The organism is Aequorivita sinensis (assembly GCF_006346335.1).
Taxonomy (GTDB): domain Bacteria; phylum Bacteroidota; class Bacteroidia; order Flavobacteriales; family Flavobacteriaceae; genus Aequorivita; species Aequorivita sinensis.
Genome location: NZ_VDMC01000001.1, coordinates 461,371 through 519,041, shown reverse-complemented (window position 1 = coordinate 519,041; position 57,671 = coordinate 461,371). Strand labels below are relative to the sequence as shown.

At 34.7% G+C, this 57,671-nt stretch carries 54 protein-coding genes (1 of these 54 running past the window's edge); 11 read left to right on the top strand and 43 right to left on the bottom strand.

Annotated elements, in window-relative coordinates:
- Positions 1-68 precede the first annotated feature (68 nt).
- Together FHP04_RS02380 and FHP04_RS02375 are read right to left on the bottom strand one after the other, a co-directional pair.
- Positions 69-1,667 carry an ATP-dependent DNA ligase gene (locus FHP04_RS02380; protein WP_139854231.1) on the bottom strand — a complete coding sequence of 533 codons (1,599 nt, stop codon included), beginning with the start codon at positions 1,665-1,667 and terminating at the stop codon, positions 69-71.
- On the bottom strand, positions 1,667-2,737 hold the full coding sequence (locus FHP04_RS02375) for a ligase-associated DNA damage response exonuclease (RefSeq protein ID WP_139854230.1): 1,071 nt from the start codon (positions 2,735-2,737) through the stop codon (positions 1,667-1,669). Before FHP04_RS02375 ends, FHP04_RS02380 begins: the two co-directional genes overlap by 1 nt.
- Positions 2,738-2,914: 177 nt before the next feature.
- Between FHP04_RS02375 and FHP04_RS02370 the strand changes: the two genes are divergently transcribed.
- Entirely contained in the window at positions 2,915-3,343 is a 429-nt protein-coding gene (locus FHP04_RS02370) for a tellurite resistance TerB family protein (RefSeq protein ID WP_139854229.1), read from the top strand.
- A 54-nt stretch (positions 3,344-3,397) separates the two neighbouring features.
- Here FHP04_RS02370 and fbp read toward each other — a convergent pair whose 3' ends face one another.
- Positions 3,398-4,405 carry a class 1 fructose-bisphosphatase gene (gene fbp / locus FHP04_RS02365; protein ID WP_139854228.1) on the bottom strand — a complete coding sequence of 336 codons (1,008 nt, stop codon included), beginning with the start codon at positions 4,403-4,405 and terminating at the stop codon, positions 3,398-3,400.
- Positions 4,406-4,517: 112 nt separating this feature from the next.
- Between fbp and FHP04_RS02360 the strand changes: the two genes are divergently transcribed.
- Genes FHP04_RS02360 through FHP04_RS02350 form a run of 3 tightly spaced genes read left to right on the top strand, consistent with a single transcriptional unit; the run spans position 4,518 to position 8,204 of the window.
- A complete protein-coding gene (locus FHP04_RS02360; protein ID WP_139854227.1) occupies positions 4,518-4,988 on the top strand; it encodes a GNAT family N-acetyltransferase in 471 nt (156 codons plus the stop codon).
- A gap of 58 nt (positions 4,989-5,046) precedes the next feature.
- Positions 5,047-6,306, top strand: coding sequence for an aspartate kinase (locus FHP04_RS02355; RefSeq protein WP_139854226.1), 1,260 nt, complete (start codon positions 5,047-5,049; stop codon positions 6,304-6,306).
- A gap of 50 nt (positions 6,307-6,356) precedes the next feature.
- Complete coding sequence (locus FHP04_RS02350; protein ID WP_139854225.1) at positions 6,357-8,204, top strand: GNAT family N-acyltransferase; 1,848 nt, start codon at positions 6,357-6,359, stop codon at positions 8,202-8,204.
- A 1-nt stretch (position 8,205) separates the two neighbouring features.
- Here the strand turns inward: FHP04_RS02350 and FHP04_RS02345 are convergent, their stop codons facing one another.
- The 14 genes from FHP04_RS02345 to porW form a co-directional block, all read right to left on the bottom strand.
- Complete coding sequence (locus tag FHP04_RS02345; RefSeq protein ID WP_139854224.1) at positions 8,206-8,592, bottom strand: VOC family protein; 387 nt, start codon at positions 8,590-8,592, stop codon at positions 8,206-8,208.
- 2 nt (positions 8,593-8,594) lie between these two features.
- Positions 8,595-9,536, bottom strand: a complete 942-nt coding sequence (locus FHP04_RS02340; RefSeq protein ID WP_139854223.1) for a 2-hydroxyacid dehydrogenase — start codon at positions 9,534-9,536, stop codon at positions 8,595-8,597.
- Positions 9,537-9,695: 159 nt separating this feature from the next.
- Positions 9,696-10,139 carry a hypothetical protein gene (locus FHP04_RS02335; RefSeq protein WP_139854222.1) on the bottom strand — a complete coding sequence of 148 codons (444 nt, stop codon included), beginning with the start codon at positions 10,137-10,139 and terminating at the stop codon, positions 9,696-9,698.
- 272 nt (positions 10,140-10,411) lie between these two features.
- Positions 10,412-11,287, bottom strand: a complete 876-nt coding sequence (gene atpG / locus FHP04_RS02330; RefSeq protein WP_139854221.1) for an ATP synthase F1 subunit gamma — start codon at positions 11,285-11,287, stop codon at positions 10,412-10,414.
- 29 nt (positions 11,288-11,316) lie between these two features.
- Complete coding sequence (locus FHP04_RS02325; protein ID WP_139854220.1) at positions 11,317-11,661, bottom strand: four helix bundle protein; 345 nt, start codon at positions 11,659-11,661, stop codon at positions 11,317-11,319.
- Between the two features lie 75 nt (positions 11,662-11,736).
- Entirely contained in the window at positions 11,737-13,317 is a 1,581-nt protein-coding gene (atpA, locus tag FHP04_RS02320) for a F0F1 ATP synthase subunit alpha (protein WP_139854219.1), read from the bottom strand.
- Between the two features lie 68 nt (positions 13,318-13,385).
- Complete coding sequence (atpH, locus tag FHP04_RS02315) at positions 13,386-13,922, bottom strand: ATP synthase F1 subunit delta (RefSeq protein ID WP_139854218.1); 537 nt, start codon at positions 13,920-13,922, stop codon at positions 13,386-13,388.
- Between the two features lie 6 nt (positions 13,923-13,928).
- Positions 13,929-14,429: a F0F1 ATP synthase subunit B gene (locus FHP04_RS02310; RefSeq protein ID WP_139854217.1), complete on the bottom strand. Its 501-nt coding sequence runs from the start codon at positions 14,427-14,429 to the stop codon at positions 13,929-13,931.
- Positions 14,430-14,533: 104 nt separating this feature from the next.
- Positions 14,534-14,725 (bottom strand): ATP synthase F0 subunit C, encoded by a 192-nt coding sequence (gene atpE, locus FHP04_RS02305; protein ID WP_139854429.1) that lies wholly within the window; start codon positions 14,723-14,725, stop codon positions 14,534-14,536.
- Between the two features lie 58 nt (positions 14,726-14,783).
- Positions 14,784-15,974 carry a F0F1 ATP synthase subunit A gene (gene atpB / locus FHP04_RS02300; protein WP_139854216.1) on the bottom strand — a complete coding sequence of 397 codons (1,191 nt, stop codon included), beginning with the start codon at positions 15,972-15,974 and terminating at the stop codon, positions 14,784-14,786.
- A 92-nt stretch (positions 15,975-16,066) separates the two neighbouring features.
- Positions 16,067-16,462, bottom strand: a complete 396-nt coding sequence (locus FHP04_RS02295) for a DUF6168 family protein (protein ID WP_139854215.1) — start codon at positions 16,460-16,462, stop codon at positions 16,067-16,069.
- Positions 16,463-16,672, bottom strand: a complete 210-nt coding sequence (locus FHP04_RS02290) for an AtpZ/AtpI family protein (protein ID WP_139854214.1) — start codon at positions 16,670-16,672, stop codon at positions 16,463-16,465.
- A gap of 15 nt (positions 16,673-16,687) precedes the next feature.
- Positions 16,688-17,158, bottom strand: a complete 471-nt coding sequence (locus FHP04_RS02285) for a bactofilin family protein (RefSeq protein WP_139854213.1) — start codon at positions 17,156-17,158, stop codon at positions 16,688-16,690.
- Between the two features lie 51 nt (positions 17,159-17,209).
- Positions 17,210-19,753 carry a type IX secretion system periplasmic lipoprotein PorW/SprE gene (gene porW / locus FHP04_RS02280; RefSeq protein ID WP_139854212.1) on the bottom strand — a complete coding sequence of 848 codons (2,544 nt, stop codon included), beginning with the start codon at positions 19,751-19,753 and terminating at the stop codon, positions 17,210-17,212.
- 191 nt (positions 19,754-19,944) lie between these two features.
- On the opposite strand from porW, the gene FHP04_RS02275 reads away from it, so the two are divergent.
- Positions 19,945-20,985, top strand: coding sequence for a ferredoxin--NADP reductase (locus FHP04_RS02275; RefSeq protein WP_139854211.1), 1,041 nt, complete (start codon positions 19,945-19,947; stop codon positions 20,983-20,985).
- A gap of 412 nt (positions 20,986-21,397) precedes the next feature.
- On the opposite strand, the gene FHP04_RS02265 is transcribed toward FHP04_RS02275, so the two are convergent.
- The 5 genes from FHP04_RS02265 to FHP04_RS02245 form a co-directional block, all read right to left on the bottom strand.
- On the bottom strand, positions 21,398-21,931 hold the full coding sequence (locus FHP04_RS02265; RefSeq protein WP_139854210.1) for a hypothetical protein: 534 nt from the start codon (positions 21,929-21,931) through the stop codon (positions 21,398-21,400).
- On the bottom strand, positions 21,921-23,855 hold the full coding sequence (locus FHP04_RS02260; RefSeq protein WP_139854209.1) for a hypothetical protein: 1,935 nt from the start codon (positions 23,853-23,855) through the stop codon (positions 21,921-21,923). The genes FHP04_RS02265 and FHP04_RS02260 overlap by 11 nt, the downstream gene beginning before the upstream one ends.
- Before the next feature lie 225 nt (positions 23,856-24,080).
- Positions 24,081-25,118: a glycosyltransferase family 9 protein gene (locus tag FHP04_RS02255; protein ID WP_139854208.1), complete on the bottom strand. Its 1,038-nt coding sequence runs from the start codon at positions 25,116-25,118 to the stop codon at positions 24,081-24,083.
- A 54-nt stretch (positions 25,119-25,172) separates the two neighbouring features.
- Positions 25,173-25,781 (bottom strand): DUF4254 domain-containing protein, encoded by a 609-nt coding sequence (locus tag FHP04_RS02250; protein WP_139854207.1) that lies wholly within the window; start codon positions 25,779-25,781, stop codon positions 25,173-25,175.
- Positions 25,782-26,095: 314 nt separating this feature from the next.
- Complete coding sequence (locus FHP04_RS02245) at positions 26,096-27,049, bottom strand: DUF6427 family protein (RefSeq protein ID WP_139854206.1); 954 nt, start codon at positions 27,047-27,049, stop codon at positions 26,096-26,098.
- A gap of 40 nt (positions 27,050-27,089) precedes the next feature.
- Between FHP04_RS02245 and FHP04_RS02240 the strand changes: the two genes are divergently transcribed.
- Complete coding sequence (locus FHP04_RS02240) at positions 27,090-27,317, top strand: DUF6341 family protein (protein ID WP_306785648.1); 228 nt, start codon at positions 27,090-27,092, stop codon at positions 27,315-27,317.
- Positions 27,318-27,358: 41 nt separating this feature from the next.
- Here the strand turns inward: FHP04_RS02240 and purD are convergent, their stop codons facing one another.
- Positions 27,359-28,630, bottom strand: a complete 1,272-nt coding sequence (gene purD, locus FHP04_RS02235) for a phosphoribosylamine--glycine ligase (RefSeq protein WP_139854205.1) — start codon at positions 28,628-28,630, stop codon at positions 27,359-27,361.
- Positions 28,631-28,838: 208 nt separating this feature from the next.
- Here purD and FHP04_RS02230 point away from each other — a divergent pair, with 208 nt between their 5' ends.
- Positions 28,839-30,149: a phenylacetate--CoA ligase family protein gene (locus FHP04_RS02230; RefSeq protein WP_139854204.1), complete on the top strand. Its 1,311-nt coding sequence runs from the start codon at positions 28,839-28,841 to the stop codon at positions 30,147-30,149.
- Between the two features lie 12 nt (positions 30,150-30,161).
- Positions 30,162-31,325, top strand: coding sequence for a glycosyltransferase family 4 protein (locus tag FHP04_RS02225; RefSeq protein WP_139854203.1), 1,164 nt, complete (start codon positions 30,162-30,164; stop codon positions 31,323-31,325).
- On the opposite strand, the gene FHP04_RS02220 is transcribed toward FHP04_RS02225, so the two are convergent.
- The 6 genes from FHP04_RS02220 to FHP04_RS02195 all read right to left on the bottom strand — a co-directional run bounded on the left by FHP04_RS02220 (position 31,322) and on the right by FHP04_RS02195 (position 38,806).
- Positions 31,322-32,674, bottom strand: coding sequence for an exopolysaccharide biosynthesis polyprenyl glycosylphosphotransferase (locus tag FHP04_RS02220; protein ID WP_139854202.1), 1,353 nt, complete (start codon positions 32,672-32,674; stop codon positions 31,322-31,324). The genes FHP04_RS02225 and FHP04_RS02220 overlap by 4 nt on opposite strands.
- A 2-nt stretch (positions 32,675-32,676) precedes the next feature.
- A complete protein-coding gene (locus tag FHP04_RS02215) occupies positions 32,677-33,666 on the bottom strand; it encodes a UDP-glucuronic acid decarboxylase family protein (RefSeq protein WP_139854201.1) in 990 nt (329 codons plus the stop codon).
- A 106-nt stretch (positions 33,667-33,772) separates the two neighbouring features.
- Positions 33,773-35,086, bottom strand: a complete 1,314-nt coding sequence (locus FHP04_RS02210; RefSeq protein ID WP_139854200.1) for a UDP-glucose dehydrogenase family protein — start codon at positions 35,084-35,086, stop codon at positions 33,773-33,775.
- A 120-nt stretch (positions 35,087-35,206) separates the two neighbouring features.
- Complete coding sequence (locus FHP04_RS02205; protein WP_139854199.1) at positions 35,207-36,451, bottom strand: O-antigen ligase family protein; 1,245 nt, start codon at positions 36,449-36,451, stop codon at positions 35,207-35,209.
- Positions 36,452-36,815: 364 nt separating this feature from the next.
- Positions 36,816-37,568: a WecB/TagA/CpsF family glycosyltransferase gene (locus tag FHP04_RS02200; RefSeq protein WP_246051379.1), complete on the bottom strand. Its 753-nt coding sequence runs from the start codon at positions 37,566-37,568 to the stop codon at positions 36,816-36,818.
- 26 nt (positions 37,569-37,594) lie between these two features.
- Entirely contained in the window at positions 37,595-38,806 is a 1,212-nt protein-coding gene (locus FHP04_RS02195) for a glycosyltransferase family 4 protein (RefSeq protein ID WP_139854198.1), read from the bottom strand.
- Positions 38,807-38,909: 103 nt separating this feature from the next.
- Here FHP04_RS02195 and FHP04_RS02190 point away from each other — a divergent pair, with 103 nt between their 5' ends.
- Together FHP04_RS02190 and FHP04_RS02185 are read left to right on the top strand one after the other, a co-directional pair.
- Positions 38,910-40,175 (top strand): O-antigen ligase family protein, encoded by a 1,266-nt coding sequence (locus FHP04_RS02190; protein ID WP_139854197.1) that lies wholly within the window; start codon positions 38,910-38,912, stop codon positions 40,173-40,175.
- Positions 40,176-40,655: 480 nt separating this feature from the next.
- Positions 40,656-41,753: a T9SS type A sorting domain-containing protein gene (locus tag FHP04_RS02185; protein ID WP_139854196.1), complete on the top strand. Its 1,098-nt coding sequence runs from the start codon at positions 40,656-40,658 to the stop codon at positions 41,751-41,753.
- Positions 41,754-41,780: 27 nt separating this feature from the next.
- Here FHP04_RS02185 and FHP04_RS02180 read toward each other — a convergent pair whose 3' ends face one another.
- The 14 genes from FHP04_RS02180 to FHP04_RS02110 all read right to left on the bottom strand — a co-directional run bounded on the left by FHP04_RS02180 (position 41,781) and on the right by FHP04_RS02110 (position 57,050).
- Positions 41,781-43,043: a DUF6369 family protein gene (locus FHP04_RS02180; protein WP_139854195.1), complete on the bottom strand. Its 1,263-nt coding sequence runs from the start codon at positions 43,041-43,043 to the stop codon at positions 41,781-41,783.
- A gap of 29 nt (positions 43,044-43,072) precedes the next feature.
- A complete protein-coding gene (locus FHP04_RS02175; RefSeq protein ID WP_139854194.1) occupies positions 43,073-43,813 on the bottom strand; it encodes a hypothetical protein in 741 nt (246 codons plus the stop codon).
- Between the two features lie 448 nt (positions 43,814-44,261).
- The gene (locus FHP04_RS02170; protein ID WP_139854193.1) at positions 44,262-45,236 is read right to left on the bottom strand and encodes a hypothetical protein; all 975 of its coding nucleotides are present in this window, start codon (positions 45,234-45,236) and stop codon (positions 44,262-44,264) included.
- A 508-nt stretch (positions 45,237-45,744) separates the two neighbouring features.
- A complete protein-coding gene (locus FHP04_RS02165; RefSeq protein ID WP_139854192.1) occupies positions 45,745-46,704 on the bottom strand; it encodes a hypothetical protein in 960 nt (319 codons plus the stop codon).
- 211 nt (positions 46,705-46,915) lie between these two features.
- Positions 46,916-48,124 (bottom strand): UDP-N-acetyl-D-mannosamine dehydrogenase, encoded by a 1,209-nt coding sequence (wecC, locus tag FHP04_RS02155; RefSeq protein ID WP_218937251.1) that lies wholly within the window; start codon positions 48,122-48,124, stop codon positions 46,916-46,918.
- 1 nt (position 48,125) lies between these two features.
- The gene (gene wecB / locus FHP04_RS02150; protein ID WP_139854191.1) at positions 48,126-49,250 is read right to left on the bottom strand and encodes a non-hydrolyzing UDP-N-acetylglucosamine 2-epimerase; all 1,125 of its coding nucleotides are present in this window, start codon (positions 49,248-49,250) and stop codon (positions 48,126-48,128) included.
- On the bottom strand, positions 49,251-50,129 hold the full coding sequence (gene rfbD, locus FHP04_RS02145; protein ID WP_139854190.1) for a dTDP-4-dehydrorhamnose reductase: 879 nt from the start codon (positions 50,127-50,129) through the stop codon (positions 49,251-49,253). It lies immediately after the preceding gene.
- A complete protein-coding gene (gene rfbC / locus FHP04_RS02140) occupies positions 50,126-50,671 on the bottom strand; it encodes a dTDP-4-dehydrorhamnose 3,5-epimerase (RefSeq protein ID WP_139854189.1) in 546 nt (181 codons plus the stop codon). The genes rfbD and rfbC overlap by 4 nt, the downstream gene beginning before the upstream one ends.
- Before the next feature lie 3 nt (positions 50,672-50,674).
- Entirely contained in the window at positions 50,675-51,532 is an 858-nt protein-coding gene (gene rfbA, locus FHP04_RS02135; RefSeq protein ID WP_139854188.1) for a glucose-1-phosphate thymidylyltransferase RfbA, read from the bottom strand.
- 113 nt (positions 51,533-51,645) lie between these two features.
- Positions 51,646-51,858: a hypothetical protein gene (locus FHP04_RS02130; RefSeq protein WP_158319106.1), complete on the bottom strand. Its 213-nt coding sequence runs from the start codon at positions 51,856-51,858 to the stop codon at positions 51,646-51,648.
- 88 nt (positions 51,859-51,946) lie between these two features.
- A complete protein-coding gene (rfbB, locus tag FHP04_RS02125; protein WP_139854186.1) occupies positions 51,947-52,957 on the bottom strand; it encodes a dTDP-glucose 4,6-dehydratase in 1,011 nt (336 codons plus the stop codon).
- A 2-nt stretch (positions 52,958-52,959) separates the two neighbouring features.
- Positions 52,960-54,660 carry a DUF6909 family protein gene (locus tag FHP04_RS02120; RefSeq protein WP_139854185.1) on the bottom strand — a complete coding sequence of 567 codons (1,701 nt, stop codon included), beginning with the start codon at positions 54,658-54,660 and terminating at the stop codon, positions 52,960-52,962.
- A 23-nt stretch (positions 54,661-54,683) separates the two neighbouring features.
- On the bottom strand, positions 54,684-56,180 hold the full coding sequence (locus tag FHP04_RS02115; RefSeq protein ID WP_139854184.1) for a GH3 auxin-responsive promoter family protein: 1,497 nt from the start codon (positions 56,178-56,180) through the stop codon (positions 54,684-54,686).
- 6 nt (positions 56,181-56,186) lie between these two features.
- Entirely contained in the window at positions 56,187-57,050 is an 864-nt protein-coding gene (locus FHP04_RS02110) for a M23 family metallopeptidase (protein ID WP_139854183.1), read from the bottom strand.
- Positions 57,051-57,510: 460 nt separating this feature from the next.
- Between FHP04_RS02110 and tatA the strand changes: the two genes are divergently transcribed.
- A protein-coding gene (tatA, locus tag FHP04_RS02105; protein WP_139854182.1) for a twin-arginine translocase TatA/TatE family subunit crosses the window boundary here: on the top strand, positions 57,511-57,671 show its 5' portion. Its footprint extends 34 nt past the window's final position; only the first 161 of its 195 coding nucleotides appear in the window; its start codon is at positions 57,511-57,513; the stop codon falls past the right edge of the window.

Here is a 57,671-nt window from a genome sequence, read left to right as displayed (position 1 = left end):
AGCAAAGCTGACACTCCTATTTGAAAATGAGAGAGATCTTGCTTTGTTTAAAGCATAGCTTTGATGGATTACTTCGGAATTAAGGCTTTTAAATCATCTAGCGTATTAGCTTCTTCTATGCGTTTATCTTTTCGCCATCTTAAAATTCTTGGAAAACGTGTTGCAACTCCGCTTTTATGGCGGCTGCTTTCTGCTATTCCTTCAAAGGCAATTTCAAAAACGTGATGAGGAGTTACACTTCTTACTGGGCCAAAACGTTCCAAGGTATTTCGTTTAATCCACGCGTCCACTTGTCTAAATTCTGCATCTGTTAACCCTGAGTAGGCTTTAGCAAAAGTCACTAACTCACCTTCATGCCAAAGTCCGAATGTGTAATCGGTATACAAATTAGCTCTACGCCCATGCCCACGCATGGCATAAGTTAAAACAGCATCAATAGTAAAAGGATCTATTTTCCACTTCCACCAATCGCCTTTTTTTCTCCCGACTAAATACGGGGAATCCTTTCGTTTTAGCATTAGACCTTCGCTGCGCTTTTCTCGTGATAACTCTCGTTCTGCCGTAGCTTCTTCCCAAGTATTAAAAGTCATAGTTTCACTTAAATATATTCCATTTTCTAAACTGTCAATTCCTTGAATGAGATTATCTAGAATTTTTCTTCGTTCTAAAAAAGGCATCTGCCGTATATCTTCTCCATTCCATTCCAATAAATCATAAGCATTCAAAATCACTGGGGTTTTCTCTAAGAGCGCTTTGGATAAATTTTTCCGTCCAATTCTCGTTTGTAGCGCGTTAAAATTTCCAATTTCGCCATTTCCAAAAGGTAGAATTTCACCATCAATTACAGTTCCATTGGGAATTACTGAGAGAAACTTTTGAAACTCAGGATATTTATCGGTTACTAATTCCTCTCCTCTGGACCAAACAAAAACCTCGTCATTCCTTATGATTACCTGACTTCTAATGCCATCCCATTTATGTTCAAAACTCCAGTCGGAAATCGACCCTAAATCTTCTTGAAAATTATCTTCAACTGCATAAGCCAAGTAAAAAGGGTAAGGTTTGCTTAGGTAATCCTCCTCGTTGTGTTCTAAAATTAACTTTTTGAAAGTGGTTTTCTGTGGCGTCCAATCTCCCATTAGCTTATAAGCGAGAATATCTTCGTCAATTTCTGTAGCCTTTGAAAGCGCCCTTGTCATCAACTTCTGGCTCACACCTATCCTAAAGCTTCCGGTAATGATTTTATTAAAAACGAAACGTTCAAAATAATTTAATGCAAGCCAATTTTCGTGTAAATATTTCTTCTTTTCCTCTTCAGGAAGCGTTCGAAGCTCTATAATTTCAAGTATAAATTGCGATAAGGACTTTGTTGTTTCCTCTGTTTGTGCTTTACTAGGTAAAATAAGAGCGATTGTTTCGGCAAGGTCGCCAACTATATGATAACTTTCTTCAAAAAGCCAAAGTGGAATTCCACTAATTTCTGTAGCCCATATTCGCAATAATGAAGTATTTACAGGTCGTTTTGGCCGTCGATGTGATAATATTGCAATTGTCCATAACTTATCCTCATCATTCGCCATTTGAAAATAAGCCGTAAGCGCCGCCACCTTTTCAGTAGTTTTATTGGTGCTATCTAGTTTTTTTATGAGTCGGGCGAAATCTTTCATTATTCGTCTTCATTAAATTTGGCTTGTGTAGTACCACTGAGCGAAGGCGAAATGTCATCCTCTTCTTTTTTCAGGGTTTCGCTACCCTCCTCTTCGTATTGCGTTTTTTCGGTACGTGCATCTAGTCCCATTTCTTCACGTAGATAACGAGAGAAAATTTCGGTATAACCATGGGTGGCAATTACTTTTTCGGCAGCTGTTTCTTTTACTGTAGTAAGCAGTCCGTCCCAATCTGCGTGGTCGCTTAGCACAAACCCTCTATCTATTGCTCTTCGTCTTCTCGCGCCTCTAAATGTCATCCATCCACTAGCACTAGCAGTAACAAAAGGCACCATTTTTCTAATCCAAGTTCCGCCGTGCGCACTTGGAGGAGCTAAGACTATATTTCCTAATAGGTCTTCCTTTTTAGTATCTCGGGTAACTCGAGTTGTTTGGTGAAAATCATAATTCTCTCGTAAAACTTGAGTCATATTTTCTATGGCTCCGTGGGTGTAGATTTTTCCAATATTTGGGTCTAGATGCTTAAGTAGGCGTTGTGCTTTCCCTAAAGAATATCCGAAGAGAACAGAAGTTTTATTTTCAGCCCTATTTGCCACCCACCAATTATTGATATCGGAAAAAACTTCCTCTTGGGGAGTCCATTTAAAAGCGGGAATTCCAAATGTACACTCGGTAATAAATGTATTGCACTTTACAAGTTCAAAAGGTTCGGCTATGCCATCATTTTCAGTTTTAAAATCTCCTGTAAACACCCATACTTCGCCTTTGTACTCCACCCTCACTTGTGAAGATGCTACAATATGCCCTGCAGGATGAAGTGAAAATTTAACGCCATTTATTGTAAAAGATTCGTTCCATTCTTTTCCAGAAACTACAATTTCACCCAATCGGTGTTTAATAATTGGAACGTTATTTTTATGAGTGATATATTTTTTGTGTCCCCAACGACTATGATCTGCATGACCGTGGGTAATAATACACTTATCCACAGGTTTCCAAGCATCTATATACACATCTGCTTGTTGACAATAAATGCCTTTTTCATTAAAAACTAATAGCGGTTGGTACACTTTCTTATTTTTATATCTCTTTAAAATTAAAGAAAGTCTAAGCCGATGGGCTCTCAATTAAGAAAAGTTTATATCAATGCAATAAAATAATACCGACAGCTATAAAATAGATTGCTTTGCTTTTGTCGTAAATTTCATTTACAAGTTTTATATTTGTAGGATATTTAAAACCAAATTATGTCATTTACAGATTTATTTGAGAGCGGGGAGCATTCCCGAAATTTAGGCCATTTTGCTTCAATAGTTAATATGGCTGCGGTTGATGGTGAAATCAACATTGAGGAAGAGAAAATGCTTAAGCGATTGGCGCGTAAATTAGATATTGTAGAATCTGAATATGCCGAAATCATAAAGAATCCTTTAAAATATCCTATAAACCCTCCTAACTCGGCTGAAAGACGTTTAGAGCGTATGCACGATTTGTTTCAAATTATTTTTGCAGACAATGTAATTGACGATCACGAGCGTTTCTTAATTGAAAAATACGCTATCGGACTTGGGTACACTACAGAACTTGCAAGAGATTTGATTAAAAGATCTATCGCAATTTACTCTGGAGGATTAAGCCTGGAAGATTACAGATACTTATTAAATAGAAAAGACTAAGTTTCTATTTTAAGATATAAAAAAGCCCGAAACAATAGTTTCGGGCTTTTTATTTTATTTTGAGTTTTTCATAAACTCTTCAGCTTTTTCAACCATATCGGTGTTTCCACAAATAAATGGAACGCGTTGATGTAAGCTTTTTGGTTCTATTTCTAATATACGTTGAAAACCATCACTAGCTTTTCCTCCCGCCTGTTCAGCAATCATAGCTATTGGATTACATTCGTATAAAAGTCTAAGTTTCCCCTTCGGATCTTTAGAAGTACTTGGATAGATATAAATCCCTCCTTTTATCATATTCCTATGGAAATCTGATACTAACGAACCTATATAACGTGAAGTATATGGGCGATCTTCTTCTTCCTTTTGGCAATATTTAATGTAGTCTTTAATTCCCTGTGGGAAGTGTACGTAATTACCTTCATTTACCGAATATATATGTCCCTCTTTAGGAAACTTCATATTTGGGTGAGATAAGTAATATGTTCCGATGGCTGGGTTTAAGGTAAAACCATTTACACCGTGACCTGTTGTATATACAATCATAGTTGAAGTTCCGTAAACGATATATCCAGCAGCAACTTGATTGATTCCCGGTTGAAGAAAGTCTTCAATAGTTACAGGAGTTCCTGTAGGAGTTACTCTTCTAAAAATGGAGAAGATAGTTCCAACCGAAACGTTTACATCAATATTTGAAGAACCATCTAAAGGATCCATCAAAACAACGTATTTATTATCGTTTTTTTCGTTTCTGCCTTTAATTGTAATAAAGTCGTCTTCTTCTTCACTTGCAATCCCGCAAACTATTTCGCGATTTGTAAGTGTGTTTATAAAAACTTCGTTTGCAAAAACATCTAATTTCTGCTGATCTTCACCTTGTACATTATGATTTCCTGCAGTACCTAATATGTCTACTAATCCGGCCTTATTAACTTTGTGGTTTACCACTTTAGCCGCCAAACGGATTGAATTTATGAGTCGTGAAAGCTCACCTGAGGAATACTTGAATTCTTCTTGATTTTCAATTATAAATTCGCCAAGAGATTGATTTATTTTTGCCATTGTGATGTAGGGGTTCCTGAATTTCACGCAAATATCGGGATTTTTAAGAAATTGAACCGATATTTGCAAGAAGAAACTTAACTCGATTTTGAAAACGAGTAAAATAACGTGAATGGAGGTTAGAAAAGCGAATAAAATGGATATGCCACAGGTTCTAGAACTTATTAAAGAACTTGCGGTTTTTGAAAATGAACCAGATGCTGTTGAAATTTCGGTTGAAGTTTTAGAGATTAATGGTTTTGGCGAAAATCCACTGTTTACTTGTTTTGTTGCAGAAATTGATAATGTAGTGGTTGGAGCAGCGTTAATTTATTACCGTTTTTCCACTTGGAAGGGACGCACGCTTCACCTAGAAGATTTAATTGTAAAAGAAAAACATCGCGGCAAAGGTATTGGGGAGGCTCTTTATACCGAAGTTATGAAATTTGCCTACAATCAAGGGTTAAAAAGGGTTGCATGGGATGTACTAGATTGGAATACTGGAGCAATTCGATTTTACGAACGCAGTGGCGCAAATATTATGAAAGAATGGCGCGTTGTACATATGGATGAAAAAGGACTAAAAGCCTTTATTGAAAAATAATGTAGTAAACACTATTTTCAGTATTCATTCGTGTTAAAGAGATTGATATAAAAAATTTATGAGAATATTCAAGTTTGGAGGAGCATCTGTAAAAGACGCAGATGGTGTAAAAAATGTTGCTGAAATACTTAAAGCTACAGAAGAAAAGAATATTGTAGTTGTGGTTTCTGCAATGGGAAAAACTACCAATTTACTTGAAAATGTAATAGCTGAATATCTAAAAAATAACACTACTACTTGTAACGAATTTGTTGCAACGTTTAAAGAGTATCACCTAGAGATAGTTAATGGATTATTTGAGAATACAAACCACCTTATATATCAAAAAATAGCTAAGTTATTTGATAAGATGGTATCCTTTTTAAAAGTAAACAAATCTAAAAATCACGCTTTCGTTTATGATCAAGTAGTAGGATACGGAGAATTAGTTTCAAGCACTATAGTTTCTGAATACCTTACAGAATTTGGATTAAAAAACGAATTAATAGACGTTCGCAAATGCATAATTACCGATGACAACTATCGAGATGCTAGTGTAGATTGGAAATTAACGCAGCAAAAAATATCAAGAAAAGTAAATACTTCGGGACTTAGTGTAACTCAAGGTTTTTTAGGTTCAGAAAACACAAACAACTTCACCACTACTCTAGGTCGAGAAGGGAGTGATTACACTGCTGCAATTTTTGCCTATTGCTTAAATGCAGAAAGTGTAACTATTTGGAAGGATGTTCCAGGAGTTTTAAATGCAGACCCGCGATATTTTACAAAAACATTACTCTTAAATCGCATTAGTTATCGTGAAGCTATAGAGCTTGCATTTTACGGGGCATCGGTAATACATCCTAAAACCTTACAGCCACTGCAGCGCAAAGAAATTCCACTTTTTGTAAAGTCCTTTCTAAATCCTACAGCTCCGGGAACTTGTGTTGGGAAAGGAGACAGAATAGATCCAGAAACTTCTTGCTTCATATTAAAGAAGGACTTAGTGCTAATTTCCTTATCATCGTTAGATTTTTCATTTATGATGGAAGACAACATTGGCGATGTGTTTAAATGGCTTCATACCTATAAAATGAAAGTAGAGCTAATTCAAAATTCTGCTATAAGTTTTTCGGTTTGTGTGAACGATAAATTCGGTAATTTAGAAATTCTATTAGCAAAATTGCGAGAAAAATTCCGTGTGAAATGGAATGAGAACGTCACACTATACACAATTAGGCATTTTAACCCAACTGAGGTTAAGGCACTTGCTGAAAATAAAAACGTACTTTTAAAACAAGAAAGCAAAGAAACGGTGCAATTGGTAATTAAGGAGTAGTATCAATCGGTTTCGCTATATTTGTTGGATATAAACAGCTAAAATATTTCATGGGATTAGTCAACGCAAAGGAAGTTGCAAAAGCAATAAACGTAGATAAATTCGGCTTTCTAGGCACATTTATGGGCTGGTCTTTAATGAAGATTTTAAACATTACCACGCTGAATAAAATTTACGATAGAAACAAGCATCTCCAGGATCTTGAATTTGTAAATGCACTGCTTGAAGAGTTTGAAATAAAATTCGAAATTCCCGAAGAAGATCTTCGTAGAATCCCTAAAACAGGGGCTTTTATAACCATTTCCAACCATCCATTAGGTGGGATCGACGGGATTCTTCTGTTAAAATTACTGTTAGAACACCGCCCCGATTTTAAAATTATTGCCAACTTTCTTTTACATAGAATCGAGCCTCTAAAGCCCTATGTAATGCCTGTAAATCCTTTTGAAGATAGAAAGGATGTAAAGTCTAGTGTTGCAGGTTTTAAAGCAGCTATTACACATCTACGAGAAGGTAATCCGCTAGGAATTTTTCCTGCCGGAGAGGTTTCGACCTATAGAGAAGAAAAACTTTTGGTTGATAAGCCTTGGGAAGAAGCTGCGATGAAATTGGTTAAAAAAGCCGAGGTGCCGGTTGTCCCGATCTATTTTCACGCAAAAAACAGCAAGTTGTTTTACCGTATGGCTAAGATTAGTGACACCTTACGTACAGCCAAGCTTCCATCAGAACTTCTTACCCAAAAAGAGCGATTAATAAAAGTTCGAATTGGAAATCCAATTTCTGTAAACGACCAAAAAGAACACGAATCATTATCAGATTTTACCGAGTTTCTTAGGAAGAAAACCTATATGCTTTCTAATCCTTTTGAGAAGAAAAAACTGTTGGACAGCATCCCAAAAACATTAAAATTTCCAAAACCACCTAAAAAAATTGCTGGACCAATTCCGCTGCAAGCAATGGAAGCCGAAATTGAAAAACTTCGCGACAATGATAAGCGTCTTTTAGTAAGTAAAAATTATGAGGTGTTCTTAGCGCAGGCAGATTCCATTCCTTATATCTTACAGGAAATTGGACGGTTACGTGAAATTACTTTTCGCGAAGTAGGTGAAGGAACAAATAACAGTACAGACCTCGATAAGTTTGACAGCTATTATCACCATATGTTTTTATGGGATAATGACGCCCGTAAAATGGCTGGAGCCTATAGAATGGGTTTAGGTTCAGAGATATTTGCACGCTTTGGAATTGACGGTTTCTACCTACAAGATCTCTTTCGTTTTGAGCCAGAATTATATGAAATGATGAGCAAATCCATTGAAATGGGCCGTGCTTTTGTTATTAAGGAATACCAATTGCGGCCAATGCCATTGTTTTTACTTTGGAAGGGAATTGTTCATACCACCCTGCGCTATCCAGAGCACAGCTACTTGATTGGAGGAGTGAGTATTAGCAATAAGTTTTCAGAGTTTTCGAAAGGTTTGATGATAGAGTTTATGAAATCGAACTACTACGATCCATATGTGGCGCAATACATCAATCCGAAGAAAGAATACAAAGTAAAATTGAAGGATGCCGATAAAGACTTCATTTTTGATGAAAGTGAGGCGGATCTCAATAAATTCGATAAAATAATTGACGAAGTGGAGCCTGGAAGTCTTCGATTGCCAGTTCTTATTAAAAAATATATCAAGCAAAACGCCAAGGTTGTTGCATTTAACGTGGATCCTTTGTTTAACAATGCAGTGGATGGTTTAATGTATATTCGTATTGCAGATTTGCCAGAAAGCACTGTAAAACCGGTTATGGAGGAATTTCAAGCTGAGTTAGAGAAAAAGTACTCGGAAATTACTGATAATGATGCAGGTGTTGAAACAAAAGAGAAGGAGTCAAAAAATTAGGTCATAAAAAGGCACTGTCAACAGGTTCCCAAAGTTCAATTTTATTTCCTTCAGGATCTAAAATCCAACCAAATTTCCCGTACTCGAATTCTTGCATTTCACCTACAATTGTCACCCCTTCTGCTTTTAATACTTCTAAAAGTTCTTCTAAATTTTCCACGCGATAGTTGAACATAAAGTCTTTTTCGCTTGGAGAAAAATATTCGGTATCGGCTTTAAAAGGGCTCCATTGTGTAGAGCATTTGTTGCCGTTTTCATCCGTCCACCAAAAGGTACAACCGTAATTATCTGTGTTTAATCCCAAGTGGTTTTTGTACCATTCCTTCGTTTTGTCTGGGTCTTTTGTCTTAAAAAATAATCCTCCAATTCCTGTTACTCTATTCTTCATCTCTAATTTTTAAAAGTTCTAATAATTTTTTCAGCAATTACTGTAGCGAGTTTCTCCTTGCTTTCCACCGTCCAACCCGCAATATGCGGACTTAAAATTACATTGTCCATTGCAAAAAGCTCTTTCAATGAATTTGGTAGATTATCTGAATCAAAAAGTGTTTCAAAAGAGAGTTTTTCAAATTCTAATACATCCAATCCTGCACCCAAAATTTTTCCAGATTTTAATGCTGAAACTAAATCTGCGGTAATCACACTTTTTCCGCGTGCGGTGTTTATAAGCCAAAAAGACTTTGAGAAGGCATTTATAAACTCAGCATCAATCATTTTATCAGTTAAAGGGGTCCAAGGTGTATGAAGGCTTAGGACATCTGCTTGTTGCTGAAGTTCTTTTAATGAAACCTGTTTTGCATTATTATCCCCTACATTTTCTTTTATATCAAAACAAAGTACTTCGCAATCAAAACCGCTAAGTTTTCTGGAAAATGCTTTCCCCATATTGCCATAACCAATGATACCAACAGTTTTTCCGTCTAGTTCTATTCCACGATTGGCTTCTCGATTCCAAAGACCGTTTTTAACCTCCTTATCGGCCTTGTTTAAGTTATTGAATAGCGAAAGAAGCATCCCGAGTGAATGTTCGCCTACAGCGTTTCTATTGCCTTCTGGGGCGGCAATTAGCTTCACTCCGAGCTTTACTGCGTAATCGATGTCGATACTTTCTAGTCCAGCGCCAACTCGAGCAATAAATTTCAGGTTTTTGGCAGCATCGAGAAACTGCTTGTCAATGTTGAAACGGCTGCGGATTACAATACCATCATATTCTGAAATAATTTCCTCTGTATCGGCTTTAGAAATTGTGTAATTTTCTTCGTTCGTAAATCCGGCATCCTTCAACATTTTTAATAGTAAAGGATGATTGTTATCTAGGTGAAGGATTTTCATAATAGGAAGGTATTATAATTTCAAGAAGTTTTCTTTTCAGATTGGTTCATTATTGAATAGAAATTAGTGGTGTCTGGTTAAGACGTAAGACCGTCCCGATAGCTATCGGGACTGAAAGACATAAGACGTAAGACTCACTCCTTAGCAGGATATAGCTATCTATTCGTGCTGATTTGGATTAGCCTGAGGATACGGAATCATATCTCTTTGCGAAATATTTCCGATTTTATAATAATTCTTTTTTCCACCATACCAATATTCAACTACCGCCTCGTTATCTTTCAATTGAAATGGAAATTCGTCTGAAATAGTGTTTTTAGCTTCTTTCATTGGGTCTGCATCCATAATTACGTCTCGTTTAGTGTTATTTGTTAAGTATCCAACAAATTTATTAGGCGCGTTTATGTTTCCTTTGGCTTCTAGGATAGCATTTCTGAAGTAGATATTTTGAATCAATACATCGGCATCTTTTTCACTAAAAGTAAGGTGGATATTTACTCCCGAACCGCCTTCTTCTACTCCGGCTACCCAATTTTGGTAGAAGGCTTCAATTACTCTAAAAGGAGGGTCTTGAACAAGTTTTTTGCTGTTCGTATTCTTCATTCCTCCGCAGCTAGAAAGGCTAAAGAGAATGATTGGGAGGGTCAGTATTATAGTTATTTGCTTTATCATATTGGAAAATTACGAATTTTATTGAACAAAAAACCTACCAACATAATATTACATAGATAGGTTTAGGAAAAAATTAATATTTATGAACTAAAAAAGCCTTCCGATTTCGAAAGGCTTTTAAATAATTTATAATAACAAAGTTAGCTGAGTTTCCCGAATTAATACGGGATAAACCGAGGCTCGGTAACTAAGCGCAGCCGAAGCTATCCTGCCAATGCCTCTGCACCACCAACAATCTCAAGGATTTCATTGGTAATAGCTGCTTGACGTGCTTTGTTGTATTGAAGTTTTAATGAATCGCGAAGCTCGGTTGCGTTGTCGGTTGCTTTGTGCATCGCAGTCATACGTGCACCGTGTTCACTAGCAACACTATCACGAAGAGCTTTAAACAACTGAGTTTTTAAGCTTTTCGGAATTAAAGATTCAACAATTTCTTCTTTGGAAGGTTCAAAAATGTAAGCTGTTTCAGTTGTGCTTGCTGCTTCACCTTCCATTGCTTTTGGAGGTAAAATAGGTAAGAACTGCTCAGCCATTACTAACTGTGTAGCCGCGTTTTTGAAATGGTTATAAACCACTACAATTTTATCGTACTTGCCTTCAGAGAATAAATCCATTAGGTTTTGAGCAATGTCTGAAGAGTTTTCGAATGTTAAGTCATCTAAAATATTGTTGTTATTTTCGATTACCGTTCCGAATTTTTTCAGAATGTCATTCCCTTTTTTCCCAAGCGTCATAAAATCTACTTGCTTCCCAGCATACGTTTCAGCTGCCAAGTTTCTAGCTTGTTTTATGATGTTTGAGTTAAAAGCTCCCGCCAAACCACGATTACTGGTAATGGCAACCACCAAAACTTTATTTACCTCGCGTTGGTCTGAATATTTGCTTCCGCTGTCTTCTCCAAGCGTTGCACTTAAATTTTGTAAAAGTTCAGTAAGTTTTTCAGAATAAGGACGCATTGCTGTAATTGCATCCTGAGCCTTCTTCAATTTTGCAGCCGATACCATTTTCATGGCACTAGTAATCTGCATCGTTGAACTAACGGATGATATTCTGTTACGTATTTCTTTTAAATTCGCCATTTTTTCAATTATGAATTATGAATTCAGAATTATGAGTTTTTTATAATCGACACTAACAATCTCATTAATTCATCACAATCTTCGTACATTCCTTTTGGAACTGGATAGATGTTTGTTTCATCAATGATATCTAACCAATATTCCGTTTCTTCAGCTTCTTTCAAAGCAATTCCCAGTTTATTTTTAAAATCTTTGGTACTTACACTACGTTGGGATTCTCTCACGTTTGCACCTATACTCGTTCCAGATTTTAAAATTTGATTGGCTATTTCGTAATGTCGATTCGCCTTTAACTCCTCTGAATAAACAACAATTTTACAAGCAAAATAAAATGACTTGTCAACAATTGCATTATTTCGAGGCTTATACGCCATTCTATCAAATATGAATTTAGAATTCAGAATTATGAATAAATTGATAATTCATAATTCCGAATTCATAATTCTGAATTACTTTTTATATTTCGCAGACACATCGTTAGCAACAGACACCATTACGTCAATTGCTTCGTCTGTAAGCTTACCAGCTTTTAGTGCATCTAGAGTATCTCTGTGCTTTAGGTTAAGCATTTCTAGATAATCTCTTTCAAATTCTTTTACCTTTTCTACTGGTACGTTACGCATCAAGTTTTTAGAACCTGCATAAATAATTGCAATTTGATCTTCTACTGTGTAAGGATCGTTTTCAGATTGCTTTAATATCTCTACGTTACGTTTACCTTTTTCAATTACATTTAAAGTTGCAGCATCTAAGTCTGAACCGAATTTTGCGAAGGCTTCCAATTCACGGAAAGCTGCTTGATCCAGTTTTAAAGTACCTGCTACTTTTTTCATCGATTTAATCTGAGCATTACCCCCTACACGAGATACCGAAATACCCACGTTAATTGCTGGACGAACACCAGAGTTAAACAAATCACCATCAAGGAAAATCTGTCCATCTGTAATCGAAATAACGTTTGTTGGAATATAAGCAGAAACGTCACCTGCTTGTGTTTCAATAATTGGAAGTGCAGTTAATGATCCACCACCTTTTACGATTCCTTTTAATGAATCTGGAAGATCGTTCATTTCTTTTGCAATATCGTCATCAGCAATAACTTTTGCTGCACGCTCAAGTAATCTTGAGTGCAAGAAGAAAACGTCTCCAGGGTAAGCCTCACGTCCTGGTGGACGACGAAGAAGAAGCGACACCTCACGGTATGCTACCGCTTGTTTAGATAAATCATCAAATACAATCAAGGCTGGACGACCAGTATCACGGAAGTACTCACCAATTGCAGCACCTGCGAAAGGAGCATACACCTGCATTGGAGCAGGATCTGATGCGTTTGCCGCAACAATAGTTGTATAAGCCATTGCACCTTTTTCTTCTAGTACGTTTGCAATGTTTGCAACAGTAGAAGCTTTTTGTCCAACAGCAACATATATACAGTATACAGGCTCACCTGCATCATAAAATTCTTTTTGATTCAAAATGGTATCAATACATACTGTAGATTTACCAGTTTGACGGTCACCAATTACAAGCTCACGTTGACCACGGCCAACAGGAATCATTGCATCGATAGACTTAATACCTGTTTGAAGTGGCTCAGTTACCGGCTGACGATAAATAACTCCTGGTGCTTTACGCTCCAAAGGCATTTCGTAAGTTTCACCAGTTATAGGACCTTTACCATCGATAGGCTGACCTAATGTGTTTACCACACGACCAACAATACCTTCACCTACATTAAGCGATGCGATACGCTGAGTACGTTTTACTGTTGAACCTTCTTTTACTTCTTTTGAAGGACCTAAAAGTACGATACCTACGTTGTCCTCTTCAAGGTTCAATACAATACCTTCAAGACCACTTTCAAAAGCCACCAATTCACCATATTCGGCGTTTGAAAGTCCGTATGCGCGAACAATACCGTCACCTACGGTTAAAACAGTTCCTACTTCATCCAGGGAAGCAGTTGCTTCGTAACCTGTAAGTTGTTGCTTTAAAATTGCTGATACTTCAGCTGGTTTTACTTCTGCCATTTTTATCTAGGTTTTAGGTGGTAGTTTTCAGGAATGTGGCCTTAAAAACCTGCACCAGTAAATTTTAATTATATTGATTTTGAAAATTCTCTTTTTAAATTTCCTAATTGGTTTGAGATACTCGCGTTGTATTGAATATCGCCAACCTTAAGGATAAACCCACCAATTATTGCGGGATCAACCTCACTTTTTAGTGTTACTTTATCACTACCCGTTAACTCCTTTACTTTAGCCATTACATTAGCTTCAAGTTCAGAGGTAAGTGGTACTGCTGTTATAACAGTTGCGGCTTTTACACCTTGATGGTCGTTATAAATATCTATATAGCTTTTTGCCACAGCTCTTAATAATGGTGCACGTTTATTATCCACCAATACATTAATTAGAGAGTGTGTAGCTTCTGATTGACCACTGAATATTTTTAGCAAAGCTTCCTTTTTATCGTTGGCTTTTATAACAGGACTTTGAAGTACTGTTTGCAATTCGCGACTGCCTTCAATGGTTTTATACACAGATTGCATATCGCCAAAAACAACAGCCTCGGTGTTGTTCTGGTTTGCCTTCTGCAAAATTGCTTTCGCGTATCGTATAGCTGCTCTGCTCATTGAATATTAGTTTAATTTTGCGTCACTTAACATTTCATTTACAAGCTTCATTTGCTTGCCATTGTCTGAAAGTTCGCTTTTTACTACTTTTTCAGCAATTTCTAAAGATAGTGTTGCTACAGTTGCTTTCATTTCAGCAATTGCAGCTTTTTTCTCACTCTCAATAGCTCCTTGAGCTTGAGTAATCATTTTATCTGCTTCTTCTTTAGCTTCTTCTTTAGCGTCAGAGATCATTTTTGTTTTAATCTCACGAGCTTCTTTTAGCATAGCTTCACGCTCTGTACGTGCCTCCTGTAACAATCTTTCATTGTCCGCCTGAAGGTTTGCCATTTCAAGTTTTGCTTTTTCAGCAGCATCTAGTGCTCCTTGAATTCCTTCTTCTCTTTCATTTAATGAATTTAAGATAGGCTTCCAAGCAAATTTTACCATTAGTAAAATAAGCACTATTAATAAGACTGTTTGCATCATGAACAGCCCTGGAGAAAAATCGTTTAATAATGTTTCCATAATATTATTACCCTGGGGTAAAGATTTTTGTTATTAATTTTTTCTTTTAAAATTCACTTCCTGTAACCAACCGTTACAGGAAAGTGAACTTTGGTTTTTTTGGATTACTTTCCTAAGAAAAGTGCACCGAATGCTAAACCTTCTAAAAGTGCAGCAATAATAATCATCGCTGTTTGGATTTTGTTGGCAGCTTCTGGCTGACGTGCAATAGCTTCCATTGCGCTTCCACCAATCTTACCTAAACCAAGACCAGCACCAATAACGATAATACCAGCACCTACTAAATTTGGAATCATTGTTTCCATAAAAAAATGTATATAAATTAATTAAACAAAAAAATACGCTACTATACTACTATATAAAATTCTCTCTTATATCTTCTGCATCTGGAATTTCATTTCCATGTGCATCGTGCTCATGATCGTGATCGTGTTCCGCAACAGCCATACCGATAAACAACGCTGAAAGCATAGTAAAGATATAAGCCTGTAAGAACGCTACTAAAAGCTCGATAACAGAGATGAATAATGATAAAACAAAAGATAATGCTGTTGAACCAACAGGAGTTAAATCTGCTTTTAAGTTTATCATAATCGCAATTAAACTCATAAGGATAATATGTCCTGCTGAAATGTTTGCGAACAAACGCACTAAAAGTGAGAATGGTTTAATAATTAATGTTCCAACCAATTCGATTACCGCTAAGATCGGACGAATTAAAATTGGCACACCTGGCATCCAGAAAATGTGACCCCAGAAATCTTTATTACCACTAAATACATAAATGATTAACGTTAACACAGCTAGTGCTGCAGTTACTGCAATCTGTCCCGTTACGTTAAACCCAAGTGGAGTTAATCCTATTAAGTTTAGAATCCAAATGAAAAAGAACACGGTTAAAAGGTATCCTGTGAATTTTCTGTATTTCTTTTCACCGATGTTTGGTCTAGCAATTTCGTCTCTTACATAAATAACCAACGGCTCTAATACACGACCAAACCCTTTTGGAATACTTCTCTTTTTATATTGTCTTGCCAATGATGAGAACCACCATAACATTAATAGACCTACTACTAAAATACCAAAAACACTTTTTGTAATCGATAAATCTAAAGGTTTTGAAGCATTTACCGGATGATGCGCTTCGTCAAACACAAGCTCAGTTGCACCTTCCTCCAACTCATAAATCTTACTGTGGTAGTTTACAAAACGGCTTCCATTTTTCTCTACAATCACCTTACCTTCAGAGTCGTGGTGAAATTCAGACGACATAAATGTAGTAAAGCCATCGTTTCCGTAAACGATAACTGGAAGTGGAAATCCAACATGTACACGTTCACCTGCATCATTAGTATAAGATACTAAATGAAAACCATGTGAGTCTTTTAAGTGATGAAGAATATATTCTTCGATTTCACTCGGAGTACTTACTCTTCCGTCGTCTTGTTGCGCTTGTTCATTGCTCTGATTAGCAAAAACATTGATAGTCAACAAACAAGTAAGTAGTAATCCGAAAAATTTAATTGAATAAATTGATGTTTTCATTGCTTCTCTTGAAAAAATAATGCCTGTCTAATTCGGCGGCAAAAGTAGGGAATTTCTATTTAAAATACCCACAACAATTGCAAATTTATATTTTAGTTGTTTCTATTCAGAATTTTAACAATAATCAGAACCTCTAAAAAGAGAAACAGAAATATTGGAATTAACAAAGAAAGACTGTCTGTTTTTGACAACACTAATGATGAAAAAAGAATACTATTAAAGAATAGACAAAATAATCCAACTTTTATAGCCATTGCTGCTAAATACAAAAAGCCTAACTGATCTTTTAATTGCTGTGATTTCTGTGAAATAAATTCAAAAGAAGCACAAAGAATAAGCGTCGCTATACCTTGAAATAGGTAAATATTCCAAAGATTAAATGGGTGTTCTACATTAAAGTGGTTAAGAATGAAGTTGTGAATTGCAAAACCTGCAACTAAAACCAATCCACATAATAAGGTGTAATGAAGTATTTTTTTCTGAAGCATTTACTTATTTAATTTATTTACACCTCTAATTACACTAAAAATAGACAAGAAAATTGCCAAGATAGTGATTGTAGGCTCTAAAAAGTTTAATTCGAAAGTGCTGTCTAGCCATTTACCTAATAGATTTCCAAGGAAAATGGTAAGCCCCATCTGAATCCCAATACCCGAAAGGGCAATCCATCTATTATTATTCTTGTTATCGGCAGACATAACTATAAGAGAGGGTTAGTCTGATTTTGGAAGAGCAGACGCTTCCTTAATTTTTTGTTGTTTGTTAAAAAGACGAGGCTGCGAATCTCCAGGTAACTTCGGAGCGTTTAGTCCAGCTTTAGGCGTACCATCTAGCATAACACAAGATGCATTTAAAACCGCTCCTGGTTCTACAGATAGTTTTCCCACAACAATTTCACCTTCTACTAAGGCTGTAGATCGAAGCGTTAAGGTTCCTGAAACTTGAAGACTTCCTTCAAACTTTCCTTCTAAATCGGCATTTTCACAACTAAGTGTCCCTAAAATAACTCCTGTTTTACCTAAAACCACCTTTGAAGGTGTATGCACATTTCCTTCTATAGTACCATCAATTCTAAAAAAACCTGTTGAAAAGATATCTCCCTTTAGTTTTGTGCCTTCATTTATTCTGTTTTGAGCCGAACTTGGTTCAACATTATTTTTCTTGGCTTTTTTTTCTGAAAACATGGACTTAGGTTTTAATATTTATTATACTATAGAATTTCAGGTTCTAATTAACTATTGTGCGGATGCTTCTTGCTTTAAGTAATCATCCAAGTTTTTATGAATTTGTACGATTTTATAATTATCGCTAGAAATTTCAAAATACGGACGCTTCACCTTATACTCTTTATTTTCTTCTAATAATTCGGCAAAACCTTTCGCACCACCTTTAGTGTTTAATCCGTGAACGATTACAAATTTACTTTGCGGATTGTAGTAATCAATAGAAGCAGTCATATTAACATAACGGTGATTTTCTATCGCTTTATCTAACTTTTCTTTTAATTTTTCAGCAGCTTCGCCCTCAATATTTTCAAACTTATAAACTAGCTTCCAAGATTTAGCATCTTCATCTTTTCCGAAGTTTTTAAATTCTAATTGAGGCAACACACTGCTGTAAATCTGCTGAGCTTGTTTCCCTTCTGCTGTACTTGGGTAGTTAAGCGCAATAAAGTTTAAAGCTTTTTTATACACTTCAAAACCTTGCTGACGCCCCAGAGCTGTAGCTTTAAGTAATTCAAATTTTGGTACAATGTCATTTCCATTATACACCATCATATACTCATCGCATTTTTCAATTACCTCAGCGTATTTTGCAGCTTCAAATTCTTTATACAATTGCTTGTATTTAAATTCTGGGCTAGATTCGTCTGTTGGTAATTGCGAATTTGGATTGCGTAATATTTCCGCATAACGCGTATCAGCATGATTTGTTAGAATATCATTCTTATACTTTTCAGCAGCTGAAGCGTTATCTAGTTCTTCATAAATTTTAACCAAGTTATATTTAGAAGGAACCACTAACCTATCTTCAGGTTTGTTGGTAAGCAATGTCTCTAATCTATTTGCTGCAAGGTTGTACTCCTTGAATTTCTCCTTATAAATAAGCCCTAATTGGTAGTAAGCAAAGTTTCTATCTTTTGCTAAACTATCGATTACTTTTTCATCGGTTGGGATTAAAGCAATATAGGTTTCTGGCTTAAACTTTTCGTTTTCAGAAATTGGAATAACCTCAGCTTCAATGTCTTCATCAGAAATTAACGAAGAATTCTTACTAGAAAGTCTCCAGTTATCTTCAAGCTTTCTGTCACCCCAAATTTTTCTAAACTCTCCTTTTCCGTATGCTATAGTTGAAGTGTTGTAGAAATAGAAGGTGCTACCTTTGTTTGGACCGGCAGCTGTATTATCTTTTTTATAAAATTCGTTATTGGCAATTCTCTGTTCTGTTTTTACAGCTTCAATTGAATCTAGTCGAGCTTGTTCTTTTAAAGCAGTAGTATACGAAACGAAAAACGCTTCTTGTTCTGCTGGGCTCATTTTCACTAGCCTCAACACACTGTCGTTTACCGCAGCGATGTCTTCATATTTAATTACATCGTCAAGATTTTCACGCTTTTTTGTAATTCTACGCCATTGACGACTATTTTGTTCAAGGAAAGTTAGGGTACTATCGTAATACGCTCCTGCTTTTTTGTACTCGGCATCATCAAAATTAATTTCAGCTAGAGTTTGGTAGTTTACCGCTTGTAGTACTCTATCCTGATTAAACGCTTGAATCGATTTGTTGTAATACTCTACTGCTCTTTCGATGCTATCGCTATTGCGGTAATAATCTCCAAACTGATTGTAAATCTTGTCTAAAAACGGACGGTTTTCACGGTTTTCTGCTAGGTCGTTTAAAAGTGTTAAGAATGCAGTACGGTCTCCACTTTCGTAATCGAAATTCTTTCCTTTTTCAAGGTAAGCGTTAATCATATAAACACGAGAAGTTTTACGATTCATTGCAATCACCTCATCGAAAGCCATATTTGCGCTATCTTTTTCTTGCAAACGGTTGTAAAGCTGACCTTTTATAAAAGTGTATCTTCCTTTTAGCTCGTTATCCTGAACGTTATCTACAGCCATCTTCATATACTCTAGCGCTGGCTCTAATGAATCAAGATTGATAAATGCTTGCGCCATCATTGCAGCACCATCTGCTAATTCTTCTTCATTAAGATCGTCATCTCGGAACATTCTTTTTAGGTTCTCGATTGCGTACTCTTCGTTTTTTAAACGAATATTTGTTTTTGCCTTCCAAACTTTAGCAATATTTATGCTGTTGCTAGTAGGGTAACGGTCTAAGATAAAGTTGAAAGCATCTAGTGCAGGAACAAAACGTCCGTCGTAGTAACGTGCTTTTCCTAAAAGAATATAAGCCTCATCTATCTGTGGGTTATGCTCACGGCCATCGATATACATCGAGTGTTTTTGGATTGCCTTGGCAGCTTTTTCTTCTGCTCTATTAAAATCGCCACTGTTATTTTTCCCTGGGGCTTTAATTTCAGCTTCCTTAATTTCGATACGTTCTACCGGTAAAATCTCCCAAAAGTTATCGCGATAACCTGCTGCAAGTCTGTTCTTACCATCGGTAAACGCTAAATCTCCATTGTACAAGGTGTTGAACTCAGCAGTAACCGCGAGAACATTACGGTTTATAAAAGTGTTCTTTTTACGTGAACAAGCTGCAAAAAATATTACAGCTAGAGTGAATAATTTAATTTTATAAGTGCCTTTCAAAATGATTTCAGTTTTTATGGTATTCTAACTTAAAAGGTTCTTTTTTAGTATGTAGAATCGCTAAAGAGCGGTAAAAATACGTTTCTTTTTATTATCTGCTTAATGAAACCCTGAAAAAATACATCACTTTAAAGTGGTTGAAACTTTATTTAACTGATATCATTTGTACTTTTGCAAAAAAAATTACGATTATGAGCGAATTTCATGCGCTTACCGTTTCTGAGGTAAAAAAAGAAACTCCAAATTCAGTTTCAATTAGTTTTCAAATTCCAGATAATTTGAAAGGTACATTTTCTTTTAAAGCTGGACAATATATTACAATCAAATACCTAGCCGATGGCAAAGAGATACGCCGCGCTTATTCCATATGTTCTTCCCCAAAAAGTGGAACACTAAAGGTTGGGGTTAAAAAAGTTGAAAACGGACTATTTTCACAATATGCAAATTCAGTTTTAAAAGCTGGCGACACTTTGCAAGTAATGCCACCAACAGGTAAATTTACTTTGGAGCCAAATATTAAAAACTATGTTGCTTTTGCTGCTGGAAGTGGGATAACCCCAGTGTTATCGCTTATAAAATCTACTATGGAAGAAATGCCTCAAAGCACTTTCTTACTTATTTATGGCAATAAAACCGTAGAAGAAACAATGTTTTACGATGAAATAGTAGCGCTTAAAGACCAATATCCGGATAGATTTTATGTTGAATTTGTTTTCAGTAGAAAAGAAGAAGAAGGTGCTAGATTTGGAAGAATAGACCGATCTATCACAAATTATTTCTTGAAAAATAAATATGGGGAAGATATACACGAAGCCTATTATTTGTGTGGTCCTGAAGAAATGATTGACGAGGTTTCGGCTACATTGAAACACAACGGAGTAAATTCAAAACAAATCCACCACGAACTGTTTTCAACTGCAGAAAAAGGACTTTTAGTAGAAGCACACGACGGTAATACTAGCGTGGTAGTTATGCTTGATGATGAGGAAGAAACCTTTGTTATGCCACAAACGAAATCTATTCTTGAAGCGGCATTAGACGAAGGCTTAGATCCCCCATATTCTTGTCAAGGAGGAATTTGCAGTACCTGTATCGCTCGCTTAAAAGAAGGAAAAGCCGAAATGCGTAAAAATCAAATCCTTACCGATTCTGAAATTGCAGAAGGTTTAATCTTAACTTGCCAAGCACACCCTACAACAGCTAAGATTGTTGTAGATTATGATGATGTTTAAAGCTTGAAATCCCAAATTTTGAAATCCCAAATTCCAAAAAAAAGCAAGAAGATAGGGCTAAAGACTTTATTTTTTAAAATCAAAAGACCACTGAAACTTAAATCTTCATCAAGTTTTAACCAATGGATTCCAAAAGGGGAGAGTTCGTAGTTGTTTTTCTCTTCCTCGCTTGCATTTTTCTACTTTGAAAACCAAAATAATGGATGGCTTAGCTTCTGCCCATCGAGGGTTTCGATACATATTTTTGAGTCTGTAAACCAAAGTCTTTTAATTTCTATATTATTTTCTAAAGTGTTCATTATTAAAAGAAAAATCTAAGACCGAAAACGATAAATGAGGTCGGCATACCTATTTGCTTTAGTGCAAGTTAGTGAATTTATCCAAAAATATCTTTTCATTGATGTAATTAAAGTTATTCCAGCACCTCAAATTCAATCCTGCTGTCTGCGTTGGCTCCGGCAATATTGGTCTCAATTCTATACCTATTGCAATCTTCACCTATAATATCAATAAATTCCGCGGTAATAAAATTATAATTCCCAACACGATTAAGCGTCATTTTTAATTCAAACTCGTATCTGTCGGTTTCCAGATTGTAAGGCATGTTAAACCAATTTGATATCCTTCCCTGAGAGCCTGTAAGAAACTCTAAACCATTGCCCTCATACAGTCTATTATTGCTTACCAATAAGGCATTTTGTAGCCCAGTAACCTCCAAAAGGTTTACATTGGGCTCGGCAAAATAGGGCGATATATTCGCAATGCTCGTTTTAAGGGTAATTACATCACCCTTGGTATAAGTATCTTGGAGGGGCTCCAAGATTATAAGATCCGGAACTCTTGCAAAAGTTGCCATATCATCGCAGAATTCCCTTGGGGGATCACAACCTAAAATAAAGCCTGTCAATACTATGGCTACAACAACATTAATATTTTTAGTACCCATAACTTGTAAATAATTCATTGATCTTAACAGCAGTGGCAGCACTTCCGGCACCTGTGCTTATCAAACTATTTTTTAATGCGCTAGCAGAAGTAACGCGGCCAGTAAGCTTGTTGAAAATTGGCTGTAGACTCGTGCCAGTACTTATGGAGTAATTGTCGATAATGTTGTTTAAAGGATTTCCGTTACCATCAAAATGCCGGGCAACCATATCACCATTAGGGTCCTGTAAATCCCAGAAAATTCCCGTCAAGAACCAGCCATTGTTATCTGTACGAGTTATTTGCATAGGTACATCATACACATTAAAATTTTCCATAAATGTGGCGGGGCTGGTTTGCCAACCTCCACCGCTCCAAGCCTTACCATACGTATCGTTCATCATATAAAATTCCATAAAAGTGGCCCAACCTTCGGCTACTGCAATGCGCTTTGCAGCGTTTAGGGTTGGCTTTGTGCCGTTGTGGTATGGATCGCCGTGTTGGATATCGTTATTTATTTCGGACGCAAAAAGATTTGCCCAAAATGTCGCACCGGCCTTTCTGGCGTGGGAATAATGGCTGGATTCGTGGAAAACCGTTTGTTCTATCCGAGCTGTGTTTGGATCTCCATTTGGACCTTTCTTATCTTTGAGTCCGGTATAGAGATTGTCAGGTCTTAAGTTTGCAGGCAAGAGTGTTATTAAATTGCTGGTCATTGCAGCCCAAAAAGCACCTTGGGTAACACCGGCAATCTGAGCCATATCGGCCAATTGGGGGTATCGGTGGAGCATGGGAGTAGAAGTGGAACCGTTACCGTTTTCCCAGGCCCACACTATGGCACCCTCAATTTGCTTGTCGATACCATGCGTGGCAGCATACGAATTATATTTCATCAAACCATTGTGTATCGTGCCCTTGTACCATAAATGGTCCTCGCCCAAATTTATGGTGCGTGTGCGGTCGTTATTATTACGGGTGAGGGTCATTAAATGATCTGATACCTGTACCCCCAGCAATTCGTTCCAAGACTTGCGGATAGTTGCCGTAGCGTTTCTCCATTTTGACCTAATCCTAACTTTGCCGCGATAACTTTTGTTGGCCACAAAATAGCCATTTGTATTTGTGGTCACATAATGCCACCAAACACCCCTTCCAACACTAATTGTGGCATTTATTAGCCCCTCATTTTTTGACCCGGTTTCGGTGTTGTGCATTTTTACATAACCTTTTGGGGTAAATTTTCGGCCTCTTTCAAGCTGGTCCTTGCTTATGCTATCTAAATATGACGGAAGATCGGCAGGTGTCACATTATAGCCATGGTCTGCAACAATATCCTCTTGCCAGTCTGCCAGGACTAATGCCACCGTCTCTACATCATATTCCGCTTCGGTTGGCTCATATAACAAATCCAGTACCTCATAGGGCAAGGTTTGCGGCATTTGATAATTTAATGGGACAACCGTGTAAACAGGATAGTAAAGATCGTTTTCAGTTGCAGGCCAAAAATAATAATCTCCTTCTTCTATCAGCTCATAATCCATTGGATAATCCTGGAGTACAAGGGGATTTGTGGAGGTGGGGTCGCCGATCTGCTCCAAAATTTGCAGATGGGCTTCGGTGGTGGGCAAAATTTTTATGTATTTGTGTGTGGCCGTAACCTGCTTGCCCTGAAATGGTGAATTTGGCAAATAATTATTGTAATATGCAAAAGCGGAATCCATTGTTGCAACCGAATAAGCATTGGTCCTTTGGCCGCCAAGAACAATTTGTTTTTGTTCAAACCATTCTTCATTTTCAGTACCTCTTTGGGCCGCTGAGGAAACGCTCTCCATCGGTGTTAAGGTTTCATTTTTGAATTCCTCTCTTTCGCAACTGCTAAAGAAGAGAGAGAGAGAGAGAGAGAGAGAATAAGTGTAGGTGTTAAAAATCTCTTTTTCATGGGTCAAAAAATATATTTCGTTTAAGCAGGCGAATTAAGAACAAAAAAAGACACAAATATTTTTTTAATTGTTAAATTTTAATAACCTCATTTTTTCCAAGAATTGAATTGTAATAAAGTGTGACAAAATTCCCTGCCTGAAAGCCTCAACTACTGTCAAAAAATCATTGCACAGTGAAGAAATACACAAGCCGAAGTAAAGGAACCATTCGTGGAATTTAAATAAAATAAGCTATTCCAGTACCTCAACAATTTTAATGACAACAGTTTGCGGTGCAATAGTCTTTATTGCATCTTCATACCCTTTCGGAAATTTATTTCCGTAAATAGAAGTTGGAATTAAAGGAAATTTTTTTCGGTCAGCAAGTAATTGGTTGCTTTCTGGCTGGCCAAAAGGTACAAAACCAGCATACGGATGTGTAACGCCCCAAAGCGTAATTACTGAAATGCCATACATTGCCGCCAAATGACCATTACCACTGTCCATAGAAAGCATTAAGTCTAAATTTGAAATTAGAGCTAACTCTTCTTCAAAGCTTAATTTTCCAGCTACGTTAGTTACATTAGCGAAAGGATTTTCAAGCTTTTTAAGTTGTTCAATTTCCTTCTTTCCTCCGCCAAAAAGAAAGATACGGTATTTATTGGTTTCATCTAGCTCTTGAATAACTTCAGTCATTAAGCTTAAAGGATACATTTTTCCGTCGTGAGCCGCGAAAGGTGCAATGCCAATCAGTTTTTTTTGCTCTACACCAATTAAGCCGTTGAGCTTAGGGGTTAGTTGCTTTTTAGGTGGCGCTACATACTGACTTAAATCTAACGGAAAGCCAAGTTTTTCAAAAACATCGGCATAACGTTGATGCGTTGTTTTTAATTGCGAAATACTTTTCCCTTTAGCGTTAACCAATGCTTTTTTCTCTGCTCTGCCCTTATCAATCTTAACCGATTTAATCCATTTAAAAATCAGATACTTAGTGATTATTTTAGAGCGTATAACATTGTGTAAATCTGCCACAACCTCGACCCCATTGGCTTTTGCTTTTTTAGCAAGCTTAATTAACCCCAAGTTTTTATGTTCGCCGTAAACGTCTGCCTCAAGAAATTCTAAATTTGGTATCCCCTCAAAAAAAGGTTTAAAATGCGGTCGTGATGCTACTGTAAGCTTTATATCGGGATGGGTTTGACTGAAAACCCGAAGGACAGGCACCGTCATAGCTACATCGCCCATTGCAGATAGGCGAATTACTAATATATGTTTTGGGTTTTTAGCCATGGGAATAAAGAAACCCTAACGAGTTATTAAAACCTATTAGGGTTGATTGTTAAATTATTTCTTTCCGCGAAGAACTGGATTTAGTTCATCGTCGTTGTACATTTTCATTTGTTTGTACACTTTCATATACTTTCTACCATTAGCAATATCGTCTAGCAATTGGTTAATCGCAGTGCTTAAATCCACACGCTGCTCCAACAGCACATTCAATTTTGCTTTACAAGCCATTTGATGTTCTTGTGATGCATCTTCACGCTCAGCTTCTTCATTCATATGGTAAACTTTCAATGCTAAAATTGAAAGACGATCGACACCCCAAGCAGGACTTTCGGTGTTAATAGTAGCATCGACGTTTACCTTTACGTCCTTATATTTTTCTAGGAAATAGCTGTCGATATATTCAACCATATCGGTTCTATCTTGATTAGAAGCATCTATCTGACGCTTTAATTTAAGCGCAGCAACAGGATCGATATTTGGATCGCGGATGATGTCTTCATAATGCCATTGAACAGTGTCTATCCAACATTTGCGATATAATAGATGTTCCAGTAACTGACTGTCTTTATCGTAAGGATTACTGAAAGGTTGATCTACAGTGTTTACTTCGTGGTATTTATTTATAACTTCTGCGAAGATTTTATTGGCTTTGTCTGAAAACATATTTTTTTATTTATCTAAGGTTTTTCGAACCTTGTAGGTTTATTATTGTTACTTAACTTAATTATTACCTAAAAGGCTTTAAAGACCTTGCAGGATAATGCTAAAAACGCTGCCAGAGTACAGGTTAATATCTTCAAATAAGCTCAGACACCGAGCTTATTAGGCGGAACCTATATAGATACCATCACAGGTTTTTGCTTAAAATACAAATGTATCAAATTTTGCCTTAGGATTTAGAAAATGATGTTTAGCTTCCTATCTTGTTATGACGAATAAACGAATATCACTTTCAGTATTTATTGTACAACTGGCTATTATAAAAACATAAATACGAAGGGTAATAAAACAACCATCCAAAGCAGGGTTTCCTTAAATCTATATTCGATAACGTCTTCTTTCACAAAACCTTTTGCGCCAAAATTTTCGATATAATTGGCTGCTATTATAGAGAGTGGAGCCATTATAAATAAAACTTCAGCTCCTGTTTTTTCTGGACCTAAAAGTGCTACCACAATACTCACCATACTCACGTAAAACAGCAACAGATAATTCGGTTTACTTTTAGAAGGTATACTCGCAATTTTAGCTGTTCTAGAAATCCCTGCCCATATATAGAAAGCTAGTAATACCGTTACTGGTACTAATATAGATGCCGAATTGTAATTTGAAAAGTCTAAACTTATTTCATCCCTCCAGCTAAAAAACCAAGCAAATGAATCGTTTGTTAGCAATTGATAGGTAGTATTCAAAATTACGACTGCAAAAAAGCCAATAAAAGGAATAAGCATTTGCTTATAATTGGTGTTTGGTTTTTGGATAATCGCTATATATAAAGGAACAATAAACAGAAGGCTCCAAAAGTAGTACAGGGATGCTGCTGTAATCCAAAAACTTGAGTCTAGAATTTTCTTTTCAGAATTAGTATCACTTCGAAGACTCATTATCCTGCGTAATGCTAATAGGATTAACAAATTTGCAAGGAGTATTTCGTGATTAAGAAAAACAACAGGAAGCATCACCATAAAGCACGAGAAAAACAAAATTGCGAAAGTGTTGTTTTTTGTGAGGTGATTTTTTCGGATGATAAAATCAAACAATAGCAAACTAAACACACTTAATGCTATAAATAAGGAATGCTTAAATAGCGAAGTAGAGCTTAAGTCTATATTCGACTCAGAAAATAAACCCAATAAATATCCAAATACAATAAACACAGAGAGTATTAAATAGTTTATAGGATTAGATTTCCCGAAAAAGCTTGTTAACATAGGGTTTTTTTATATTTTTGCTTTCTAAAAGTTTAAAGATATGGCCTTGAAAGATATTTGGGAAGGAATTGCTTCCTTTTTTGAAACCGTTTTATTGAATCCACTAGATGGTATGCGTGACTTTGAATTACAAACTTGGTGGGGCGCTAATATTATGTCTTGGATATTTCTTGTAATTGGTTCGGTAGCTTTTGTATACTGGTTACTTCAATTGAAAAAATACGACGAAAATACTGAAGACACACATACTTACGAGGAAACAGTATAATTGAGGTTTATTTTTAATCCAATATTTTTAGAGATATTGGATTAAAGATCAAACCCAATATCTCTACGATAATTCATCCTATCGAAACTTAGTTTATCTATGTTTTGATAGGATTTTTTTAGCGCTTTTCTGAAGTCATTATCCATTGAAGTAATTGCTATTACACGTCCTCCATTAGTAAGTACTTTTCCTGCTTCAGATTTAGTTCCAGCGTGAAATACGATTGAGTCTTCTATATTTTCCAATCCTGAAATTTCTTTACCTTTCTCATAATCTTCTGGATATCCACCCGAAACAAGCATCACAGTTGTAGCCGCTCTTTCATCTATTTCAATATCGATAGTATCAAGCTTTTGACGATAAGTAGCTTCCAATACATCTACAAGATCTGTTTTAATTCGCGGAAGAACAACTTCAGTTTCAGGGTCTCCCATTCTAACGTTGTATTCTATTACATACGGTTCGTTATTTACCTTAATTAACCCGATAAAAACAAAGCCTTTATAGTCTATGTTTTCTTCGCTTAGACCATTAACCGTTGGTTTTACAATGCGATCTTCTATTTTTTTCATCAACTCCTCATCTACAAATGGCACTGGAGAGATTGCTCCCATTCCCCCTGTATTTAAGCCTGTGTCACCTTCGCCTATACGCTTGTAATCTTTTGCTGTAGGCAGAACTTTATAATTTTTGCCATCTGTTAATACAAAAACGCTTAGTTCAATTCCATCTAAAAACTCTTCAATAACAACTTTAGAGCTAGCTTCACCAAACTTACTATGGGTTAGCATATTCTCAAGCTCTTGCTTTGCTTCGTCTAAATCGTTTAAGATTAAAACACCTTTTCCTGCTGCCAATCCATCAGCTTTTAAAACATAAGGAGGGTTTAATTGTTCTAAAAATGTTTTTCCAGCCTCTAGGGATTCTACAGTAAAGCTCTCGTAAGCTGCCGTAGGGATGTTGTGCTGCATCATAAACTCTTTTGCGCGCTGTTTACTTCCTTCCAACAAAGCGCCACGCTTAGAAGGCCCTATAAGCATAACGTTCTTCAGCTCTGAAGTTTCAGCAAAGTAATCGGCTATTCCTTGTACTAACGGATCTTCTGGACCTACCACAACCATTTCGATATTGTTTTCAACAACATAATTTTTTATGGCTTCAAAATCGGTTACATTTATTGCTACATTTGTTGCAATTGACGCTGTACCTGCATTTCCAGGTGCAACAAAAAGATTTGAACAACGAGAGCTCTGTGCTATTTTGTAAGCAAATGTATGTTCGCGACCGCCAGAACCAAGGATTAGAATATTCATAGATATATTTTTTATACCTACAAGGTTTTCAAAACCTTGCAGTAAGATTTAATTTTAGGTGGTTTAGTTATTTTAAAACTCTTTTAGGTTTTAAATTGTACCTAAATCCAGGTGTCAAAAATAATTGTTTGTACCTTGAACCACTAATTTATTTAAAACGAATTTGAGTTTTGATAATTTGTTTTTGATTTAAACTGAAAGTAATCATTTGAGACTTTTTGATATTTCACTTTTTCTTAAACGTTTTCCTATAAAGAAAGCCAAGGAGGAATTGCTTCTAACTTCTGAAATAGATGAGGCAAACTACGAGCGTTTTTTGAATAACAAAAAAACTGAAATCGTAAAGCATCACTTATTGCACAATAATTTTTATCGAGATTTGGTAAATGGAGATTTTAAAAATTGGGAATCACTTCCAATTATGAAAAAAACTGATTTTCAAATTCCTTTACAACAGAGACTTTCCAAAGGTTTTTCAGAAAAGAACATTTATACAAACAAAACTTCAGGTTCAAGCGGTAATCCAATGCGCTTCGCAAAAGACAAATATAGCCATGCAATTACATGGGCTTACCACATGGAACGATTTGGATGGTACGGAATAGACTTCAACACTTCGCTGCAAGCACGGTATTACGGAATTCCCTTAGACACCATTGAAAATAAAACTGTTCAACTAAAGGACTTTCTAGCCAAGCGCCATCGGTTTTCAATTCTTGACCTTTCTGAAGAAGCTTTAGATAAAATGCTCAAAGTATATACACAGAAACCTTTTGATTATATCAATGGTTACACCAGTAGTATTGTTTTATTTGCAAAATATTTAAAGTCTCAGAACATAATATTAAAAGATGTTTGCCCAACTTTAAAAGTCTGTATAGTTACATCTGAAATGCTTTTCGAAGACGATAAAACATTACTTCAAAATCAGTTAGGCATTCCTATAGTTAATGAATATGGCTGTTCGGAAGTAGGTGTTATAGCTTTCACTAATTTAAATGACGAGTGGGAAGTAGATTCCAAAACACTTTTTATGGAAATTTTAGATGAAAACAACGCCCCACTACCTTTAGGGCAAGAAGGCAAAATAGTTATCACTTCATTACACAATAAAGCGCATCCATTTATAAGATATGAAATTGGCGACTACGGAGCATTAAGTGAAAAAAGCACTCCGAAAAAGCCTATTTTAAAAAAATTAGTTGGAAGAACTAATGATTTTGCGATACTTCCAAGTGGGAAAAAAGCGGCTGGAATGACTTTTTACGTAATCACCAAGAAGATTATGGAAGAAAGTGGAAACATAAAAGAATTCAAAGTAACCCAACTAAAGAAAGATACTTTTGAAATAAATTATGTGAGCGATGATACTTTAATTCCAGAAAAAATTCAAGCTATAACAGAAACTCTTGAGCAGTATTTAGAGAAAGGTTTGAGTTTTCATTTTAATAGACGAGAACAATTAGATAGAACAGCAAGCGGCAAACTAAAACAATTCGTTTCCATGGTTAAACAATAATTATTCTGTAGTGTGCAAAAAGAAATTCTCTTAATAACAAACTATTTTCCACCCGAAAAAGGAGCTGCGGCAAACCGCATGCATAGCATTGCAGAGAACTTAGGTAAAGCAGGATATACTGTAAAAGTAATTTGTCCTTTACCAAACTATCCCAACGGAGAAATATTTGAAGGCTATCGCGGGAAATTGTCAATATCTGAAAAAACTCCTTTCGGAGAAGTTTCGCGTTTGTGGACATGGCCAAGTAATTCTACAAACAAGTTTATTCGGTTGCTTTCAATGCTTTCATTTTCATTGAGCTTAGCGGTATTTTTCCTTTTTAAAAAAACTCCAAAAAAAATATTTATCCAATATTCTCCAGTATTTGTTGGGTTTACAGCAGTTTGTTTGGGAAAAATATTTTCAAAAAAGATCATTCTAAACATATCAGACCTTTGGCCATTAGCAGGTTTGGAAATGGGTATTTTAAACAAGGGGTTCTATTATACGCTACTTTTAAAAATAGAGCGTTATTGTTACAAGAAATCCGACTTAATTATCGGTCAGTCTGAAGAAATTCTCCAACATATTTCAAAACTTGAAAATAAAAAGCCACTCTTTTTATATCGAAATATTCCAAATTTTAAAGTACCAAAAATCAGTGATAGTCCTACTTCTAAGGAGGTGAAAATTGTATATGCCGGTTTGTTAGGCGTGGCTCAAGGAATTTTTGAAATCTGTGAAAAAATCACTTTTCCACAAAATGTAAGTTTTCATATCTATGGAGCAGGACCCGATGCAGAAAGGCTAAAATCGTTACAATCTAAAAACGTTTACTTCTATGGGGAAGTCGATAGAGCGGTGCTACATATAGAGCTTGAAAAATACGACATTGCATTTGTTCCTTTAACAAATAGAATATACGGGTCTGTACCTTCAAAAATATTTGAATATACACGCTTAGGACTTCCTATACTTTACTTTGCAGGAGGTGAAGGAGGGAAAATTGTAGCTAAAGAATCTTTGGGTTGGGTAATTCCTGTGAATAACACTAAGAAACTTCAAGAGTTTATTAATACTATTTCCGAAAACGAATTGAATACGTATCCAAAAGAAATAATTCAGAATACCGCAGTTTCAGTATTTAATTTTGAAAAACAATTTAAGGCATTTATAAGCGCAATTGAAACTGTTTAATACGCTTTTTCTTCTCCTCTTAGGGCATTGTAAATTGTTTGAAATACAATTTTTATATCCAAGAATAAGCTCCAATTTTCAAGGTAAAAAATATCGTATTTCACGCGATTAATGATATCGCTTTCACTTTCTACCTCTCCTCTAAATCCGCTTACTTGTGCTAAGCCTGTAATTCCTGGTTTAATAAAATGACGAACCATAAATTTGTCTATACGCTCTGCATACATGTGCGTATGGCTCACCATGTGCGGTCTTGGCCCCACAACAGACATTTCACCTTTCAGAACATTGATAAACTGCGGCAGTTCATCCATGCTCGTTTTTCTAATTATTCGCCCTACTCGAGTAACTCTCTCATCCCCTTTTTTAATCTGATGTAAATCGGCCATAGGATTTGGTTTCATCGATCGGAACTTATAACAGTAGAATTCTTTGTAATCCAAACCGTTTCTTTTCTGTTTAAAAAACACTGGACCTTTCGACTCCAGTTTTATAAATAAGCCTAAAAGTGGTGTAAGCCATGAAAGTATCCCAACAATTACTAGTATTGAAAGTACAATATCAAAACCTCGTTTTATAAACTTATTAAACGGTTCATCCATCGGAATTTTTCGCATAGAAAGTATTGGAAGCACTCCGTAATATGTGAAATCAAGTTTTTTGGTATAAATCTCCTTGTTATCCGGAAGGAACTTTAATATTTTAAGGTTGTTATCTACAAAATCTATGAGCTTTATTAAATCCTTATTCCCTATTTCTGCAACCGAAGAATACACCTCATCGATATTTTCTTTAAGAATGTAATCCATACATTCTTCTATAGAAGTTTTATTAGGTCCTTTTAAATCAAATGTTTTAACCAGTTGATAACCATATACTGGATTTTCATTAAAAAACTTTCTCAGCTGATCTGTTTTTTGGTTAAGACCGATAATCACCACCTTTCTAACGTTTCCGCCTAAATAAAGTCGGTATTTTTTTAGAAGAAAATATATTCCAAACTTCACTGTTGATATGCTTAGCATTACAACAACTATATATTTGAAAATAAGTGATGCTGAAACTTCTATATTGTTATAAAACCCAAAAAAGGAGAATACGATTAACGCCAAAATTATCCCTTGCTTACCTAGCAAAGACATTATTTTTGACATATGTGTAAAACGATAGATTTCATAAAATCCTGATCGTAGCGAAAGCAATATCCAAGCGAAGGTTAGGTAAATAATAAAGTTAAATAGCGGAATGCTATTATTGAAAAACTCGAAAGCCAAAAAATAGAGTAAGACAAGATCTAGTCCGTATGAAATAGGCCTTATAAATCCAGAATATCGTCCGCTTTTAAACATACTTACCCTCTATTGTGTTTTGAAAAATCTTTGTGTTCGCTTTTAAAGAGTTCTTCTGGTGATAAATTTTTAAAATATTCAAAGGTAATTCGCATACCTTCTGCTCGTGAAACTTTTGGCTCCCATCCTAGCACTTCTTTCGCTTTAGAAATATTTGGCTCACGCTGTAATGGATCGTCTTGAGGTAAAGGTTTAAAAACAATCTTTTGACTAGTGTTCGTAAGTTTTATAATTTCTTTTGCAAAATCAAGAATTGTAATTTCTTCTGGATTCCCAATGTTTACAGGTAATGCATAATCACTAAGCAGAAGGCGGTATAAGCCTTCAACTTGATCGTCTACATAGCAAAACGAACGGGTTTGTAATCCATCCCCAAAAACGGTTAAGTCTTCTCCACGCAGCGCTTGACCTATAAAAGCGGGAATAACACGACCGTCGTTCAATCGCATTCTTGGGCCATAAGTATTAAAAATTCTAGCAATTCGCGTTTCTAAACCATGGAATCGGTGATACGCCATGGTTAACGATTCCTGAAATCTTTTTGCTTCGTCATAAACTCCGCGAGGACCAATGGTATTTACATTGCCATAATATTCTTCCGATTGTGGATGAACCAATGGGTCGCCATAAACTTCAGAAGTCGATGCTATTAATATTCTAGCTTTTTTCTCTTTTGCTAATCCCAAAAGGTTATGAGTCCCTAATGAACCAACTTTTAAAGTTTGGATAGGGATTTTTAAGTAGTCTATCGGACTAGCAGGAGAAGCGAAATGAAGAATATAATCTACTTTTCCAGGTACGTGCACAAACTTTGTAACATCGTGATGGTAAAACTCGAAGTCTTCAAGTTTAAAGAGATGTTCTAAGTTTTTTAGATCACCAGTAATAAGATTATCCATTGCGATAACGTGGAAGTCTTCAGCAATAAATTTATCACATAGATGTGAGCCTAAAAACCCGGCAGCACCTGTTATAAGCACGCGCTTTTTCATCTGAATAAATTATTTGAGAAAAAGTAATGCTTCGATTTCGCGCTGCATAGGGATAGAATACCCCAACTTACATTTTCTGTTATATTATAATTGAATATCGTGCACATCATAAGTTCACTGCTTTTCTCCCAATTGAAACATAAGTAAACCCTTCTGCTTCCATATCGTTTACATTGTATAGGTTTCTTCCGTCGAAAATCACAGGGTTATTCAATGAGTTTTTTAATCTAGAATAATCAGGGGTACGGAAAATACTCCATTCTGTACAAATTAAAAGTGCATCTGCCCCTTCAAGTGCTTCGTACATCGATTCTGAATAATGTAATTTATCTCCAAAGCGTTTTTTGATGTTAGGCATTGCTTCCGGATCAAACACCCTAAGTTTCGCATTTAATTCCAACAAGCCATTCATCATATCGATAGATGGTGCTTCGCGAATATCGTCTGTTTCTGGTTTAAAAGCCAAGCCCCATACTGCAATGGTCTTTCCTTTTAAATCGTTGTTAAAAAACTTCTCGATTTTTGGTAGCAAAATTATTTTTTGGTCTGAATTGATTTCTAAAACTGAATTCAGAATTTTAAAATTGTAGTTTTCATCTGCTCCAGCCTTTTTTAGCGCTTTAACATCCTTTGGAAAACAAGATCCTCCGTATCCTATTCCAGGGAATAAAAATCGCTTTCCAATACGGCTGTCTGTACCCATTCCTGCACGAACTTTATCTACATCTGCACCTACTTTTTCGCAATAATTTGCGATTTCATTCATAAAGGTAATCTTAGTAGCTAAAAATGCATTAGCCGCATATTTTGTAAGCTCTGCCGACTTTTCGTCCATAACGATTATTGGATTGCCTGAGCGCACAAAAGGGCTGTAAAGTCGTTTCATTAACGCTGTAGCTCTTTCACTGCTAGAACCAATGATAATACGTTCTGGTTTCATAAAATCGTCTACTGCAAAACCTTCTCGTAAAAACTCAGGGTTGGATACTACATCAAACTCACAAGGAGCATGTTTTGCAATTATAGCATATACTTTTTCTGCAGTACCTACTGGCACCGTACTCTTATCTACAATTACTTTATAATCTGTGATTTTTTTTCCTATTTGTTCAGCTACATTTAATACATAAGACAAATCTGCAGCTCCATCTTCATTTTCCGGCGTTGGCAGGGCTAAAAAAACGATTTCAGCATGTGCTAACCCTTCATCTAATGAAGTTGTAAACTTTAATCGATTTGCTTTAATATTTCTTTCAAAAAGAAGTTCTAGGTGCGGTTCATAAATAGGCACTTCACCATTGCGCATTCTTTCTACCTTAGCCTCGTCGATATCTACACAAATAACTTCGTTACCTGTTTCGGCAAGACAAGTTCCTGTTACTAAACCAACATATCCTGTTCCTATTACTGAAATTCTCATATTTATTCCTTCCGTTGTTATTTACCCTAAACGCTTTTAATTTAAAAAAGTGCTTAAGGATATTGAAAACGGTATTTTTTTAGATTTATTAATTTGCAAAAATACTATTTGCAAATCTTTTTATTCGATTTTTGCTTTGTTGTTTTTAAGGTGATTAGCACTTGATGTTAAAGCAATAATAATATACCCCAAATAATAGGCTCCAATCTGCCTGTGAAATACATTTTCAACCATACAATACACTACCAAAATTGTAAGCATTGCTGTAGGGAAAAATTGTTTTCTAACCCTCAAGAAGCTAAAGCTTATGAAAGCTAAAAACAATAACAGCGCAATAAATCCAGCGCTTATATAAAAGTCTAGAAATTGATTATGGGTATTGTATCGTTTTGTAGTAAAGCGTTCGCGTTTTTCAGGATTTGAAATTTGCGAATCGTAACAAGACACAAGCTTTTCCTTAGTATTATAAAATCCTATTCCGTTAAATGGAACCTCATCGTTATTTATTATTTGTTGCGCGCATCCCCAAACCACTGCTCTAAGCTCGTAAGTAAGTGAGTTTTCTATAAATGCCGGCGGATTATTTTTGCTTTCTTTAATACTAGTTTCAAAATCGGTGTCACTTTTTATCATAAAAAATAGCGCCACTACTGCTGCAATAGCCCCGAGCGCAATAGCAATTTTCCAAATTTTACGCTGCCCATAAAACTGCCCTACCAACAATAATACAAACAAGGTAACCATTGCAATTTTGGAAGCCATTAATACGATGAAAAGCGCATTAACCAATATGTTTGCTAAGTAGTAATTATTGTTAGGATGATATTTCTTTTTAATTGCTTGAAAAGAGATTAATATACTGAATGTACTCAGCATGCCTAAATACAACCTGTCTATCAATAAAGATTCAACAACTTGAGGAGATTCCCCTAAGGAGAAGCTTCCCGTAGCATCAGTTATTAAAACAAAGTTATATACTGAAAAGATGATAGCCGCCAAAGCTGAAAAAATGATGGCGCTGTTAATTTTTCCAGCCCATCCAGAAGACGGATTCACATCGGATACAGGAATATAAAGAACAGCCAACCCTAAAGCAACCATTACTTTATTAATAACAGTAATATCTTCATCAAATCGACCTGCAAAATACGAGTTGATTAGCAGGTAGACTATTAACCCAAGAAAGGCAAGAATAGGAAGCGATTTAAGTTTCTTAAAATCATCTTTCTTAACTACAAATGGAAAAGCAATAACTAAAACTGCTACTAAAATGTTTGGAAGTACCCTTATATAATTATCAAAAGGGATAATGAGGTATAGCAGCAAAAAGGCAAATGGGTATATGGCAGAGAGCAGAATCCTCATTGTGTATTTTGTGTATTTTGTGTTTTCTTATTAGTGTCCAACAATGACGTACGTCGTACGACTAAAACTATAACAGCCTGATAATTAAATTACTGTAGTTTTATATACAATCAAAACGTTTAGCATAAATTATAGTTTCAAGAGCATGCCGTCAAAATTTTTAATATTTCTCTAAAAGTGTACGATAATTGAAACAAATATGTCTTTAAGCTATTTTAATGAGACACTAGTATATTTTTAAAAAATTTAGGGGAAGATAGGAAAGTCTTGGGAGAAAATAGTAGTGAGAGGTGAGTTTTTAGTGCTTAGTCCCCCTCCAGCTCCCCATAGGGGAAGCGCGAATACAGTAATGAACTTTTTAAGCTTATTTAGAAAATCGCTCTTTCATTACGAGATAGATGAACTTTGAATTGCCAACTAAGTAGCGTTTCCACATACGTTTTGGTTCTTGTAGAAAACGATAGAACCATTCGAGTCCTGCGTTTTGCATCCAAATAGGGGCTCTTTTCGTTTTCCCAGCAAACACGTCGAAACTACCGCCTACGCCCATCTTGAAATTTACAGATTTTAAAACTTCTTTATTCTCGATTAAAAATTGTTCTTGTATAGGAGATGTTATAGCTACAAACAATAGATTAGCACCACTGTCTGCAATTTGCTTAGCAATAGAAGGAGCCTCATTATGTTTAAAATATCCATTTCTATACCCTGCAAGAATGTTCTCGCTATATTTAGAAACAAACTTGTTTACTACTTCTTTAACCACTTCTTCTTGTGCACCAAAAAAGAAAACTTTATGTCCGTTATTATAAGCTTGTTTTATAAGATTTTCAACTAGATCTACACCCGCTACACGTTCTTTTAGTGGTTTTTTCAATAATTGAGAAGCCCAAATTACTGCTTGTCCATCAGCTTGAATAATATCGCTTTGATCAACATAGCTTTTAAGTTGAGCGTCTTCACGAATTTGAATAATTTTTCCCGCATTAATATCAGTCAAAGTAATATCGCCTTGGTTTTCAATTGCGTTATTTACAAGGTCGATAGTTTCTTGCATAGTTAAATTATCTATGCTTAAACCACATATAGCTACTTTTTGATGGGTGTTTTGTATCACTTTGAGGCGGATTATTCTATTTATAATTACAAAAGAGAGTTATATAATTTTTCATACATCAGAGCATTCTTTTGCCAACTCTTTTCCTGCTGTACAAACATAAGGGCATTTTCTAAAACTTGAGATTTTTCATCATCTGAAAGCTGTAAAATTCTTTTAATGGTATTTTTTAGACTTTCTTTATTTTCTGATTTAAAAACAAATCCATTCTTGTCTGGTGATATTAACGCTAATATCCCTCCTACATCACTTCCTATGAATAGCTTTTTATACGCCATAGCCTCTAAAGGTTTTAGGGGAGTGACAGATTGTGTTACGTCATTATTTAAACGTGGATTAACAATAACATCAATTCCAGAGAAAGCTTGGGGGATATCATTTGGGCTTACTTTTCCCAAATATTTAATTGTATCAATATCTGGACGACTTTTAATTACATCTATTATTGCCTCTCTGCTAATGCCATCCCCATAAATCAACAATTTATTTTTTATCCCTAAATCGTATAACTCCTGAAAACATTCTACCAAAAACTCGATACCTTCATAAGCTGTTAATGTTCCTATATAACCAAACACTAACTCTTTACGATTTTCTAATTGAGCGTTTTTACTAGTAAGTTCCTCTATATGCGCTAAGTTTACAGCATTGTTAACTACATAACTATTCTTAAATTTATTTCCTTTCGCCTCAAAATAAGTTCTTAAATCATCGTTTAAAAATACTGCTGCATCTACTTGTTTAAGTGTAAAAGTTTCTAGGGAAACTAGAAAATTTTCAATTAGAAGATCTAATTTGGTTTTTTTAGTTGTTTTATTTTGAAACATCCACAGCGACCTAAATTCATAAACCACAGGAATTCTTTTTAATTTCCCGATAAGTATTGCTGGAATACCACAATAGAACATAGCGTGTGCATGGAGCACATCAGGTTTTTCTCTTTTTACACAATGGAAGAGTTTATAGGAAAATGAAACTATCGAAAATAACTTTTTAAGCTGAACTAAAATCCCCTTTTTATTATCTGTTATTACTGTTTCTTTTCTCGAAGTGGTGCGGATATATCGAATTCCATTGATAATATCTTCTTGACCACCATCAATACTCCCTTGAAAGTCTGAAGTGATAGCAACAACATCTAATCCGATGTTTTTTTGAGACATAAGCGTATCCCTACTTCTAATACTGGATCCTGATACCTGTGGTAGCGATTGGTAAAGAATATGTAATACCTTCATATAATTATTATTGATCCAAAATATTTAATGAAATTCAAAGTTGTATTTTTGGCAAACCAATCCCTACAAGAAACAGGGCAAATATAACATTTGAGAAAAGACTATGAAAAGATTTATTCTTTCAAAACAAGAGCTTATAACCTTCATTTTAGTATTAATAGTCTGTGTTACTTTACCTGTAAAAAACAACATCAATTCGCTATCGATGATACTTTTAGGAGCGTTTGCTGCTATTGTTCTCATTTTTAAGAAACAGTTTGACTTTAAGATACTTCGAAGGTTTATTCCTTTGATTTTATTTTACATAGTATGCCTTATCAGTGTTTTTTACTCAGAAAACCAAGATTTAGCACTAAAAATGATAGGAAGATTGGTCCCCTTTCTTACTTTACCCATAATTTTTTCTATTCTACCTCCATTGAAAAAAGAAAGATATCCTAGCCTTATGAAGTTCTTTATAGGGTCAATGGTAATTGTATGTATGTTTTCTCATACTCTTGTACTAATTAAGTTGTTAAATAACAACGATAGCCTTTACAACATATTTAATAGCCATTATTCTTATTTAAGTTTGTCTGAAGATACAATAGGCATGCACTCCACCTATTACGCTTATTTAATCATTCTCGCAGTGATGTTTGTGGTTCACTTTCTTTTTAGTGAAAGAAGATGGAAGTACCGTATTCTTTACTTTTTGTTGCTAGGGTATTTCACCTTTTTTGTATTTCATCTTTCTGCTAGATTACCCATAGCCGTTTTATTTCTGTTTTATAATATCGCTCTAGTATATTACTTTGTAAAACAGAAAAAAGTATTAAAAGGAGTATTATTTCTGTTGCTTTTATACATCATCACAAGTCTTGTTATTTACAATGTTAGGATAACTAGATATCGATTTCAACAGCTTGTAGGATTTACATATTCAGATGGCACTCATTATGATGATGGAAAAGATAAAATTTTTCAATGGAAAGCAGGGGCTTCAGCAAACAAAAATGTGTTGTTTGGAAATGGCATAGGCGATGCCAACCAGAGTATTTTTGATTCTTATAATAATAGCGGGCTCCATACCTATGCAGAAAGAAAATACAACGCCCACAACCAATACATACAAACTTTTGTAGGGATGGGTGTAATAGGGCTAATAACACTACTATTTATCTTCTTCTATTACCTTCGGTTATTTTATCAACAGAAACACTTAATTGGGTTTACTTTCCTCCTTCTTACTACTATTTTGTATTTAACCGAATCTTACTTGGAACGACACAATGGTATTGTAACACTGGTATTTATTATATGTTTGTTTGTCACTCAGAGTAGTATTAAGGAAAATTTATTAACATCTAAAGAAAATTATATAAAATAAAGCGTCAAGACAAGTTAGATTTTAATCCCTTTACAATCACATCTAAGCTTTTCAGAATATCCTCCACAAACAACAACAAATTTTTTCATCATCTTCTCTTTTACTGTTATCTTTAAATAACTGTTGAGCATTTTAATAAAAATGATGTGTTGTGGGTCCTATAAAATGTATTCGATAACATCAAGTGTCATTACAACATTTTCCCTTTCGTTAATTGATTATTACTATTAAACGGAAAAGCAAAAAGGATAAAAATTCACAAAAAATTATATTGATAATTGAATGCGTTATTATTTTTCATATTAGGAAAAATCGCAAATTAAACCGTTTCCATGCTTTTTTTCTAATTTAGATTATGATTATGGTCTGAATTTAAGGGAGTATTATTGTGTACAACATTTTATTAGGTATTAATAGATTAAGTTTAGGGTGTAATGCAGAAGTGAACTATTTGCTGTTATCAAACATAAAAACATAACGATGAATAATTTTTACATAATACCTTTTATATTCTTTGGCTTTATAACTCAAGCTCAAATTGTAAACATCCCTGATGCAAACTTTAAAAACGCTTTGGTTAATACAATTTGCGCAGACACTACTGGAGATGGAATTATCAATTCTAAAGTTGACCTAAATAATGATGGGGAAATTCAAGAAAGCGAAGCACTTGCTGTTTTTGGATTAATGGTCCGTGACCAAGATATCTCTTCCGTTGAAGGAATCCAAAGTTTCACGAATCTTATTAAATTAGATGTTCGTAAAAATCAACTAACCAATATAAATTTAAGTCAAAATTTAGGGATAGAAGAATTAAATTGCAGGAACAATCTTTTAACGAGTTTAGATGTTTCCCACCTCCTAGACCTTAAAACCTTAGAATGCAGTAGCAATTTTTTAACAAGTTTAGATGTTTCTCAAAATTCATTACTTGAAAATTTTTATTGTGCAGGTAACCAATTAACATATTTAGATGTAACTAATAACCCCTACCTTCAAACTTTTGCTCCCGCCGGTAACCTTTTAACGACTTTAGATATGAGTCAGAATCCGAATTTATATTATATGTTATGTCATGAAAATTTATTAACTGAACTAGATTTATCTCAGAATCCAAAACTTAGCGCTTTAATATGTGAGGATAATCAATTGGTCAGTTTGAATATTAAAAATGGCAATAATCATATGTTGCATGATTTGTGGACAGAAAGAAATCCAAACCTAAATTGTATTCAAGTAGATGATATAAATCATGCAAATAATCAAAGTTGTGGTGGGTATGGCCTAACTTGGTGTAAATCTCCATGGACATATTATAGTGAAGATTGTAATTTAGGCACTCAAGATTTTAGTCTTCAATCCTATACAATATACCCAAATCCATCTCAAAACATTTTAAATATTAATAGCAAAGAGCCTATTGATTCGGTTCGAATCTATTCTACTAATGGTAGCCTGATAAAGGAATCAGCATCATCGACGAGCTCAATAGATGTTTCAAAATTATCTAAAGGACTTTATTTTATTCAAGTTATTTTAAATGGTAATTCTGCAACAAAGAAGTTTATAAAAGACTAGTTTTTTGGGTAATACCAAATGTGATTATCACATTTTATCCTCCGTTAATCGGTTTTTAGTATTAAACGGAAACGCAAAAAGGATAAAAATCCACAGAAAATTATATTGATATATGAATGCATTTGTTATTGAAAGAATCAATATAAATGCAAAATAAAAAATAGCACTCCCAAGATTATTGTATGTTTTTAAAAACAAAAACATTACTATAAAGAACACCATAAAGAAGATTCCAAATTTTGCATAAAGTGTTAAGTATAGATTATCGATATATATATTATAAATATCAATATTATCTCTATAATGGAACCATGGAATAAAGAAGGAAAACCCTAAACCTTTCCCTATAAAGTAATCTAAACCTTCAAAACTCTTTAAAGAACTTACGAAAGGCGAAAACCTGTTCAATAAAGCATATTGAATATAATCCGGATCAAGTAAAAGTTTAAACCTGGAAAGAGGAGATCCTTCTTCAGATTTCATTACTAAATAGCCAAAAACAGAAAGTAGACTTATAGCAGAAACTATAAAGGCAATTATTTTCGCAAATGATAATCTTAAAATGTAGTAAAGACTAATTATAATTAAAACTGAAAAAATTAGAGTTCTATTTCCGGTAAATAACAACGGAGCTAGGCAAAGCCCCAATTCGATAAATGAAAGTTTTCTTCTATTGAAAATAGCGAAAGTAAGATAAAATATTCCAAAATAGCTCCCTAAAGTCTCATATCGTAATTCTTCAAATTTGTAATATGGGTCATCAGTTAATTTAAGATGAATACTTTTAGTTACCATTAAATAAAACATAATACCAGTAACAGCTAGGTTTGCCCATAGCAATTTTAAACAAAACACCTTAGTCAATATTTTTTCAAGCCTACTACCCAGCTGATCCATAAAAATAAAGCCTAGAGGAATTAATATGAAAGGTTTTATATCCTTAAGTACGTTGGTGAATTTTCTAGATTCTTCGACCAAAAAAATATAATGAAATATATAACCTATTAAAACTACACCTAACAGTATACAACAAGTTAACAAGTTAATGCTGAACCTCCTGTTTGAAGCTACTTTTGCAAAAAACAGTATGGCAATACCAACAAAATAAAAGTAATAAAAGGAAACCTGTAATTGGGTATGGAAAGTAGTCGTAAATTTAGTAATAGGTAGCAATACTGTAAGGATTATAAATACCTTTAATGCAGTGTCCTTAAAAGATAAATTGAGTACAGTAACAATCCCTAATAACAGGTAAATTGCAGAGAACGATAAATAAATTAGTTGATCCATTACTACTCAAATTTTTAAAGAAATATGAATTATAGTGTTATATTTTTAAGGTCATCCTGCCTTAACTCATTCAAAACTATTATTAAATAGAAGGCAATAGGGGCATTATTTAAAAAATTACCTGAGATTAAAGCAGTAAGCATCAATATTCCCATTTGAACTTTTCCAAAACGCTTCATTTTATTAAAGTTCATTATATTTTTAAAATAAAAGAATAGATAAAGAAGCATTCCAACTATTCCAAAAAACAGAAAAACATCAAAAATTTCAAACTCTACGCGATATATTTCGAAATCGGTTCCTCCAAATAAAAAATTATATAAATTCCATTTTTCTGATATAACTGGAAAAAAATTATTTCTAAAATTAACATCCCTCAACGATGTCAATGAAGATATAAGGCCGCGTTCTTCATAAACAACAAGCAGCGGTTTAAAATTAACAAATATAAATTCTGTAATCTTATCTTTTAATAAAATCAACAACACTATGAGCCCAAAGAAAAACATATAAAAGCTTTTTTTAGCATATAGCCTTTGCAATAAAGTAAAATGAAATAATGTCAAAAGAAAGAAGAAAATTAATGCTTTAGTCCCAGTTAAGAAGCATACTATACTAACCAAAATTAATTCAATTAAGTTTTTTCTTTTATTGATATACTTATGTAAAAAATAGGTAAGAGCAAAAGCATTAAAGTAGGTAATCATGCTAGGTGTCATGAATGCACCACTAGAACCAAAACGATTATAATAGGTTTTAAAAATAGGCAAGTCGAAAACAATAGTAGTGATTACAATAATACTGTTAAGTATTACTATTTTCTCATATACGTAATAAAATTTTGGTGAAAAGGAATGCTTATTATTTACTAAAAACAGCATTACAAAAAACACAAAAATATAACGCCCAAAGTAAATGCAATTTTCTAAAAAATTTGGGCCTAACGTAAAGTTGTTAAAACTTAATTGTCCTATAAAAAAAACACCTGAAATACCTATTAAGAACAAAACAGTGTTTTTATGTGTTTTAAAGTTTTTTAATAAATCAAGAGCAACATACGCTATAAATAAAGCTTTAACAACAAGGCTAAAGTTGTAGAAACTCATTCTCGTATCGTATGCAATCGTCGTACTGAGCTCTGATAGAAAAAATAGAATTAATACGATTATAGGCAGGTTTTCCGCTTTGCAAAACAACTTGGTTATCGAATTGAGATCTCTACGCATATTTCAAATAAATAAATGCACCTCTAGCCGCAAAGATTATAATTAACCCTAGAACAACAAGGTTTACTGTAATTCCTAATAAAAAAAGGAGCGGCAGTAAAATAGCAAGCAAAATAAAAGTGAAAATATTTATTAAATATATATCCTGATACTTCGCCTTGGCTCCCATTAAAGCCGAAAAGAGACCATATACTAATTTAATAATCCCCAATGCAGACAATAGAATTACTAAGGTAAGATTGGTTTTAATATCTATTGTTAAAAATGTTCCACCATCTATTTTAACTAGTAAAATTACAACTGCAACAATTAAGGCTCCACCAACAAATATTTTTAATAGTTTACTGTGTAATAACTTTTTGTTTACTCCTTCTTTAAAATATACAAGTTCTTTAAAACCTACGTAATATTGTAGTAAGGTTAAGGGGAATAGAAAAATTGTAGAATAATAAAAATAATTCCCAAAAACTTCTTCTCCCAACTCATTTGCAATTAAAATTCGCTCCCCATATGAAAGGGCAGTCAATAAAGCCATATTAATTGAAAAGGAGAAAAAATAATTTAAAAGAGAACTAGTTCTTTCTTGTGAAATACTGATATTTTGATAAATATTCGAAATAGCAAATATTCCAAAAACAAAAAGTATAGCGGTGGCAACTAAAACAATATAATCTACTTGGAATGCTATAAAAAAATATAACATAACAAAAGTTAATAAAAACACCACTTTGTACCCATTGTGAAAAAGTTGCGATTTTAAAAAGTTTTTATTTAACCTCAACGTATTATAGGCTAGTATCATTGAGTTTATTGATAGCCCAGATATGGTTAAGAATATAAAGTGAAGAGATTCATATCTTAAACTGAAATAATACGAAATAACTATAGGAGCAACTACACCAGAAACTAAAATAGAAATAAAAACATCCTTTGATATTACTGTTTTTTCTGCCTCAATTTTGGACAACCGTAACATAATTTGATCAAACCCTACTAGCCCAAATGAAACTATTATTGATAAATAAGTTATATAAAGTGAATACGTATTAAAGGATTCTGGGATGAATTTCTTTATAAATAAAATCAATACAAAGTTACTCAACGCACCCAATACCACTACAAGTAGAGAAACATTGTTAAAAATTAGGGGTTTTATTCTACCTATCAGTTTCAAATTTCAAAACCTTTAATGTTTGTAGTGTGTTTTATCATCAAAAAGAATGTGTTTAACCTACTTATGCGTTATTACACACAAGGTTTTGGTACTAGAACAAGTTGTGAACTTATATAATCACTATAAAAAGATTATAGTATAAATTAACACACCATTCATCTTAATAATTTAAAATTGAAAGCAATTAAACTTTAAACTACCTTTTAATTACACTTTAGTTATTTAAGTTAGTAATGGGTTACAAAACTATATAGCCAAAAGCTTTTACCTTCTAAACAGGTATTATTTATTAATATACATTTTACTCTTGTTCCGCGTATTGTCGTAAGTATTTAAAAGCATAAATTATAAAAGCTCCTAAAGAAAATAAGAAAATAAAGATTATAGGATATTTAATTTTATTTGAAAAGTGGTGTATTTCTTTATTGTAATCCATACTTACCAATCGAACAACATCTTTGTAATCAACTCGTTTTTTTTCTATTTCAAGTACTTTATCTAAAATTTCCTTTTTTCTATCAAATAAAGCAAATAGATTACTGTTTTCATTAATGATCACACCCGATAATTGATCCTTTTGGTTACTGTTTACAACACTAGATAGAATAGAGTCTATTTGTGCATTCATTTTTCGGTATTCATCAACCTGATAATCCGCATTTTTTTGATATAAAGAGCTGTACTCACCGTAAAGTTGATTACTATTCCAATAATCTAAAATTTTTGATATCACCATTTCTGGGTTAACTTCACCCCTTGTAACGAAATTAATCTTATGATATTTAAAATACTTGCTGTTGGATAAATCCTCAAAGAATTTATCTAATTCCTGATTCTGATATATAATTCTAAAAACATCCGTCTGTTCTTTAGACTTAGTCATCATATTATAAATATCAGAAATTGGTTCTATTTCAATTTTCTTAATTGCTCCAAAATCTTCTGCAAGAACTTGTTTTAAGAAAACAGTATCTCGCGTTTTAATCTTGTTATTAAAGTATTCTATATTGTTATATAAATAATCAACACTTTCAAAGTTTGGAATAATAATTCCTTGGTTTTCATATTCGTTTTTAGCATTACTATCTAAATAGAACCCATAAGCCACCCCTAATAGAATTAAAGCTAGTACAACTATCCAAAATTTTAAATAAAAATCTAAAACTTTAAAGACGAGTTTAATTAAATTTTTTGAAGTCTCTTTAAGTTTTTTAAACAGATATCCTAAATCTATTTCCTCTACTGATTGTTGCTGCGCCATAAAATATAATATTATGAATTATTTTGACTTTAAATATTTAAAACTGATGCAAGTCTATCGCATAAGTTTCTAGATGATATTAAATATTAAACTAAACCCTTTTAACAATGTTTCTTGAATTGTAAAATTAGGGTAAGATTTGCATTTAACAAGAAATCTTTTTTAATGATTACAACTAGGCTCAAATTAAGTGTTTCTTGAGAAATACATGTTAACTTCTAATCCCACAAAAATCTAAAACCTGCATATCTATATCTCCATTTAAACCTTTAAACTCGTTATGAGCTACTAAGAATACCATAATATCACATTTCTTCTTGGCATCTGATAAAGATGTCAATTCGTATACACTATGCTCCCTTAAATTTGGTTCAACAAATAAAACATTAAACCCATCTGTACTAAGTTGATCTGCTACATGTAATGCTGGTGATTCTCTTAAATCATCAATATTAGGTTTAAAAGCAAGGCCCATGCAGGCTATTACTGCATCTCTTCCGTTATCAATTTTAAACTGAAGTGCAGCATTTTTCACTTTCTCTATCGCCCACTCGGTTTTGTAGTTATTTATCTCACGTGCAGCGCGTATCATTTTTGCTTCTTCAGGAAACTCTGAAACAATAAACCACGGATCTACTGCAATACAGTGACCTCCAACCCCTGTTCCTGGTTGTAAGATATTTACTCGAGGATGTTTATTGGCTAATCGGATTAATTCCCAAACATTGATGTCTGCTTTATCACAAATCATTGATAACTCATTTGCAAATGCTATTTGAACATCTCGAGATGAGTTTTCAACCAATTTGCACATCTCTGCAGTTTGTGAGTTGGTTTTATGTAATTCTCCTTTTACAAAATTTTTATAGAAACTTACAGCTTTGTCGGTAGAAGCTTCATCAATTCCCCCTATCGCGCGATCATTTTGCTCAAGTTCATAAATTACATTCCCTGGCAATACGCGTTCTGGACAATAAGCAATGTAGATTTCGTCTTTTAAGTCAGGACGTTCCTCGTAAATTATTTCTCGAATTTTATGAGTAGTTCCTACTGGACTTGTAGATTCTAAAATAACCAAGGCACCTTTTGTAAGGGTAGGTATTATATTCTTTACGGCACTTTCAACATAAGCGAGGTCAGGCACGTGTTTGCCTTTAAATGGAGTTGGCACTGCAATCAAATAAACATCTGCCGTTACAGGCTCTGTAGATGCCTTTAATAAGCCGTTCTTCACTACGTGATGCACTAATCCGTCTAATTCAGGCTCAACAATATGGATTTTACCTTCATTTATTGTATCGACTACACTTTGACTTACATCAACACCTGTTACATTTATTCCTCTACTAGCTATTAAGGCTGCTGTTGGCAACCCTATATAACCAAGTCCCATCATTACTACTGTGGGTTTATTATCCATATTATTTCTTTTCAATAAAATTAACGATTCTTTCAGATGCCTTTCCATCTCCATAAGGATTGTGCAACATACTCATCTCGTTATAGTATTTTGTATTATTTAATAGATTATTCGATTCTTCAACAATTCTATCTGTATCGGTTCCTAATAAAATAACAGTCCCTTCTTCAACCGCTTCGGGGCGTTCTGTTGTTGTTCTAGTAACTAACACTGGTTTACCAAGACTAGGTGCTTCTTCTTGAATACCACCACTATCTGTAATAATTAAATACGATTTTTCCATCAACCAAATAAAAGATGGATAGGCTAATGGCGGCACTAAATAAATATTAGTAATTCCAGAAAGAAGTTCGTTTACAGGTCCCTTTACATTTGGATTAAGGTGAACTGGGTATATTATCTCTACATCGGGATTATTCTCTGCAATTGTTTTTAACGCAGAACATATTTTTATAAGCCCATCTCCGTGATTTTCTCTTCTATGTCCTGTTACAAGAATTATCTTTTTCTGAAAGTCTAAAACTGTTTTTAAGTTCTCGATTTCATCATCCTTAAAATCGGCTGCATTTACCTTTTCGATTCCGTAAAGCAGCGCATCAATAACAGTATTCCCTGTTACTAAGATGTTTTCTTCTTTAGTGTTTTCAGCTAATAGGTTGTTCTTTGAAAGCTCTGTTGGAGAAAAATGAAAATCTGCAATTTTTCCTGTTAATTGACGGTTAAACTCTTCTGGAAAAGGATACTGCCTGTTAAATGTGCGAAGTCCAGCTTCTACGTGGCATATTTTTGCGCCGCTATAAAATGCTGCAATACCAACTGCCATAGAGGTGGTTGTATCTCCATGAACGTAAACATAGTCTGGCTTTACCTCATCTAGAACAGGCTTCATATTTTCTATAATGGATGCCGTTAAAGTATAAAGGTTCTGGTTAGGGCGCATTAAGTTTAAATCGTAATCAGGTTTAATTTCGAAGAATTCAAGTACCTGATCTAGCATTTCACGATGTTGAGCCGTAACGCAAACAGTTGTTTCAAAATTGTCGTTTTTTAAAAACTCCTTAACTAATGGAGCCATTTTTATAGCTTCTGGGCGTGTACCAAAAACTATTAAATTTTTTTTCTTCATTTATTCTCTCTCAAAATTATTACTAATCATCATTTTTCTTGTTAGCGTTTGCAAGCTTTCCTGCCAATTTGGTTGTTTTAAATTCAAAACATTTTTTGCTTTTGTATTGTCTAAAACACTATACTCTGGCCTTGCGGCAAAAGTACTGTAATGGTTGGTTTTTGCAAGATTTGCTTCTTCTAATTTTTTGGTTTGCAGTAGTATTGCTTCCGCAAAACCATACCAAGTTGTTTCACCTCCATTGCTGTAATGATAAACGCCATACTCTTTGGAATCTTGTGCAATCATTTGCAATAAGGCTTCCGCCAAATTATTTGCATTGGTAGGCGTTCCCGTTTGCTCGGTGGTTATGGTGAGCGGTGTTCCTGCTTCAGCGTATTTCAAAATAGTTTTAAGAAAATTATGGCCATATTGCGAATAAAGCCACGAAGTGCGTAGAATAAAGAATGCACTACAGATTTCTTGTATATACCTTTCTCCCTTCAGCTTTGAAGCGCCATAAACATTAATCGGGTTGGTAACATCATTTTCTGAATACGCTTTGCTTTTTTTGCCATCAAAAACGTAATCTGTAGAAACGTGCAATAAAACAACATTGTGCTTTGTGCAAATTGAAGCTAAGTTTTTAACAGCTTCTGCATTAACAGCAAAGGCTTTTTCGGCGTCGCTTTCTGCTTTCTCTACATTGGTGTATGCTGCTGTGTTTATGCAATGAGTGAAGTTATTTTCGCTAAAATATTTCTTCAGCAACTCTGGGTTTTCAATATCTAATTCTTGCTTAGAAACAAAGACAAATTCAAAGTCGGAAAATTCGGCTGCCGCATCTTGTATGCATTTTCCCAATTGTCCGTTTGCGCCTGTAACCAGTATTTTTTTCATGAAATAGCTTCCTTAAAACTAGGAAGTTCTTGATCTTTTGCTGAAACAATAAATTCTTCCTTTGGAAGATGCCAATCTAGTGCTAAGGTTGCGTCGTTATAGATTATTCCTCCTTCCGAAGCCTTGTCGTAAAAATTATCGCATTTATATGAAAAAATCGACTGCTCCGAAAGCGTTATAAATCCGTGTGCGAAACCTCGAGGGACGAAGAGTTGTAAGTTTTCAACATCGTCTAATATTATTGAAAATGACTTACCAAAAGTTTCAGAGTTTTTTCTGATGTCCACAACTATGTCTAACACTTTCCCCTTAGCCACCCGAACCAACTTTGCTTGAGCCATATCACCCCGTTGAAAATGAAGTCCGCGTAAAACACCTTTTGATGAAATAGACTGATTATCCTGAACAAAATCAATGTTTAATCCGGTTATTTTCTGAAATAATTTTTGGTTGTATGTTTCATAAAAGAATCCGCGTTCATCTTGAAAAACGCTAGGTTTCAATATAAAACAATCTTTTAAAGGGGTTTTTAGTAGTTCCAAAGTTTAATCTAGTTGAAGTAAATGTTTTCCATAGCCGCTTTTAAGTAAAGGTTCGGCTAAGGCTATTAATTGTTCTTTTGAAATATATCCCATTTCGTAGGCTGCTTCTTCTATGGCGCCAATTTTTAAACCTTGACGTTCTTCTATAACCTCAACAAATTGTGCGGCTTGCATTAAAGAAGCAAATGTTCCTGTATCCAACCAAGCGGTACCCTTATCCAGAATACTTACGCTTAGTTTTCCCTGTTTTAAATATTCGTTATTAACATCGGTAATTTCTAATTCGCCGCGGGCACTAGGCTTTATATTTGCAGCAATTTCAACCACACTATTGTCGTAAAAATAAATTCCAGGTACAGCGTAATTCGATTTGGGGGTTTTTGGTTTTTCTTCTATGGAAAGTGCTTTTCCAGACTTGTCGAATTCCACAACACCATAACGCTCGGGATCTAAAACGTGATACGCATAGATAACGCCTCCATCAGGATCATTGTTTGATTGTAAAAGTTCTTTTAATCCTGATCCGTAAAATATATTATCGCCCAGAATTAAGGCAACCTTGTCGTTTCCTATAAACTCTTTTCCTATAATAAAAGCTTCTGCTAGTCCATTTGGATTGGCTTGTTCGGCATATTGAAAGTTACATCCCAGTTTTTTACCGTCCCCTAACAATTGCTCAAAAAGAGGAAGGTCTTGTGGCGTAGAAATAATCAAAATATCTTTAATTCCCGCAAGCATTAAGGTTGATAACGGATAATAGATCATCGGTTTATCATAAACAGGCATAAGTTGCTTGCTTACAGCCAAGGTTATAGGGTGTAACCTTGTTCCTGAACCACCTGCTAAAATTATTCCTTTCATATATTTTTCTTTATTAAAACAGATCGGAATGAAACCGAGTAATTTGTTCTAAGATATTTTTTTAAAAATTACTATCGCTCTTCAAATTTAAATAAGTGAAAAACATTAGACCTCTAATTCCCTTTTTTTAAGGATTTTATCCATTTATCATAACTCTGCACCGCATTAATATCCGCATCATTCTCTGAGTCATAGTTAGATTCTTCAGGGGCGTTGTTCAAATAGTTTTCCAAATCCTTGTGCAGTAATACCTCAATATAATTATTTAAACTTCTTTTTTGAGATTTTGCTTTTTTCTTAGCCGCATCAAGTAACTCTTTATCCAATCTGAATGCTGTTTGAACTCTCATACTTAATCATATTTTCACTTGAACTGTCAAAACTACCAACTAACAGAGTGTTATACAAGTGTTATTAAAGTCTGTCTTGATTGTTTAAATACCAAGCAATTGTTTTTCTAATCCCTGTTTCAAAATTTTCATCTGCTTTCCAACCTAGCTCATTTTCAATTTTTGAAGCGTCAATTGCATACCTAAAATCGTGGCCTGGCCTATCGGTTACAAAAGTAATTTGTTCTTTATACGAAAGATTTCTGGGACGCATTTCATCTAGCAATCCGCATATTACATTGGCTATATACAGATTTTCACGTTCGTTGCGACCTCCAATATTATATGTTTCCCCGAGTTTTCCATTTTTTAGCGCTAAATAAATTCCGCTGCAATGGTCTGTAACATACAACCAATCCCGCACGTTTTTACCGTCTCCATAAATTGGAATTGGTTCTCCTGAAATTGCCTTGCGAATAATTGTTGGAATAAGTTTTTCTTTATGCTGATTCGGGCCGTAATTGTTAGAGCAATTTGTGGTTACTACTGGCAATCCATAAGTGTGAAAGTAGCTGCGAACTATAAAATCGGAAGAAGCTTTAGACGCACTATATGGGCTATTTGGTGCATAAGGTGTTTTTTCGGTAAAAAGTCCCGTTTCTCCTAAGGTACCATATACCTCATCTGTGGAAATGTGAAGAAAACGTGCATTATCAAATCCATCCTTAAATTCGTTTGGGCTAAACATCCAAGTTTTGTAAGCACTTTGTAGCAAATTAAAAGTGCCTACAATGTTTGTTTGAATAAACGCTCCAGGACCAGAAATTGAATTGTCCACATGACTCTCTGCTGCAAAATGAACTACTTTATTAAACTGATGTTTTTCGAATAAATCATGAACTAATTTGGCATCACAAATATCGCCTTCTATGAAGGTGATTTTTTGTAAAACACTCCCCAAATTCTTCAAATTTCCGGCATAAGTTAGCTTGTCCAGCACGAAAATTTCGTCTTCTGAATTTTTTAGGACGTATTCTACATAATTAGAACCTATGAATCCTGCACCACCGGTAATCAGTACTTTATCGTCTATCAAAATTATTTTTTAGGAGTGTCTAATATTTGTTTTAACATTTTTTCGGTGATTAAATACGTTGGTTTTACCCCAGTTGTACCCAAACCACCAGAAGCTAAAGTACTTCCAGTTTCTAATGGATTATCTGAAGCATAATACGCATATCTAACCTGTACTTTTGAACTAATACTTCTTCTAATTTTTGCCGCTGCTTGAATAGCTTTTTGGTAATGGGCACCTTCCATTTCTAGACCAATAACATTCCAAGTTGAGTTGTGAAAAAACTTAAGTACATCTCTATTTTGAAGTGAAGTTCCCAACACCGAAATCATCGTTCCCGTGTACACATTTACATCGTGATTTTTAAAATCGGACTTGTCTAGTCTGTTTTTAAATGGATAATTATCTGCTGTTCCCTCGAAAACGTGCGCAGAAGGAATCATTATATCTCCTTTTCCACCTTCAAGAATCCCTGCTTTCCCCATAATAGAAACAGAAGCTACATTCAATAAATGACGAATATTATTAGCGTCTTCAAATGGTTTAAGCAACTCGTCCATCGTTTCATAAGCCTGCTCGCCAAAAGCGTAGTCCATTACAACAATTACAGGTTTCTTATTATCAACAACATCGGCTAATCCCTCAACATATGGGCTATTCTTGATTTTGGCAGTGTCTATAATCTGAACATCTATATTGGTACCACTTTGATCTTCAATAAAAATCATGCCTTCAGAAAGTGCTGTTTTGTTTACTTTCTCGCGCATTTTGGTATTAATAGGGCTACTTAAAGCTTCGAAAACCTGTAGTGGCTTTTTCTTTGAAAATTCGGTAGGTAGTGCTTTTTCGGCATATAAAGTGTTCATTACACTATGCATATTTGCACTTATTATGTGAACAGGACGTTCTAAAAGACCTTCCTTTTGCAGCACTTGCTTAATTTTATAAGCCCATTCTTCACCGTGTATATGATGCCCTAAGCGTTCACGCAATACAGGACTAAATGTGATAAGACGTTTATTGTTTTCAGTAACCTCTTCCATCGCTAATTTCCCCATAAAGTAAATTATGTTGAAAAAGCGATTCTCGTTGCTTTCAGTGGCAAAATATGGGAAGATGTTTTTTACTTCTTCAAAAGTTCTTCCTAAGAAGTTTGCAGTATGTGTAAGTGTTACTTCTTTTTCTTCTTGGGTAAGTTTACCTTTTTTAAACACAGCTTGCTCTAGCTTCTTCCAATCGCGAATTACCTCTCCAGAATGTTCAATAAGCACTTGCTCCATTATTTTGTGCGATTCAATAAAAAGGAAGGTTAAATGCGTTAGAATATCGTAAATCTCCGACCTACCTCGGGTAATTTCTATATTCATCTGTTCATCGTCTATGCGATAACAGTTTCTACGACGTTTTAACGGAATTATGGGCTTAAAATGTGAGTCTTTGTAGCCTTCATCGCTAGTAAGATTAATAAATCTACATTCTTCAATGCCTTCAGGCAAACGATCCATAATGTAGAGCAAACCTTGTAATTCGGTTTTTTCTTCTGTTAACGATCCATAAATTTCGGGACGTAGTGTTAACAGTGACTCTCGAAGCGATTCTCCCGATACGCCCATTGGTTTATAAAAACCTCTATTAAAGAGGTGGCGCATTGTTATATATAGCCTCTCGATGGCTCCTGTGCTTTCTTGAGCACGTGTTCTAGTATGTGATTTTAATTTATTCATTTAGAGCAAATATAAGACTAATTTTAAGGTTGAATTTCGAGCAAAGCATCTGCTATTTTACGATCGTTAGAAAGTCGAGGCACTTTATTTTGACCGCCTAGCTTTCCCTGAGACTTCATATAAGCTTGAAAACTATCTTTTGTAAGTGAAGATACTTTTAAAGGTTGAAGAATTTTTCCTTCAATTAAATCGAAGTAATACGAATTTTGACGTTGCATTTCAGCATCTAAGAAAGCAACAACTTCCTCAATATTTTCGGGGGGTTCAGAGAATTCTACCAACCATTCGTGATAGGGTAACGACCCGTCAGGAGGTGTAATTTGTGGGGCTACAGTAAATTCAGAAATAGAAAAATGAAACTTTGCAATTGCTTTGTTCATCGCTTCTTCTACTTCCTTCCCAATCACGTGTTCGCCAAAAGCAGAGATAAAGTGCTTAATTCTACCAGACACAATTACTCTGTATGGTTTTGTGGAAGTAAACTGTATAGTATCTCCCAAATTGTATCCCCAGAGTCCCGCATTTGTTGAAATTATCATTACATAGTTAACGCCAATTTCAACTTCACCAATGGTAAGCCTTTTAGGGTTTTCATCAAAGAATGTTGAGGCTTCTATAAATTCATAAAAAATACCTGAATTAAGGAGTAATAACATACCCTTGTCGTTTTGACTGTCTTGATACGCAAAAAAACCTTCACTTGCGGGGAATAGCTCTATACTATCAACTTTTCGTCCGATTAAAGTTTCGAATTTAGCTCGGTAGGGCTCAAAATTTACCCCTCCATAAATAAAGAGGTTGAAGTTTTTGAAGAGATCGCCTACTTTTTTCCCCGTATTGCTTTGAAGCTTTTCAAAATACATCTGAACCCAAGAAGGAATGCCGCTAATTACGGTCATATCTTCATTCTTGGTTTCTTCAACAATAGCATCTACTTTCGACTCCCAATCTTCTATGCAATTAGTTTCCCAACTTGGCAAACGATTTTTTTGAAGGTATGCCGGTACATAATGCGCCACAATTCCTGAAAGTCTACCTAGTTTAATCCCATTTTTTTCCTGCATTTCTGGACTTCCTTGAAGAAAAATCATCTTCCCATCTACAAAATCGGCTTTTCCAGTTTCGTTTATATAGCACAGTATAGCGTTTCGAGCCGCCTGAATATGAAATGGCATAGACTCCTTTGTAAGCGGAATGTATTTAGCACCAGAGGTTGTTCCTGAAGTTTTTGCAAAATACAACGGTTTATTGGGCCAAAGCACATCTGCTTCCCCAGAAACGGTTCTATCTACATAAGGTTTTAGTGCTTCATAATCTCGCACAGGAACTCGAGTGGCAAAATCCTGAAATGTTTTGATATTCTCAAAGTCGTGGTCTTTTCCAAAGGCTGTGTTTTTTGCCTGAGATATCAAACTATTAAAAACTTTTTGTTGTGTTTCAACAGGGTTTGACGCCCATTTCTTTATTTGAAAAACAACAATCTTTGAAAATATTTTAGCAGAAAATGATTTTATAGACATAAGAAATTAATCAAAATCGATGAAACTTGTTGGATTAATTGGAAAACCGTCTCGCCACAATTCAAAATGCAGGTGTGGTCCAGTGGTCAGTTCGCCTGTATTACCTACAATGGCGATTACTTCACCACCCTTTACAACTTCCCCCTGCCCTTTGGTTAACAATCCATTGTGCTTGTAAACAGAGATTAAATCGTTGCCGTGTTTAACGATAATCACATAACCCGTAGCAACAGTCCATTCGGCAAAAATAACCGTACCGTCTGCTACCGCTTTTACGGGTGAGTCTTTTATAGTAACCACATCCACAGCATAGTGTTTTGCCTTAGAATCATATGGCTCTGTTATGGTTCCTTTTACAGGGGCAAATAGCACGTATTTCTGAACTTGTTGCGCAGCTAGAGGATTGTATTTATCTTCTTTTTCAACTTGTTCCCGTAATAGAGAATCTTTTCTAGATATACGAACCAATACCGAAGGGTCTGTTTTGGCAACTTCAATAATTGAATCCTTATTAAACTCAACCGTTTTTACATCTCCTGTAAGCACTTTTTTTATCGAAGCAAGGTATTGATCATTTACACTAATAACTTGCTGTAGCGAGTCTGTTTGATATGCTAGCTTTGCAGCCTTCTTCTTTAAAGTGGTAGAAGAATAACCAGGTATATATTCACGTAAAGGAGTGAAAGCGATAATTACTGTTGTAGTTATTATTAAGAAAAGAGAAGAGAGTACAGTAAAGATAAATACATTTAGTCTATTAAGCTTAAATGAAAAGCGCTCTTCAAAGGTTTCTTCATTCAAGATTACCAAACGGTATTTATGTAACAGTTTCTTCTTGAACTTCTTGGTTCTTTTTTCTTTTATAGACATATTTTTTATTTGTAATTGCCTTTAAATCCTTTAAAGGAATGACGAGTTTAACGTTCTTATAACGCAAGGCTAATCCTTTCAATTATCTAAATCTCCAAATCATTTTTCATCTTACGTCTTATGGCTTTATAGTCATATTTCCCATAAAGGAATTTTTAGAGTACAATCCATTTGCTCTCTACAAATATAAATTATTATAAGGACGTATAATCTTTAGATAAGGGATATAAGGTTAAATTTAAATATTAGAGGGCTTTTAGAAATTGTTACTAAGAGTAAACAAACGCTGTTTGAATGGAATTATATTGAAGTTACCCACATATTTAGATTACTATAAAAATTTATTAGCTCTTTACTTTATACATATAAAGAAAATATAAGGCAATGATGCTAAAATTGGATTGAAAACGTTCTATCTAAACAATTCTTGTTACCTTTGCCAAACTAAAATCTATGAATTATGACTAGTTTATTTTTACCTTTTATCGCTATAGGGCCTTGGCAGATTGTATTGATTGTTGTGATTGTACTACTGCTTTTTGGTGGAAAGAAAATCCCAGAGCTTATGCGCGGTTTGGGTAGTGGTCTTAAAGAATTTAAAGACGCTTCCAAAGAAGACGA

Bases quoted from the DNA above. Each gene is read 5' to 3' on its own strand.
- FHP04_RS02380 (WP_139854231.1), bottom strand. From the start codon at position 1,667: ATGAAAGATTTCGCCCGACTCATAAAAAAACTAGATAGCACCAATAAA.
- FHP04_RS02370 (WP_139854229.1), top strand. From the start codon at position 2,915: ATGTCATTTACAGATTTATTTGAGAGCGGGGAGCATTCCCGAAATTTA.
- fbp (WP_139854228.1), bottom strand. From the start codon at position 4,405: ATGGCAAAAATAAATCAATCTCTTGGCGAATTTATAATTGAAAATCAA.
- FHP04_RS02360 (WP_139854227.1), top strand. From the start codon at position 4,518: ATGGAGGTTAGAAAAGCGAATAAAATGGATATGCCACAGGTTCTAGAA.
- FHP04_RS02355 (WP_139854226.1), top strand. From the start codon at position 5,047: ATGAGAATATTCAAGTTTGGAGGAGCATCTGTAAAAGACGCAGATGGT.
- FHP04_RS02350 (WP_139854225.1), top strand. From the start codon at position 6,357: ATGGGATTAGTCAACGCAAAGGAAGTTGCAAAAGCAATAAACGTAGAT.
- FHP04_RS02345 (WP_139854224.1), bottom strand. From the start codon at position 8,592: ATGAAGAATAGAGTAACAGGAATTGGAGGATTATTTTTTAAGACAAAA.
- FHP04_RS02340 (WP_139854223.1), bottom strand. From the start codon at position 9,536: ATGAAAATCCTTCACCTAGATAACAATCATCCTTTACTATTAAAAATG.
- FHP04_RS02335 (WP_139854222.1), bottom strand. From the start codon at position 10,139: ATGAAGAATACGAACAGCAAAAAACTTGTTCAAGACCCTCCTTTTAGA.
- atpG (WP_139854221.1), bottom strand. From the start codon at position 11,287: ATGGCGAATTTAAAAGAAATACGTAACAGAATATCATCCGTTAGTTCA.
- FHP04_RS02325 (WP_139854220.1), bottom strand. From the start codon at position 11,661: ATGGCGTATAAGCCTCGAAATAATGCAATTGTTGACAAGTCATTTTAT.
- atpA (WP_139854219.1), bottom strand. From the start codon at position 13,317: ATGGCAGAAGTAAAACCAGCTGAAGTATCAGCAATTTTAAAGCAACAA.
- atpH (WP_139854218.1), bottom strand. From the start codon at position 13,922: ATGAGCAGAGCAGCTATACGATACGCGAAAGCAATTTTGCAGAAGGCA.
- FHP04_RS02310 (WP_139854217.1), bottom strand. From the start codon at position 14,429: ATGGAAACATTATTAAACGATTTTTCTCCAGGGCTGTTCATGATGCAA.
- atpE (WP_139854429.1), bottom strand. From the start codon at position 14,725: ATGATTCCAAATTTAGTAGGTGCTGGTATTATCGTTATTGGTGCTGGT.
- atpB (WP_139854216.1), bottom strand. From the start codon at position 15,974: ATGAAAACATCAATTTATTCAATTAAATTTTTCGGATTACTACTTACT.
- FHP04_RS02295 (WP_139854215.1), bottom strand. From the start codon at position 16,462: ATGCTTCAGAAAAAAATACTTCATTACACCTTATTATGTGGATTGGTT.
- FHP04_RS02290 (WP_139854214.1), bottom strand. From the start codon at position 16,672: ATGTCTGCCGATAACAAGAATAATAATAGATGGATTGCCCTTTCGGGT.
- FHP04_RS02285 (WP_139854213.1), bottom strand. From the start codon at position 17,158: ATGTTTTCAGAAAAAAAAGCCAAGAAAAATAATGTTGAACCAAGTTCG.
- FHP04_RS02275 (WP_139854211.1), top strand. From the start codon at position 19,945: ATGAGCGAATTTCATGCGCTTACCGTTTCTGAGGTAAAAAAAGAAACT.
- FHP04_RS02265 (WP_139854210.1), bottom strand. From the start codon at position 21,931: ATGGGTACTAAAAATATTAATGTTGTTGTAGCCATAGTATTGACAGGC.
- FHP04_RS02255 (WP_139854208.1), bottom strand. From the start codon at position 25,118: ATGGCTAAAAACCCAAAACATATATTAGTAATTCGCCTATCTGCAATG.
- FHP04_RS02250 (WP_139854207.1), bottom strand. From the start codon at position 25,781: ATGTTTTCAGACAAAGCCAATAAAATCTTCGCAGAAGTTATAAATAAA.
- FHP04_RS02245 (WP_139854206.1), bottom strand. From the start codon at position 27,049: ATGTTAACAAGCTTTTTCGGGAAATCTAATCCTATAAACTATTTAATA.
- FHP04_RS02240 (WP_306785648.1), top strand. From the start codon at position 27,090: ATGGCCTTGAAAGATATTTGGGAAGGAATTGCTTCCTTTTTTGAAACC.
- purD (WP_139854205.1), bottom strand. From the start codon at position 28,630: ATGAATATTCTAATCCTTGGTTCTGGCGGTCGCGAACATACATTTGCT.
- FHP04_RS02220 (WP_139854202.1), bottom strand. From the start codon at position 32,674: ATGTTTAAAAGCGGACGATATTCTGGATTTATAAGGCCTATTTCATAC.
- FHP04_RS02215 (WP_139854201.1), bottom strand. From the start codon at position 33,666: ATGAAAAAGCGCGTGCTTATAACAGGTGCTGCCGGGTTTTTAGGCTCA.
- FHP04_RS02210 (WP_139854200.1), bottom strand. From the start codon at position 35,086: ATGAGAATTTCAGTAATAGGAACAGGATATGTTGGTTTAGTAACAGGA.
- FHP04_RS02205 (WP_139854199.1), bottom strand. From the start codon at position 36,451: ATGAGGATTCTGCTCTCTGCCATATACCCATTTGCCTTTTTGCTGCTA.
- FHP04_RS02195 (WP_139854198.1), bottom strand. From the start codon at position 38,806: ATGAAGGTATTACATATTCTTTACCAATCGCTACCACAGGTATCAGGA.
- FHP04_RS02190 (WP_139854197.1), top strand. From the start codon at position 38,910: ATGAAAAGATTTATTCTTTCAAAACAAGAGCTTATAACCTTCATTTTA.
- FHP04_RS02185 (WP_139854196.1), top strand. From the start codon at position 40,656: ATGAATAATTTTTACATAATACCTTTTATATTCTTTGGCTTTATAACT.
- FHP04_RS02180 (WP_139854195.1), bottom strand. From the start codon at position 43,043: ATGGATCAACTAATTTATTTATCGTTCTCTGCAATTTACCTGTTATTA.
- FHP04_RS02165 (WP_139854192.1), bottom strand. From the start codon at position 46,704: ATGGCGCAGCAACAATCAGTAGAGGAAATAGATTTAGGATATCTGTTT.
- wecC (WP_218937251.1), bottom strand. From the start codon at position 48,124: ATGGATAATAAACCCACAGTAGTAATGATGGGACTTGGTTATATAGGG.
- wecB (WP_139854191.1), bottom strand. From the start codon at position 49,250: ATGAAGAAAAAAAATTTAATAGTTTTTGGTACACGCCCAGAAGCTATA.
- rfbD (WP_139854190.1), bottom strand. From the start codon at position 50,129: ATGAAAAAAATACTGGTTACAGGCGCAAACGGACAATTGGGAAAATGC.
- rfbA (WP_139854188.1), bottom strand. From the start codon at position 51,532: ATGAAAGGAATAATTTTAGCAGGTGGTTCAGGAACAAGGTTACACCCT.
- FHP04_RS02120 (WP_139854185.1), bottom strand. From the start codon at position 54,660: ATGAATAAATTAAAATCACATACTAGAACACGTGCTCAAGAAAGCACA.
- FHP04_RS02115 (WP_139854184.1), bottom strand. From the start codon at position 56,180: ATGTCTATAAAATCATTTTCTGCTAAAATATTTTCAAAGATTGTTGTT.
- FHP04_RS02110 (WP_139854183.1), bottom strand. From the start codon at position 57,050: ATGTCTATAAAAGAAAAAAGAACCAAGAAGTTCAAGAAGAAACTGTTA.